Annotated in this window: 41 protein-coding genes and 1 pseudogene; 2 read left to right on the top strand and 40 right to left on the bottom strand. The window is 48.2% G+C overall.

Annotated elements, in window-relative coordinates; genetic code table 11:
- Positions 1-171, bottom strand: a pseudogene (locus POTG_RS25020) (class I SAM-dependent methyltransferase); the annotation flags it as partial.
- A gap of 391 nt (positions 172-562) precedes the next feature.
- On the opposite strand from POTG_RS25020, the gene POTG_RS21340 reads away from it, so the two are divergent.
- Both POTG_RS21340 and POTG_RS21335 read left to right on the top strand, forming a co-directional pair.
- Positions 563-1543 (top strand): tyrosine-type recombinase/integrase, encoded by a 981-nt coding sequence (locus POTG_RS21340; protein ID WP_009226925.1) that lies wholly within the window; start codon positions 563-565, stop codon positions 1541-1543.
- Positions 1543-2514 carry a tyrosine-type recombinase/integrase gene (locus POTG_RS21335; RefSeq protein WP_009226924.1) on the top strand — a complete coding sequence of 324 codons (972 nt, stop codon included), beginning with the start codon at positions 1543-1545 and terminating at the stop codon, positions 2512-2514. The genes POTG_RS21340 and POTG_RS21335 overlap by 1 nt, the downstream gene beginning before the upstream one ends.
- A 468-nt stretch (positions 2515-2982) precedes the next feature.
- Here POTG_RS21335 and POTG_RS21330 read toward each other — a convergent pair whose 3' ends face one another.
- From POTG_RS21330 to POTG_RS21140, 39 genes are all read right to left on the bottom strand, one after another.
- Positions 2983-4737 carry a UvrD-helicase domain-containing protein gene (locus POTG_RS21330; RefSeq protein WP_009226923.1) on the bottom strand — a complete coding sequence of 585 codons (1755 nt, stop codon included), beginning with the start codon at positions 4735-4737 and terminating at the stop codon, positions 2983-2985.
- Position 4738: 1 nt separating this feature from the next.
- The gene (locus POTG_RS21325) at positions 4739-6871 is read right to left on the bottom strand and encodes an ATP-dependent nuclease (RefSeq protein WP_157273545.1); all 2133 of its coding nucleotides are present in this window, start codon (positions 6869-6871) and stop codon (positions 4739-4741) included.
- Between the two features lie 699 nt (positions 6872-7570).
- Positions 7571-8656, bottom strand: coding sequence for an SAVED domain-containing protein (locus POTG_RS21320; RefSeq protein ID WP_009226921.1), 1086 nt, complete (start codon positions 8654-8656; stop codon positions 7571-7573).
- Between the two features lie 540 nt (positions 8657-9196).
- Positions 9197-10324 carry a nucleotidyltransferase domain-containing protein gene (locus POTG_RS21310; RefSeq protein WP_009226919.1) on the bottom strand — a complete coding sequence of 376 codons (1128 nt, stop codon included), beginning with the start codon at positions 10322-10324 and terminating at the stop codon, positions 9197-9199.
- Positions 10325-10834: 510 nt separating this feature from the next.
- Positions 10835-11854 carry a tyrosine-type recombinase/integrase gene (locus tag POTG_RS21305; RefSeq protein ID WP_009226918.1) on the bottom strand — a complete coding sequence of 340 codons (1020 nt, stop codon included), beginning with the start codon at positions 11852-11854 and terminating at the stop codon, positions 10835-10837.
- 297 nt (positions 11855-12151) lie between these two features.
- Positions 12152-12526, bottom strand: a complete 375-nt coding sequence (locus tag POTG_RS21300) for a hypothetical protein (RefSeq protein WP_157273544.1) — start codon at positions 12524-12526, stop codon at positions 12152-12154.
- A 19-nt stretch (positions 12527-12545) separates the two neighbouring features.
- Positions 12546-13055 carry a DUF6036 family nucleotidyltransferase gene (locus tag POTG_RS21295; protein ID WP_009226916.1) on the bottom strand — a complete coding sequence of 170 codons (510 nt, stop codon included), beginning with the start codon at positions 13053-13055 and terminating at the stop codon, positions 12546-12548.
- A 290-nt stretch (positions 13056-13345) separates the two neighbouring features.
- Positions 13346-13642 carry a hypothetical protein gene (locus tag POTG_RS21290; protein ID WP_009226915.1) on the bottom strand — a complete coding sequence of 99 codons (297 nt, stop codon included), beginning with the start codon at positions 13640-13642 and terminating at the stop codon, positions 13346-13348.
- An 83-nt stretch (positions 13643-13725) separates the two neighbouring features.
- The gene (locus POTG_RS21285) at positions 13726-14043 is read right to left on the bottom strand and encodes a DUF7678 domain-containing protein (RefSeq protein WP_009226914.1); all 318 of its coding nucleotides are present in this window, start codon (positions 14041-14043) and stop codon (positions 13726-13728) included.
- A 57-nt stretch (positions 14044-14100) separates the two neighbouring features.
- A complete protein-coding gene (locus POTG_RS24100) occupies positions 14101-14262 on the bottom strand; it encodes a hypothetical protein (RefSeq protein ID WP_157273543.1) in 162 nt (53 codons plus the stop codon).
- Between the two features lie 19 nt (positions 14263-14281).
- Positions 14282-17545, bottom strand: coding sequence for a DUF5704 domain-containing protein (locus tag POTG_RS21280; protein WP_009226912.1), 3264 nt, complete (start codon positions 17543-17545; stop codon positions 14282-14284).
- A gap of 276 nt (positions 17546-17821) precedes the next feature.
- Positions 17822-18973 carry a copper amine oxidase N-terminal domain-containing protein gene (locus tag POTG_RS21275; protein ID WP_009226911.1) on the bottom strand — a complete coding sequence of 384 codons (1152 nt, stop codon included), beginning with the start codon at positions 18971-18973 and terminating at the stop codon, positions 17822-17824.
- A 118-nt stretch (positions 18974-19091) separates the two neighbouring features.
- Positions 19092-20072, bottom strand: coding sequence for a hypothetical protein (locus tag POTG_RS21270; protein WP_009226910.1), 981 nt, complete (start codon positions 20070-20072; stop codon positions 19092-19094).
- Positions 20059-20607 carry a hypothetical protein gene (locus POTG_RS21265; RefSeq protein WP_009226909.1) on the bottom strand — a complete coding sequence of 183 codons (549 nt, stop codon included), beginning with the start codon at positions 20605-20607 and terminating at the stop codon, positions 20059-20061. The genes POTG_RS21270 and POTG_RS21265 overlap by 14 nt, the downstream gene beginning before the upstream one ends.
- Complete coding sequence (locus POTG_RS21260) at positions 20604-21002, bottom strand: hypothetical protein (protein WP_009226908.1); 399 nt, start codon at positions 21000-21002, stop codon at positions 20604-20606. Before POTG_RS21260 ends, POTG_RS21265 begins: the two co-directional genes overlap by 4 nt.
- Before the next feature lie 80 nt (positions 21003-21082).
- Entirely contained in the window at positions 21083-21562 is a 480-nt protein-coding gene (locus POTG_RS21255) for a hypothetical protein (RefSeq protein ID WP_009226907.1), read from the bottom strand.
- An 87-nt stretch (positions 21563-21649) separates the two neighbouring features.
- Entirely contained in the window at positions 21650-23722 is a 2073-nt protein-coding gene (locus POTG_RS21250) for a hypothetical protein (protein ID WP_009226906.1), read from the bottom strand.
- Entirely contained in the window at positions 23712-25583 is a 1872-nt protein-coding gene (locus POTG_RS21245) for an ATPase, T2SS/T4P/T4SS family (RefSeq protein WP_009226905.1), read from the bottom strand. The genes POTG_RS21250 and POTG_RS21245 overlap by 11 nt, the downstream gene beginning before the upstream one ends.
- A gap of 3 nt (positions 25584-25586) precedes the next feature.
- A complete protein-coding gene (locus tag POTG_RS21240; protein WP_036646587.1) occupies positions 25587-26417 on the bottom strand; it encodes a hypothetical protein in 831 nt (276 codons plus the stop codon).
- Entirely contained in the window at positions 26407-27138 is a 732-nt protein-coding gene (locus tag POTG_RS21235; RefSeq protein WP_009226903.1) for a hypothetical protein, read from the bottom strand. The genes POTG_RS21240 and POTG_RS21235 overlap by 11 nt, the downstream gene beginning before the upstream one ends.
- An 11-nt stretch (positions 27139-27149) precedes the next feature.
- Positions 27150-28283, bottom strand: coding sequence for an SAF domain-containing protein (locus POTG_RS21230; protein WP_009226902.1), 1134 nt, complete (start codon positions 28281-28283; stop codon positions 27150-27152).
- Between the two features lie 39 nt (positions 28284-28322).
- On the bottom strand, positions 28323-28553 hold the full coding sequence (locus POTG_RS21225; RefSeq protein ID WP_009226901.1) for a hypothetical protein: 231 nt from the start codon (positions 28551-28553) through the stop codon (positions 28323-28325).
- On the bottom strand, positions 28550-30043 hold the full coding sequence (locus POTG_RS21220) for an AAA family ATPase (RefSeq protein WP_036646586.1): 1494 nt from the start codon (positions 30041-30043) through the stop codon (positions 28550-28552). The genes POTG_RS21225 and POTG_RS21220 overlap by 4 nt, the downstream gene beginning before the upstream one ends.
- A 25-nt stretch (positions 30044-30068) precedes the next feature.
- Positions 30069-30260, bottom strand: coding sequence for a hypothetical protein (locus POTG_RS21215; protein WP_009226899.1), 192 nt, complete (start codon positions 30258-30260; stop codon positions 30069-30071).
- A 4-nt stretch (positions 30261-30264) separates the two neighbouring features.
- Complete coding sequence (locus tag POTG_RS21210; protein ID WP_009226898.1) at positions 30265-30579, bottom strand: hypothetical protein; 315 nt, start codon at positions 30577-30579, stop codon at positions 30265-30267.
- Positions 30576-31364 (bottom strand): DNA adenine methylase, encoded by a 789-nt coding sequence (locus tag POTG_RS21205; RefSeq protein ID WP_009226897.1) that lies wholly within the window; start codon positions 31362-31364, stop codon positions 30576-30578. The genes POTG_RS21210 and POTG_RS21205 overlap by 4 nt, the downstream gene beginning before the upstream one ends.
- A gap of 48 nt (positions 31365-31412) precedes the next feature.
- Complete coding sequence (locus POTG_RS21200; protein ID WP_009226896.1) at positions 31413-31649, bottom strand: hypothetical protein; 237 nt, start codon at positions 31647-31649, stop codon at positions 31413-31415.
- Between the two features lie 21 nt (positions 31650-31670).
- Positions 31671-32627, bottom strand: a complete 957-nt coding sequence (locus POTG_RS21195; protein ID WP_157273546.1) for a M23 family metallopeptidase — start codon at positions 32625-32627, stop codon at positions 31671-31673.
- A gap of 27 nt (positions 32628-32654) precedes the next feature.
- Positions 32655-32834: a hypothetical protein gene (locus POTG_RS21190; protein ID WP_009226894.1), complete on the bottom strand. Its 180-nt coding sequence runs from the start codon at positions 32832-32834 to the stop codon at positions 32655-32657.
- Positions 32835-32849: 15 nt separating this feature from the next.
- Positions 32850-33065 carry a hypothetical protein gene (locus tag POTG_RS21185; RefSeq protein ID WP_009226893.1) on the bottom strand — a complete coding sequence of 72 codons (216 nt, stop codon included), beginning with the start codon at positions 33063-33065 and terminating at the stop codon, positions 32850-32852.
- A gap of 18 nt (positions 33066-33083) precedes the next feature.
- On the bottom strand, positions 33084-34601 hold the full coding sequence (locus POTG_RS21180; protein ID WP_009226892.1) for a hypothetical protein: 1518 nt from the start codon (positions 34599-34601) through the stop codon (positions 33084-33086).
- Positions 34598-37090 carry an ATP-binding protein gene (locus POTG_RS21175; protein ID WP_009226891.1) on the bottom strand — a complete coding sequence of 831 codons (2493 nt, stop codon included), beginning with the start codon at positions 37088-37090 and terminating at the stop codon, positions 34598-34600. The genes POTG_RS21180 and POTG_RS21175 overlap by 4 nt, the downstream gene beginning before the upstream one ends.
- Positions 37091-37123: 33 nt before the next feature.
- Positions 37124-37357: a hypothetical protein gene (locus POTG_RS21170; RefSeq protein WP_036646572.1), complete on the bottom strand. Its 234-nt coding sequence runs from the start codon at positions 37355-37357 to the stop codon at positions 37124-37126.
- A gap of 8 nt (positions 37358-37365) precedes the next feature.
- Positions 37366-38070, bottom strand: coding sequence for a TcpE family conjugal transfer membrane protein (locus POTG_RS21165; RefSeq protein ID WP_009226889.1), 705 nt, complete (start codon positions 38068-38070; stop codon positions 37366-37368).
- Positions 38071-38074: 4 nt separating this feature from the next.
- A complete protein-coding gene (locus tag POTG_RS21160; RefSeq protein ID WP_036646570.1) occupies positions 38075-38332 on the bottom strand; it encodes a hypothetical protein in 258 nt (85 codons plus the stop codon).
- 76 nt (positions 38333-38408) lie between these two features.
- The gene (locus tag POTG_RS21155) at positions 38409-39230 is read right to left on the bottom strand and encodes a conjugal transfer protein (RefSeq protein ID WP_009226887.1); all 822 of its coding nucleotides are present in this window, start codon (positions 39228-39230) and stop codon (positions 38409-38411) included.
- Positions 39231-40106 carry a replication-relaxation family protein gene (locus POTG_RS21150; protein ID WP_009226886.1) on the bottom strand — a complete coding sequence of 292 codons (876 nt, stop codon included), beginning with the start codon at positions 40104-40106 and terminating at the stop codon, positions 39231-39233.
- A gap of 164 nt (positions 40107-40270) precedes the next feature.
- Entirely contained in the window at positions 40271-42568 is a 2298-nt protein-coding gene (locus POTG_RS21145; protein ID WP_009226885.1) for a type IV secretory system conjugative DNA transfer family protein, read from the bottom strand.
- 301 nt (positions 42569-42869) lie between these two features.
- Entirely contained in the window at positions 42870-43571 is a 702-nt protein-coding gene (locus POTG_RS21140; RefSeq protein WP_009226884.1) for a hypothetical protein, read from the bottom strand.
- Positions 43572-43638 lie beyond the last annotated feature (67 nt).

Genomic DNA, 43638 nt, shown 5'->3' with positions numbered 1-43638 from the left:
TCCTAAATCTAATACAGATAAGTATTCTTGACCTTTATACTCATCGAGGAGGTCGATTACGGTTCTTACTGGTCTATGCAGCCACGAACCAGGTTCATACAAATTGTAATTATCATAACAGAAGTCATGATATTTCTTCTCTTCTGATCTTATATACGCTACTCTGTCCAAACCCTCACCTCTAGCTTTCTGCAAGTTTCATCTAACGTTCTTGTATTCACGAAACGCCCCAGCCTTAGATAGCTCTTATCTTAGGTTGGGGCGTTTGTTGTCTGATCTTCTTCCATGATTATACATCTGACAACCGAGGGGCGATAGCCCTGAAGCGTGAATACGGTGTTATACGAGCCGGAAGGAGGTGAACAAAACTCTCCAGAATGCCTGAAATCCCTTATGTATCAAGGGTTTCAGTCGAATGTAAAACTATTCCAGAAGACTGTAAATAACCCGTTTTCTCATGAAAGTTATACGATATCGTATACCAAAATGTTATACGAATCCTCCTTCCCCTAACTCGCTTATCCGCTTTAGCTCGCATAACTCCTAAGGGAGGAAATGCGAAGTGCCTAATCATGATCACCCTGAAATTAACTTATTACATCAAACCGATTTCAAATGGAGTGAGCTCGTCTCTCTGTTTCTTCAAGACTGCAGATCCAGAAATTTAACAAATGAAACGATTCGCCGTTATCGGAATGGGTTGAAAAAGCTCCAACAACATCTTGGGTCCCAAAACTTGAAATTGAATGACTTAACCGATCTCCTTCTAAGTCACCGTATCATACCTAGCATGCTTGACGAAGGACTTGCGCTTAGAACCATAAATTGTAACCTTTGCATTCTCAAAGAGTTTTTCAAATTTCTTTATGAAGATGGAATTGCTGAAGCCAATATTGCAGCTGAATTAAGGCCCTTGAAGGTTAAAACATCTTTGACACATACTTTTACAGATGGTCATCTTCAACGGCTGTTTGTTCAACCCGACCGGTCGACTTTTACTGGCTACCGCAATTACGTTATCATGTTGGTTCTGCTAGAAACCGGAATCCGCCTGAAAGAACTGGCTAACCTTCGAGTGACGAATGTTTTTTTGGACGAAGGAACCCTTCGTATCATTCAAGGCAAGGGAAGAAAAGCAAGGATGGTACCAATTCAACACGTCGCCGCTTTCGAATTGAAACAATATATGTTTGAGCGAGGAACGTTGGAAACCGACCGGCTCTGGGTCACCCTGGATAATCACCCCTTTTATGAGGCTGGTATCCGGGTAATGATCTCCCGGTACTGTATCGCTGCGAATATTCAAGGTGTCCAATGTTCCTGCCATACGTTTCGTCATACCTTTGCGAAAAAATACTTAATGAACGGCGGCGATGTTTTTACACTAAAAAGCATTCTTGGACATGAACGTATAGAAACAACGGAAATGTACGTTGAACTATTCTCCCGCGACATGCAAATCCAGCATGAAAAATTCAGCCCGCTGGAGTATTTGGCTAACGAATTTCCTCACGCCGTCTCCGAAAGCGAGGTGCAAAGTTAATGAGCACCAAACGCCGACAAAACGTACTGACGACGGTCACGAACACGAACGCTGCAAAGCAACAACTAGGCTTCGAAGATCTGCTTCAATCCTTTATTCTCGATTGCAAGTCCAAAAACCTTTCGCCGCTCACACTTCGGTTTTACCAAGACAGCATTCAGCAAATGAAAGTTGCTTTTCAAGAGCAGCAGGTTCCACTCAATATTTATGCGATAACTTCTCGCCAGATTAAAAATCATTTTGTTGCCTACCTCATCGAACAAGGTAAGTCGGACAATACCGTAAATGGGCGTATTAAAGCCGTTAAACAGTTCTTGAAGTATTTGTTCGAGGAAGGCTGGTTAACTCAGAATGTTGCAGAGGAATTGCATGTGGTCAAAGCAGCAAAGTTAATGATACAAACCTTTACCAAAGAACAAGTTGCCGCCCTATTGGAACAGCCAGACCGAAAAACTTTTACCGGTTACCGAGACTTTACTATGATGGTACTCCTTTTCGAAACGGGGATGCGGATTAGCGAATTATGCAACCTGAAAATCGGGGATCTGTTCTTCAAAGAACAGGAGATTCGAATTACAAAGGGAAAAGGAGGGAGAGCCCGCCGTGTGCCATTTCAACAAACTTCCGCTAAGGTTGTTCGTCGTTATTTGGATATCCGCGGTGATCTGGAAACGGATGCATTATTCGTTAATATAAACAATAAGCAAATTAGCACGAGAGCATTACAGGAGAAAATGCAGGTATATGGTATTGCTGCGTGTATAAAAGGAGTGAGGGTATCCCCGCACACATTCCGACATACCATGGCCAAATTCTATATTTTGAATGGGGGTGACCCATTTACTTTGCGCCGTATTTTGGGACACTCTACGCTTGATATGGTTGACTACTATGTAGAACTTTTTAGCAGCGATATCAAACAACAGCATAAAAAGTTCAGTCCGGTTGAGAATATGAAGCGAATGATTTGAGCCTCGTTCGATAACTTTAATAAAAAGGACAAGAGAAGGCCAATCTTGGAGACCCTTCTCTTCCCTTTCATAATTCGTCACTTATGGTAGGGAGCCATCTGCTCTGTCTATTGTAACTCAATACATTCATGACACGGTAAAGATTCAGGTTAATTCAAACCGGAAAAAGTCATTCAAGACGTCCGGTGCCTCAATTGTCATTTGACTTCGGATTCAAGTATATTCTCAAATGATATCTCAAGATCAATCGCGCGGTTCTGAATGAATACCATCGGATTGTGGGATTATGCTTCGAAATCTAGAGGTTAAGATTTTCGTGCCCTCTCTCCGAGCCGGACCTTCTTCATGCTAATATATACCGAGTTGTCATGGTTATTGATTTTCCTACTAAAATTAATAGTAATTTCCTTGACATTCACGTGATTTCCTTAATACTTACTAAAGATAACAGTTCATATGCGGCTACAATTAACGAAACACCTCAAATAAATGTCGGTTAGCATTATATGGTGTTCCTCTATTTGTTCTTCTACCAGTTTCCGCAATTAAAATCAGATTATTTCTAGCTCGTGATGAAAGAACATAAAGTAATTTTTTTGAAATTTCATTCTCATCTATTTCTCTTGAGTATATGTTATTCCAATGAGGTAAGTATCCCCATAATAAACAAAATCCTATTACTGTATCATATTCAAGGCCTTTACATTTATGAGCAGTAATAAAATTTACTCCCCCGGATTTAGCAAATCCATTTTTATATACAGAAATAGAATCACCAATACCATTTCTATTCTGTCTCCTTATACATTTTTCCTCAAATTCCTGTAATTCTAACTTAACATTTGAATATAAGTTAATATCAATATTTAATACATTAAAGAAAAAGGCAAAGCTTTCTTTCAAATACTCAATCCCTAAGACAGATGATGAGGAAAAAGAATTAGTAATTTTTAAGATCTTTTGTAAACTGAGATTTGACTCAGAAATTTGTGGAATTTTTTCTAATAATGACTCGAGCAAATTATTTGCCCATCTCATACGAAGTAACACCTTATCTGGCGCAGGTGAAGATAAGAATAATTTAGCTAAATGATAAAACAAATTATTATCATCTTTGCAAAGGGGCGAAAGTCCAGCAGCATCCAAGGGTATATTAGGCTCTAATTGTTTTATAGTTCTAGCCATATGTATTAACGGCATCCACTGAGGAGCAATTACAGCAATTTCTTTATACGGAATACCTCTTTTATTATGCAAATCAACAATAGTATCTTTAATAAAATGGGCTAGATTCCCAACTAATATCTCACTTTCAAAAGATATAAGTGAGGTATTATCTTTATTGTCACCCTTTGCCTCAATGGGATCTCCAAAAATTTGAAAATTCTTATAAACATCAATAATCTGCTGAGTTGACCTATAATTACCAGTTAGGTTTTTTTCACTAATACGGTAACCACCAATACAGTCTTCAATTTCTGTTTTTGTTTTTGCAACCCCTCCTAAGGTTTGATAAATACCTTGATTAGGGTCTCCAACAATTAATAATTTTGTTTCATTTCTACCAACTTTTATTATTTCGCCTATAATTAAATACTGCAATTCTTGTGTGTCTTGATACTCATCAATAAGAATCCATCTAAATATTGTTGATAAGTTTTTTGCAATTGAAGGGTTATTTTTTAGTATTTTATAGGAATAATACAAAATCAAATCGTAATCTACTAGTCGTTCGTTTTTCAACCTATGATCATATTCTTTTAGTAATAAAGAATTTTCATCGTTTATGCTAATAAAATCACCATTTTGGTTCCGACGGGTGTTAAATTCTACATTTCTTAAATCTAAAGTATCCATAATACTATTTAAGATTTCTTCAACATCGTCTTCATCCAAAAAGGTATATCCATATTTAAGTTCTTTGAGGATATGTGAATAAGGTTTAATTATCCAGTTTGTACAGAAAGAATGAATCGTACCCCCCCAATAAAATTGGTCATCAATGCAATTTGTATCTAGTCTAAGAGCTATCTCTTCAGCAGCTAAATTAGTATAAGTAATCGCTGCTATTTTCTCATTTTTCTTTAGTTTTGTCCCCTCATATATCAATTTTGCAACAAGTGTCCTCGTTTTTCCACTTCCAGGACAAGCAATTACCAATAAGTTATCATTATATTCAACAATGTCCATTTGCTCTAAACTTAAAGTATTCAGTAGGAGCAAACTACTCCCTCCTCATTGCGATAAACTTGGTTATAATACTATCTTTATAAATTGAACAAAATGTATCTATAGTTTCAATATCATTAGGTTTCTCGCCGTAAAGTAATTTTACTGTTTCAAAAAAGTTCTTATACTCCTGACCTAAGCGGTATTTAATGATAGAAATGATATGTTCTGTATGTAGGGAGGCAACAAATGCTAATGCCTCTAGAATATAATCTGGAATTACTACATCCTTATCTAATCGTGCAGCAATACTTAGGGCTAGCCAACCTTTCCCCTCCTTATCTGCCAAACGAAGAATTTCCTTTCCGTATATACTAATATCTGAGTTGTTTATTTTCTCAACAGAACTATTTTGATCAGACTGTCTTTTGTAAATATCTTTTCTTATTACATTTTCTAGTATATTTTTATTGCCCTGCTTAATTAATTCTACTTCAAATGTGTTAGTTCCATAATAAACTGAGATGTAACTGTTATCTCTACTAAAATCATCCAACTTTTGTCTACGACTTTTTCCAGACTCTTCTGATTGTTTGCATTTCTTTTGAAACTCTTTATCTGGATACATCTCATCACCTAATGGTATGATTGAAATATCATTATCTGTGACAATAGCACATCTTCTTCTAATTCGTTCTTCGGAGAAAAGGACTGCAATATTTTCAAATTGAGTGCTTCCTACATTAATTAGACTAACTCCTATTTCATCTAGGGTAATTCCAAATGCCATCTTTACCATTTCAGGGATAAGGATTAATTCAGCATCGCCCTCAACTAAAATCACCGACTTAGCGAATAACAGTGTTGACCTTGTGGCATCTAAATAACGTTCAATTCTCCTCACATCATTTTCATCCAACCCGCTATTAGGTTGAGATACTTCACAACAATTATTTTCAAGATAAACAATATTCACGGAATCAAGTGAACAGGATGAAGATATATGACTGGAATGGGTAGTTAACAAAATTTGAGTATTTTCGTGATTGTGGTATTTTTGAAATAAAGTTTTTTGAATATGGTTGTGTAAGTGTGCTTCGGGCTCTTCTATTAATAAAAAATGAGCCGCTTTATTTTGTTCATGATCAAGTCGATTATATTCCTCGAGTTTTAAGGCTAAATATAGCAAATTGGCCCCACCAAGACTCATTTCATAAAGATCCCCAATGTAGTCTTCACCTGATAACTCTCCTGCTTTTATATTTAGGGCCTTTAATGTATGTCTGAAATCATCAGATAAGTTTGAATTAATTTCAATTCGAGGTGCATAAGTATGACCGACTGTATTATGTAATGACTGAGAAACGCCAGCGGCTAATTCTCTAATCTCTGGTAGGTTTGTTATATGCCAATTTAAATCTTTTATCGTACTACTAATTGTTTCTGTACTTGATTCATTTATGTTAAGGTTACTTAGCAGTCTAAGCAATGGTGATGTTCGAGGATTTTTCAAATCGCCTATAACATCTCTAAGTGCTTTAGCATATGTGCATGCGAAATCGTTTTTAAATACATACTGATTTGCCGGTGTACCCAAAAGACTACTATCTTCTTCATCCGGATTGGGAAAAGTATAATTATTGAAATCCCCTACTAGAGTTTTATACACTTCATCTTTACTGAAATCTGCTAAACCTCTTCCGTACAAAACCGACTCATATTGATTAATTTTTAGAGAAGAAAGATAATCTACGAACTGCTCTTCTTCTGCTAATTCTTGACTCAATTCAAATAATCTTTTACGCACTTCATATTTAGGTCTAAAATAAAGATTTAATGAGCCCCTATTATCAGTAGTATGAGTTCCCTGAAAAACCAATGCTTGTGATGAATCATCATTAGAGAGATTGTCGAAATGAAGACTAATGACAATCCAATGTCCCCGCCAGTTTGTAAGTGATCGATTAAAATCAGTATCGAGTAGGTTAGTTGACGATCTAGGTAAACTATCATCTATAATAAGCCTTATTGCAAACAATGCATTTGTCTTACCTGAACCATTTGCACCTATTATTGTATTAACACCTTCTTTAAAAACAAAATTAGCTTTTTGGAAATTCCTGAAGTTTCTTATTTTCAGACTAGATATATGCATAATTTTTCCTCCACTCATAGCTTTCTTATTCATACTGGAACAATCCGAATGCATAGCATTAGCACTATTACCTACTTCTAAATTCTACCATAGTTCTAAATTACCATACAGTCCTATAAGAACCGAAAAGACTGGTAGTTCAGAAGTTTCCCATGAGCGACACGATACCAACTTGGTCAAATTATTGCACTAAACCTGCACAGATTCGAAAACAATCAACTGAAGCAGAAAGACAGAACACCGAAAAGAATTTTGAATAAAAGAGTGTTTACCAGACGAGATCCACAATGATATGGGCAAGGTCGCTTCAGACTTCCATCTCATACAAAATAATTTTTATTATGAGTGCTTTCTCTTACCATCGTTTGATTGTCTATCTCCGGTTGAAGCAGAAGAATACCCAAAACACGAAAGAAACTTGCCCAAGTTGGGGGTTCTAGAGTTCTTAAGTTTTCAGATCCCTTTTCGGCCGGAGGACGCGAAAAATATTTAACCGAAAATCGTACACCGAAGATTAGTGGTGTTTTGGCGTCGATTTTGAGTTGAGTAATAGTTTGCAACACGAAACTGCTAATCCCGCAAGGACAGACGATTAACTCTGACCTGGATATTTACAGTTTCTTGGGGTTGAATAAAACAATAAAGAACCAGGCTTAGCCCAGCTCCTTGCATAAAATTTCTGAAATACCTCTCAATAAACTAATATACCTTCCTTCGAGGTACCAATATTATTTAAATTGCAAATGCGAACTTATGTCTCGGATTATCGCGTTCATTAAACTGGTAAAGCGATACATAGGGGAACATCGTCGCATTTATACACCGGCCAATCTCAAGGGCCAAACCTGCGGGTCCAAAATAAAATAGGTGAACTTCCGAATATCCTTTGATTTGGATAAGGCGTAGAATTTCGTCTTGGAATGTCTTCTTTATTTTCAAAACGTCATCACTATATAACACCGCATCAATCTTAGGGTCAGGAACCGATATCTTCAGCAGATCATGCGTTTTTCCGATCGCCGAACTTACATCTGTTGAGCGGATGTGGCCACTAACCTCTATCGCAACAGCAAGGCAATTGGTATTATTCGTTTTCAAATCTACATGGATTTCCATTGAATGAGCAGGAAGTTCTGTTGGTGTGTTTCTCACCCAAGTTTGAAAGGCACGGTTATACTGGTATACATCGATTGGAATCGAATCTGAAATCAAATGTCCGAAATGAATTAAAAGAGGGATTGGCGAAACCGAAAAAAAGGCGATGGAGGCTCCCTCGTGTTTTTTCTTTATATCCATCAGCCGCTCATAAAACTCGTCGTTCTGTTTTCTCGCCTTCTCCCACCCTCCCCTTGAAAAATCCGTAAACTCGTCTTGCAAAGTAACGGAATCTACCATAACAGACTCAATTTGCCCTGCAATCTCGATATGGTCAATTGGTCCGCCCTTTCTTTTGTGAATCACAATAATGGACTTGCCATACATATCAAGTCGATTTTTTACGTACGCTTCATGTTCTTTTTTTATCTTATATAAAAGTTCGGGAGGATATTGCTTTTCGTTTTGATCTACAATCTTATGGTCGGTTTCACATAGCAATACAATGTTCCACAGAGAATCAATGGTATCCTCAGTCAGTCCGTATTGCTCCATATACTCACGACGAGGCCCTTCTTTACTGCCTTGACCAATGATATGTGCCCGTTCCCCGATATTTATCTTTTTATCAATGTCATCGAGAATCAGTTTTCGCTTACATATGGCACACATACCACCAGAATTGACCCATAATGAGTACGTTTCTGCATTTGTTAGATTCATTGCTTCACCTTCTTCATAATTATGAAGGATAAGCCGATATTCTTCGACTCATCCTTCCTTAGTTGGAATAACCTTAATCACGGAAATCAGACACTCTTGCTCTCCCATGACGTTCAGACGGATGCTCTCCCCCACCCATCCATTCACCTAGCACGTGCCACACTTCGTAGTGATACAACCAAAGCGATGTCCACGGTACAATGGTTTCAGCGATTAACATTTGCTTCGTCCATTCCTTCTTTTTGGGTCGAAATAAACAAAGCCTTTCCCCCGTGTACAAGTGTGGAATATTCTCATCACTGCCTTTACGTCTTTTTAGCTTAGGAGAAACAACATACACTTCAGGCTGTACCATTTCAATCGAGTACTTGATCCTTACTATATATATCTTAGATGCTGTCGTCGGTTGTATAGTACCTGTCCAAACGACTTTATTTCGTTCCCAAGTAACTTCGAAATTAGGAAAGCTCTGATACATTGCCTCGATTTGATGGGAGATTGGAACAGATCGAGGTAAAAACTTCTTCTCCTTTTTTTTCATTAATCACCATAGAACGTATTATTTCGAACCGGCATTATGTTTATTGAAGACGATGTAGTGATCAGTCCTATTCCGCTTAAGACACCAAGTTTATTCTCACTACGATTCTTTTCTACAAACTGTGTTTGTTCGCGGAAAGACTTCATCACGACATCTTCACCAAACATAGCTTTAAGCTCGTCCGTCACATCATCAAGCCCACTCATCAGTGATAAATTGTCCCATCGTTCTTTAAAGTCATGAACGAAAGTGACAAAAGACTTATATAGCTCAGGATCCTGGTTCCATCGTTCGCTAAGTATTTCTAGTTCATTCGATGGATTTCGTACAACTAATATTTCTTTTGTAGGGATCAGACGCACGATTCCATTGAGAATGTTTGTAAGAGCTTCGGCTACGGACGATTCCCCCTTGTATAAGTGTCCAGAAAGTGTAGTAAGCACGATACTGATTGGCGCCTGGTCTGGATTGTCCTCAAAGTATACATCTCGAAAACGCTTTATAAGCTGAACCGCCCGCTTCAATGGCGGTTTCCGTTCAAACGAATCATCTTCTGGAAGCGGGTCAATCTTTGCCTTCTTCTCCAAGAGAGTTTGATAATAAATCGATCTCTTATCAAACCACTGTGCATACCCTTTTGGATTGCTGTCTTTCCAATCTTCTGCTTTGCGATCAGGGACTTTCACGCAGGTACTATATGTTGTATCGGCTGGATGAGCAGGAAGGATATCCATATGGAACTCATGCTCGTAATTCAAGCGAATGCAGCGGTTCTTACGTTCCACCATGGGCTTATACGTTGCATTTTCCTTCAGCCGTTTTTCGATTTTATTCAGAAGATCGATCGGATCCTTGTCCGTCCAGTCTTCTTTAATTTCAATGACCAAGTCCAGGTCATATTCCTGCTGTTTCAACGGTTTTACGGTTGTACCGATGCGAAGCGAACCTTGTGGATAAATATCCACATCCGCCTCCTTAAAAACAACATCATTTAGGGTAAGCCACTTTGCCACTGCATTGTAATGCATCTCTGCTAAGTTCCGCTGTGTAGGCGAAATCTGCAGTTTATAGCCGATCCGTTGCAGCAAGTCATCAATAAAAGTTCCTTGAATAAACATCTCCTGCATAACTGCTTCTCCTTTTCATGAGCACATTTGCCGTCAAGGAATGTTCACAATTTTTTTTTTGGGGGGAAAGCAGGAGTTTTCGAAGGCGTTATGGAATATGTATGTATTGAGAGAGTCATACAACATCTTGCACTTCATTTCGGTGAATTTTCCTGCAATTTACAATTATCCTTTCTACCGACCTAGGCACAGTAGCGACTGGCATCGCTCAGCTGTGTCTATTTCCCCTATTTTTTATTATACCATCATTTGGAACCCTATCCAACACAAAAACATATGTATTCACAAAAAAATAACTAAATGTTGTATTTGTTTTCATTATACATCTCAATATGTTGTAATAAGGTTAAAGTCAATCTATCCTATTTCTACTCCCACTTCGAAAGACAACCTGTTCATGAGAGACACGTGCTGTGACCTAGCATCTCTGGCATAATAGCCAACATAAGTGCTGCCCATGAAGAGCGAAAAGAGAAGGCTCACTTAAGTGAACCTTCTCTTTTGCTAAATTTAAAGTAACCGCTCCTTATACAAATGCCGCATCGGTGATGATTTTTCATGTTTTGACTTCATTTCAGGTCGCCATAAATTGACGTATTTTTTTACCATGTCTTGTGATGTATGGCCAAGAATGTCCTGTAAGCTGTAGGGATCACCATCTTGTAATATATACATTTTCGCAAACGTGTGCCTTAGCGTGTGCGGGCTAACTCGTACATTGGTAATCCCAGCGTCTTTACCGTACTGATGCAAAGTATCTTGAAATGTTCGAACCCCAAGCTGGCGACCATGAAGCGTAACAAAAAAATACTGCGAGGGTACATCCCCTCTTGCCTTTATATATCGGATCAAAAGTTTACGCACGTCATCACAGAATGGGATATCACGTGGCTTTTTGCTTTTACCAATCACTCCAAGAAGTTGACTGTCCTTTATGTCAACCTGACTTGTTTTCAACTTGATCATTTCCCCTACTCTCAATCCGGTATCGAGGATTAGGGACAACATGACAAAATCCCGGAACCCGGTAAAAGTATTTTGATCTGGCTGCTTAAATAAGGCGACGACCTGCTCTTCTGTAAAGGAGGGAATGGTCGGCTGATGTCCTTTACGCGTTTTCAAGTGAGCTGCCGGGTTGTCCGGGATCCAGCCTTCTTCATGAAGAAACGTAAAAAAGCGCTTGATTGCTTTGATCCTGTTATTTATGGTGTTGAGTTTGTACCCCTTTTTCTCTACCATGAACATAACGAATTTGTTCCGCAGCAAATCTATTGATATGTCGTAAATATCCGGTTCAATATCCTGCTCTTCCAAAATTCGCTGATAGCATTTCAAACTGTTACGCTCAAATTTGATCGTATCATCGCTTGATGTTTCGGCGCGGCGGGCCTGAATAAACAAATTCACGGCTTCTTCCCACGTCAGTCGATAACCAGCCCCTGTAGCGGAACCAGCGTCGAATAACTTGTTACTTCGCCGTTTACTTACTGTCTCGTTTTGTCGTAACAGGCGTACAACATTTCCACTCATCCGCCATCCCCCTTTATAACTTTTTATCTAGCGTTGCTTGCTACTTTATACCTACTCGATCTGTTTTGCTTCTGCATGAAAGGCATTGATCATTTCCCTGATAAATACGATTGAAAATCTCAGGGTCGATTTGGATCGTTTTTCCGCATTTCGAACAAGTAAACTTAATTCTATCCACACCTGCCACCTCGATTATGGACATAGAAAAGCCGCCCCGATGGGACGGCTCAACTGTTCCGTATGACTTGTAATTGGCTTACTAGTGGAGCAAGCAAGTTTATTTTTTGTCTAAACCGCTTATGCTCTAAACAGCGTATTCGCCGTCACAAACAAATTTCGGATTTTAAACTCCGTTGGGCTTTCTTCCAAAAGAACACGCCGGAGATTGCCGGTTGCATTAAGCCAGAAGTGCGGCTCGCTCAGTGTATATTGCTTCCGATGAACCCAAGTCGGGCATTCCAGTTGATAATCGTTGCAAAGCTTATGAGTCATGGCCGCCAGGAACGGGAGCATATAGTCTGGAAAGCCAGGATGAGCTTCCGGCTCGCGCTGCACCATGCGCTTTCTTTGTTCAGGCGTAGCCCGATAAAAAGCATCGAGAAAATTACCGCAATGAATGGCGAATTGGTCGATATCTGCTGCTGCTTCCCGGGCAATGTCCCACACTGTCATGTCCATCCCTCTTTTCCGATTAATGATTTAGTAGTTCTTCCAACAGATAGGCTGTTCTCGGCAACACCCGGTGCTGAGGATAAAATTGTTCGACTACCGAAAGCGCCTGTTCTGCCGTTCGGATGTTCAAATACTGCAACAGAAAGCGGATATCGTCCACATCCTTACTTTCATATGTTCGCGCAGCCAAGCACTTCATGGCCAGCATATATTGTGGCGAGGCAGCGAAAATGTCCAAGTGGCTCAGCCTGCGATAAAGCTGGACATCATGCCGACTCGAAACAAATCCCTTTACCGCATTGTTTAACCAATCGGCCGGCAAGCGATACTCATCGGCCACATTTTTGATGATCGCATAAAATTCGCGCGTCGGTGCGAAAATGGCGTCGACGTCCTTGGTACTGTCGCGGCTTTGGAGCACTAGACACATCACTGCTCCGCCAAATAAGCAAATTTCGCCGTGTAACTGCTGTTGTTTTAGTTGTTCATTGATTTTTTCTAAATACCTTAAGATTTCTGCACTGCGCAAAACTCCATCTCTCCTTTCATTATAAAAGGGGAATCGCTTTTTCAAAAGAGACTTTGATGGCATATGGCCGTACGAAACGGCCGAAGTTTGATTGTTGCGCTACGCAAACAACTAAAAACTTACAAAAATGAAAAACCCGCCAAACGGCGGGCTTTCCGACTTAAGCTTATAAATGAATGGGATTAGCTTAGGTAAGCTTGGGTTTGAAATCGGAACAAATCAAGCAGTTCCTCTTCATTACATGAAAATACCCGCCAGAACGCTGGCGGGATAAGCGATGAATATATGGGCTAAGTCCGCCTAATGAACGGCGGAAGCTCTTCCATGCTTATGAACATCCCCAGTCCGTCGGAAAGACCGCAAAGGTACCACGCTTCCCGTTCAGCCGAAGCACGTTCGTTCTTATAATCTTCCCACTCGGACAGAATTTGAAATTGCTCTTTCGACAAATTCTGACAAAGTTGATCGCGGAGTTCCGCAATACGTTTATATTCCTCTGTCTGACGATTCTGCTGCGCGAATCGGTGATCCAGAATATCCATACGCTTTTGAAATACCGCCATGAGCCAACCCGGCAATGTTTCCACACCAACCTCTCCTTCCTAATCATTAGGCTGGTGTCGATCTTAACTCTGACGCGCCGCGGTTGGCAAGTCGCTCTTTTAGAGATTCACTCCCGACTTTCCCGATACCGTTTCTCTTCTACCGCCCAGTCCACTTGTTTCCGATCAAAGTGTTCCACCGTCTTCTCAACTACCCGGCGTATGCGGCGATCTTGCGGCGGGCCGCCGTCCCAGCCTCGCTCGTAACAAGCTATTCTACTTCGAAATCCGGATGAGCGATCCGGATACACGTCCAGCCGGCTTATTCGCCCAAATGCAATCCCGTAAGTGGACGGCTCGTCAAACACTTGTGCCTCCACATAGTAGCCGTCAACTTCCCCGACAAATCGTCGTCCCATCCAAACGCTTCCTTTTTCACGAAACATCGGTTTCCTCCTTGTACTAATGAGAATTAGACCTGAAACGTTTTTCCTAACCATGGTTTAATCAAGACGATACGGCTTTACAGTCACGTTCCGTATATCTCCTTGGGGTGAACTGAGATACGCATCGCGACGTGCATCTTCCTTTTTGCCTTCGTAGACATACCATGATTCGGTCCCATCCTTCCACTTGATAGTCACTTCCCATTCCTGTTTTTGCATCGCAGCACCTCCCCGTCGGTTAATGGGTTCCGCCCGTTCCATAATCGTCATAAGAAGACAAATTGGCATGATAGAATACCACGTCGCCATCCTTCAGTAGGAACGTCACGCCGTACGGATCAGCAAAGCTGCGCTGGAACCCTTCCATTTGCCACTGGTTATTGAGCGGGCCATAAATGTACTGCAGATGCGGGTTGTTCAGGTCCTTGTTACGAATCGTTTCCAGGTTGAAATTTACGATGATATATCCGTCCCGCAGGAAAATTGGTGACTTGTCGTTCAGCCCGTTTTTGCGCCCGTACTCGGCCAGATTGAATCCTTTCGGTACGGCATATGCCGCGGCCGGAATACTGTACTCGCCGAACCAGTGCTGTACCGAAGCATTCGCGCGCGCTGCGTTGACACCGGATGGTACGTTCATGTTGCCGACAAACGTCCGGAGCTGTGAAGGCAGCAGCATAATATCGTACCCGCCAACATAGGTTGGCTTTTGAGCGCTTTTCAGATATTGATTGATGAAGGATTGTTTCGTTCCGCTAATGCCGTTTAAAGCCCACAGTGAGCCGGCTGTGTCGATTAACTCCTGCTTGGCTACATTTCGCAACCGGGTATCCAGTGTGATACTGCGCCGCTCAATGTCATCATTCGAACCAATCCGGACAAATTTTTTCGAATCAGAGTGATAATACAAATCTACTTCCTGACGATTCTTCCCCTTCCGGTCCACAAAATAGAATGTCGGGGTAATCCTGATCCCGTCACCCGAGCCGAACATATTTCCTTTCGTCATGACTTCGAATTTAACATGGTACCCCGTCTTGACCGCCACATTCTTCTTCCCGGCCTCCGGATGGCTGCCCTGCCGAATAGGCAGCGTGAACGGCTGCTTATTGCCGCGGGCCGCACCGTCTATGTCCTTCATCCCGACCCAATAGGCGTTCCCGGTTGGCGTTGCACTGCCTTTTTGCTTTCGGAATACGGTCTCCCATTGGAAGTCAGCGATATCGGTTATGCGGAAATCATACAACCGGCCGATCACTTCTACCGGAACCACTTGAGTAGCCACATGATGCGAAAGGTCCAAATTGGCATTCATCTGCGTCGTAAATCCGGAAGGGCAGTTCTCCGCGAAGGTGCGAAACAGCACCTCATATTGTCCTTCATCGACCCAAACCGGTAAATAGAACGTCGTCTTGGTCTGGGCCACCGGAATCGATGTCCACGTTTCCTTTGGTATAAAAGTTTTACGGTCCGCAGCATACACATCAAACGGGAACCATACCTGCTTGTCCCGCGTATATTTGGCGTAATCCCGATTGCCGTAGCCCTTGATCTCCCGGTGCTGTCCGCTTGTCGGTACGGTCACCATAAACGGTCGATCCAAAATAAGCGCGGAACGCCCTGCCGTCGGTTTTGTTTTTTGGTTGTGCGCCTGATCATCCGAAACGGAAGCATAGTTCACCACCGGCGTATGCACGGTCACCGGGTTGATGCCTTTGATCGGAAAGCTCTTGTTTTCACCGCCGCCGATTCCTTTGATTAAGGCGTACGAAATGGTGCCCGAACTTGGCTGATTCGCCTTGTTCGTTTTCGATGAATCAATCAAGTACCCTGATCCGTATAACACATTCTGCCCGATTGTCGTCGGAGCCGGAATCGCTCCGGGAGTCGGCGCTTTTTCCTCGACGACTCGATTGTCCATAATGGTCCCTCCATTAAAGACGAGTGAATCGTTCTTTACCTTGATTTTTCCGACGGCCTCCTCCGCTTCCGACTTCCAATCCTCATTCGGAACGGACGGGCGGCTGCTTCCGCCGGAAATGGTCTCTCCGGGCAATCTCACATTTGAATAAACGGGATCGGTTATATGCGCATTCAACGAAGCGTCGTGTGCTGCGGAAACGGACGGCGGTGTATAACCAGCCGGTTGCAATATGACCCCACCCGAAGGAAGAGCATAATTGGTGAAGTTGGCTTTTTGAATGCTATAAACCTCAAGACGATTAATCAGCCAGAAGCTGTATTTTCGTTGCACCGTGTAATTTTTGGTAACCGTTTGAGTATCCGAACGGGATACCGTCCTCGTCGTCGGATTCCCGTTCTCATCCGGGGGACCGGATACCCGTTCCGTCCACCGCAACGTGTACGTCTTACTCACTTGAATCGGGTACGATTTTGTCCCGGTCATTTCCTGGAATGTATTTCGATACAAATACGACTTCGCCAAAGCGTTGACGTACAGACTCTCCGATGTGGGTATGCCCTTAAGAACGTCAAATTTTTCGGCACCGCGCGCATCGGCCTGAATCACGGCGGACACCTCCGGATCCATCACGCTTGCTTCCTTTGAATCACCCGGGGTCGGTCCACCGTCACTTCCCGGTTTGCGTACCGTGTGGTTCGAGGTGGAATCGCTCATATTGCCGTCCACATCTTTCACGACAACCGTTATCTTTACCGTGACGTTGTTTCCCGAAGAAAACGGAATTTTGATCGGAAGCGTTTTGGTAGCCGCTGTACCGGTAAGCGTTCCGGATTTATCGGTCGGTTGCGTTAGCGCCGCATTCTGAATACTGGTGATTTCATATGACTTTAACGATTTTGGCGATTTCGCCTCAAAGATAAAATCCCCTTCCACTTCGGTAACCGACCCAGCAACCTCTGTCGGAGCTTCAATCCGAGAGGTTACGGTAACTAAGGAGGTTGACTCTCTATATTCGGCGACAATATCAGCCCCGCTAATGAATACGCTAATGTGCCGGTCAAGCAGATTGTCTTGCCCGATTTCCCGAACATATTGTTTTTTCTCGGGATTATTTTTGGAGACTACATACGATCGGACGATTTCATACGATTTCCCGTTCGATTCCAAGGTTTCGGCGAACGTATGCTCAATCTCTTCTCCAGCTAAAAACTCGCCCTTCCGGAACGTGCACGATGGGTCCGTGATGACCGTCCCCGCTTCGGTTTTGCAGACGATATCAACCGGAAAGGACGGACTGTCGTAGGTTACGGGAATCCCAAAATAATTGTCCAGATCGTCGGGATGAGCCCACGGCTGCGCCTTCTTGATCGCATCTAATGTATAGTAAGGCCCTCCGATCTGAGTGCCGTTCCGGGTAACGGTCATGATCGCATAGAGATAGAGCTGGTCGTTCTGCTTAATGCCTTCGAGGCCGTTATCGGTCAACGCTTTTGTCACCTTCGCCTCCGGCACTTCGAAGAACGTGGTGACGGGATTACCGGGCGCAGGGTTTGGCGGGTACTGCCCCGTTTGTTCCAACCCTACGACGCTCGCCGATCCCGGGCCGGTCGGATCACAGTGTTTTCCTTGCGAATCATACGTACACGATGGTGAACTTTCCCGGCGTACTGTCCAACCGACGGTTTTAAAACGAATTCCGGATGATGCGGTTGTACTGGTAATGTTGAACGTTATTTTTCCTTTACTAAATTGAACGTCCGGGACATCTGCATGAGTAATCAAAGGCCAGGAAGACAATAAAAAAGTGCATGCCAGCAGCATGCACAAAGCGATTTTTATTCCTCTATTCATCCGTTACTCAGCCTCTCGAATAATATGGTTAAAGAACAAGCTTGCATTCGCACTGACCTTTAACGTCTTTCCCCAGTTCCCGCCAACATTGGTTACCAAGGCAATATCCGAATAGCCCTCATACCAAACTCCCTTTTTAAATGGAGCATCATTTGGAACCCACGTATCGTTCTCCAACTTCATCTCCCCTGGGAACCACGTATCATAAATAAGTGTTTTATGCTGCTTAAATTGATTGAATTTGACCCTGAACTTGGATCGCACATGGTACCCGCCGAATCCATCCTGATAAATCATGGACGGTTCCGGATCCAAGTATCCCTCAAGAACGATCTGGTTCTTTTTCACCCAGTCCACGTATTCCTTGGCTGCCTTCAATTTTCCGGTATTGCCATCCGATTGGACTGCGGCCAGCTTTTCGGCCCATGTATCGTCAATTGTACGATAGTCGACATTGAGCCATAACGCCCCGAATGTTTTAAGCCGCTCCATCCAGATGTCGATGTTCTCTTTCTTGAACTCCGGCCAATTCGCATACATATCGGCCGAGACCGACCGTTCCTCGGGATCGGGGTTGGAAAACGGATATTTCATCTCATACATTTCATTGGGCACGTCAGCCAAAATATACGGGTAATCCTGCGCATTTTTCGGCAGGTTGGTGGTGCGAATGAGCCGGCCCCATTCATCGTACTTGGCACCAGCTTCCTTCTCCTTTGTGGAAATCACAACGGTTGATGTCGCCCCATCCCAATTGACTTCTACACCCAGTACCTCGCTGACAAAGCGCAACGGGACAAAGGTTCGGCCTCCGCTCATAATCGACTTCGTATCAAAGGTCACGTCTTTGCCATTAACCGTCGCCTTGTTCTCGCCTATCGTCAGGCGGATACGCTGATCTCCCTTTTCAATCGGGACGGTTTTGGTCTGCGGTTCCCAGCCTACCTTCGCTTTCATCTTTTCGGCGACGAAGCGAACCGGAACGAGCGTCCGGTTGTTCTCATCGGAAAACGCTTGGGCATCGGGAAACCAGATTTTTTCGCCATCCATCACGACACTGACAAACGTCGGCGCTTTGATTGCCGCGCTGGAGTTGCCTGCTGCCAGGCCGAACAACGTTATAAACGCGAGGCTCATACTTACCCATTTTTTCATGTCCGGTTCACTCCTTTATTCGAGAAAAAATGTGAATATTAGGAAGAAAACGACGTTATGTCTCCATCTTATAATCCCTGTGCCAACCTGTCCACCCTTGGATAAAAATCGTTTGACCTCAATGGTTATTGCTGCATTCCAGCGGCCAATATCCGTTCCGCGCAGCCTCCTTTTCGCTCGCAAACGTCTCTTCAACCGGGTAAGTGTAATCGCAGGTGTCGCGGTAATACACTTTTCTGCCGTCTTTCACTGCGCCGACAATCGCCGGCTTTTTCAGCACCCGGCTGCCGCCGAGCGCGTAATTGTTGTACGTTTTGCTTCCCATCGGAATCCCTTGCACAAACGCCATTACGCCGATATCGTCGATCGTGTTATTCCATTCTTCGGCACTGATCGTCGGCAGCGTAAACGTGTAGGAGATGCCGTAGCGGGAAACGTATTGATTATGCCGATTGATTCGGTATGCCAGTTCATTCTGAATGGCGTCCACGATCGTTCTGCGACGCACCTGTTCGAACAATGCCGCATCCCGCAAGAGAGGAATCGTGTTCTCCGCCTGGATTTCCGATCGGAAGCCTTCCCGCCATGTCCCGCTTTCGGCTTCGTAGGCAAGGACGTAATCGTCCAACGTAAAGGACAAACTGTTCCCCTGGCCATCGGCATAAGCATATGGCTTCTTCACTCCCCAGACCGGACGAATTTCCGTTTCTCCGGCCGCATTACGAAACTCTTCCTCTGCATATACCCAGAACCCGTCATAGTCCATCACGATGATCGCGGGAATGTAACGGCGAAGAACGCCTTGAGCTACCGTATCTTCGGCAATGCCGAAGTTCATGTACAGGGTTCGGTAAAACGTATCAATCGCTTCCTCCTTGTTCACCCGTACCTGTTTGACCGATTCATAGCGTGCTTCCTGTTGTTGGTCGGCATTGATCAAAAGCGCCCGCGCCGCATCATCTACCGCTGTATCCAACGCTGCATCGTACCGCAGTTCGGTGAGCAATACCCGCCGCTGGGTATCCGTTTCGATACGATTGATAACGAACAACGGAAATAAAATCAGAACGCCCACGACCGCCCAATTAATCATCTTCATTTCGGACAATGCCTCCATACGGAACGAAGATTTTCTCATTCGGACTGATCGCATGATTCAAAAAATCATGTAGGATAGTTCCATTCGTCCGGTTCGTGTTTTTCACGACAACGGAGAACGTATCTCCGACATGCAGCCGGTAGCGGCGTGCCGGATCGTCTTTGCCCGCCGCGCTGTCCGGAAAAAGCATCTTCAAGATTTGTGCATTGTAAAATGTATCGTAATGCACGTCGTATTCGCTACGGAACGTTTCCGGAAGCGTAGGATCGTCATAAACCGGGTTGTACCGCTTTTGTCCGTGCTCCATCTGAACGTCGAAGGTATTTCCCGTCAAATGGATAGCCTGGATAAAATCGTTGTACATGACCGGGGAAATATAACCTTTGTCTCGGACCGCGTCGACAAAAGATGTTGTTGCCCGCAAGACCACCAGTTCGGATACATCATCCTGCTGATCAAAAGCGGCGGAAACCGGGAAGATATATAATATAAGAACTGCGATCAGGACGGCAAACACTTTGAGCAGACTGTTCATCCTCCACCTCGCAAAACAAAAGCAATTCGCCGCAACTGCCCGTCCGGACCGCGTTCGTACGAGGGTTCATACCGGCTATCCAACCGAATGCTTGATGCTGAGATATCATCCCGCTCCATCGTCGTTGCATATTCAACGCCATTCACAACGATTTCCACCCCAATGTCCCCGATTTGGACAAGCGATTGCAGTACTTCTGCGCCGGATACACTGCCGTCCCCGGCTATCGGGAAAAACGTTTGGTGGACATTTCGTTCCTGTATTCGCTCTGAAACAACGGCCGCATTCAGCGCGGCCGCCCCGCCTTGAAACAGGAGCAGCCCGGCGGTGGCTGCCATCACAAATATAAGACATGCAAAGCTCATATCCATCATGGTTCGTACGGAGTGCCCCATAAGCCGTCCTCCTTTCCGCAAAGCGAAGCGGACATGCCTTTGCGCTTTCAGGTCAAAGGATGCCGTTCGCCGGTCCGTTCTTACTGTTGCCGAAAGATGATGCCGCGGATCACGTTGCTTTTGTCCTTGATCAGTTGTGCCCTGAACTTGCCGCTTGGGTTTACATAGTTGACGTTAGATTCATCCATCGTGTGATCAAGCTGACCGGGGGCGGCCCCTATGACGGTTCCGTAGGTGATGCTATCCATCGACACGCCGGTATTGATGACTTTACCGTACCATTGGCCGGCCGGATTTTTCCCGGTGATGATTTGGATACCAAACTGGTCCTCCCCGCTGAACTTGCGAATGGCATTGACGGTTTGGCTGCCGGACAGCACCGTGTTGTCGTAGACGGTAAACTGCATTTGCGACAGTTCCGTCTGAAGGTTGGAAAAATTGCTTTGTGCCGTTTTCGTCGAATCCTGCGCGGAAATAAACAGCAGAACGGCCAAGGTGATCAGTGCGACGGCCAGCAAAATGCCGGCCGCCATGACGATCGCTTTTTGAGCGTTGGACATGGAGTTCCCTCTCCTTCTACATTAAATTGATGAGAACGAAAAAAAGCCCTCGCGGTATGCAAGAGCCGGAAACCGCCTTAGAGGCTGTTATTGAATTTTCTGAATCTGCTCGTAATAGACGGTCATCTGCGACAGACTGACATAGACGAGCGGAAAAACAAGATAACCGAAGATAAGGACCATCATCGGTGCGAAGCCGATCATTTTCCCCCACCCGGCTTTTGCATCCAAGAGCCCTTCGTAATCTTGCTTACGCTGTTCCTGCAAGTAGGTTTGCTCAGATTCCAGGTCATCGAACGCGTCCCGGATCGGAATCCGTTCGACCGCCATTTGCAGTTTTTCCACCATGCGAACAAACGGCAAAAACGGGGCTTCCGCTTTCAGATTCTCCAACGCTTGTTCCGCGCCATGTTCATAATGAAGCAGGCAATGCTGAATCGGTGTCTTGAAGATGTGGGCAAAGCGCTCCATCCATTCGAGCATGTGCTCTACCGACATTCGGTCCATTTCGGACAGCATGGCGATCACCGACTGGAGCTGGTCCACTTCATGTTTCATTTCCATCTGCCGCATTCGCCGGCGAAACTGTAGAACGCCGACCGGAGCGGAGTAGCCGACCCAGCCCCCAAACAACGCCAGCATCACCTCCCACCATTTCAAGTATTCGTGGTTCATAGCTTCCATTTTGGACAGAATGCGCTGCGCGGCAGCAAACAGCTCCGCTTCTTCCCGCTGTAACTGCGGGTCGCTGCGCAAAGCGGCACGCACAGCTTCCGGAAGTCCGGTTTTCACCCCCTTCACTTCCGTCATGATCCGGCGATCCAGCACCGACTTCTCCCGGCTTTCCGCTTCTTCCCGGGGGGACAAGCGGCCAAACATCATATCCGGTTTGACCGGTGCATATAACAGTTGGTGTTTGGTGACTGCATGCAACGTGACAAAAAGCCCGAGTGTCAGCAGAAACGCGAGTATGCCGGCTGTCGCGCGCTGCACCCAAAACCATTCCAAGCGGAGCGGCGAGTTTGTTTCGGCTAGCAGCCTCTTGCAGCGCGTGGCTTCCCGCGTTTCCGGATGTGGAACGATTCGGTCAATCAGCCGGCGAACCCACTGAAGTTCGTACGCTTTTTGCTCCCAAGGCTTGCGTCGCCGCGGTTTGGTTTCGCCCTCCAACTCCCGCATGTTGCGAAGCAACACATAGGAAACCAGAATGACCAGTAGAAGAGCCACTTTCGTGATCCACCCAAGCTTACCGGCATAAAATTCGTCCATCATCGGAAAATAGTGGCTGGCCCAGCTTTCAATCGGCTTTGTGAACAACATCGGAAAAAGCGCAATCGCCGTCAGCCCTTGCAGCAAATAGCTAAGCTTCTCCCGCCGCAAAATTTCCAGGTTCAGTTCGGTCGTCAGTTTGCCAAGCGCCTTCAAGTAGAGCGAACCGGTCTGCAGTTTCTTGTCCCCGTATTCCTTAATCAAATGCGAAATCCCGGCCAACCCTTTCAGAAAGCGATTCGGCGCCACTTCCTCGTAACGTTCCAGCCTCTCGTCCGGTTCGTGGGAGGTCAGCACCTCATAGACTTCCTGCCCGTGCAACGCCATCTCATAGGGCGCAGTTTCCGTCGCATCGTAGACCGCTTCCTCCACCATTTCATGCCGATGGTAATGATGCCGCACATCGGCCATAAAGTGGCGAAGCTGGTGAAGCAGCCGGTTTTCCGCACGATGCACGAACAGATCCGCAAGCATGCCATGTATGGCCCAAATGCCTGTGACCATCATGATCAAAGTCACCGGATCACGAACAAAGCCGATCAGCGGAATCAGAGTGAACGCCAACAGCCCCCATGCCGCAAGCGCAATCTTGATCGTCTCCAGCCGCAGCTTCCATTCATCGTACCGCTCTAGCACCATCAGCCGCTTGCGGATCGTGTTCAGGTAAGCACGAAGCAGCGGAACCCGTTCGCAAGCCAAATAGATGCGTTGCAAGATACTGTAAACCGCTTGTCGACTCGTCGGTTTGCCGGGGAGCCGCAGTTCCTCATATTCGCGGATCGAACCCGCGCCCGTATTTTTGCGAGACAACCACTGGAACAGCAGGATCGCGGCTAGAAGCAGCACGACCGCCCCGCCAAAGACAAGGGAAAGCAACTGGTTAAATTCCATACCGTTCCCCCCAGTTCTCCATTAGAAAAGCCTCAAAGGCTATGCGATCCGCATCCGGCATCTGTTCCCGCATCTCGTTTACGTTTTGAGCGGATATAGGGTGAATCGCCACATAGGCTCCGTTTTGAAATTCAATCACATTTCGCTCCTCGTACAGCTTCCGGTCGGTGGAACGCTGAAAAAACTCAACAGCCGTTTCCATAAATGCAGCCATCTTGTCATCTAACTTCTCACCTTGCCGAAAATGGACGGGGTACGCCTTCTCCTGATCGAGCGGTACGCATTCGGTAATACGCTCAATGTAACGGTGGCCGTTCATATCGCGCTTCCAGTGGATATCGAAGTTAAGTACACTGATCACTTGCTGTTCGGCAATTTTTTCGTTCTGGAATACACCGGTTTTCAGCAGCGAGTTCCGTAAAGAAAACACCAGATCGCGGAGCGTCTTGGCGTGATGGGTGAACAGCGTAAACAGCGAGGCCACCTGCGCCATCTGAATCATCCATGCCGCAACCGGATCCGTAGCCACCTCGCCGAGAATGTTGACCGTACCATCCGTCTTTTTCTGAATATCCAGCCCTTCCTGGCCGGAAATCGTCTCGGTTTCCCGGAAGCTCAGGATGTTGCGGTCCTTATAGATTTTCCGCAGGTTCAATTCGAAGTTCATCTCCTGGACCCGGATCGTGTACGTAGCGGGAATGTATCGGACCATTGCCATCAAGAGCGTCGTTTTCCCGCTGCCCTGCGCACCGGTAATTGCGGTAATTCGGGCTCCTTTAACGAGATACTGAATGAGCCGGATCGGCAGCTCAGCATTTTGATCCCGGATGAGCTGTTCCAGCGTGGCGCTTTGCACATCGAATTTGCGCACAAAAAACGCCCACGATTCGCTGAACCGGGGACGCAACACGACGACGCGGGAGCCGTCAGCCATCTCGTTTACTTTATAGCCGTTGCTCTCCGACAATTGGCCGGGATAGTTGTACTTGTAAATATTTTGGCAGACACGCTTCAGTTCTTGCTCCGAACCAAAGGAGAGGAAGCTGAAGTGAATGGATTTCCCTTTGTAAAAAACCCAAACACTATCGTGAGATTTCGGCACTTCCCGCAATAAGGAGTCGGCCTGGAACTCCCATTCCCCTTCCCATACGGAGGGCGGCAAACCGGATACGCCTCCCGACACGCCGTCGATCTTCATATCCCGGATCTCGTCCACGACACTGAAGCCCTTGTACATTTGATAAATGCGTTGCACGACAATGCTAAGTTTGTCGTCGAAGTGCAGCCGCCGCGCTTCTTTTTTGTAAATCTCGTGGATTTCATCGGCGGTAATCCGATACGATTCGGTCCGGCCATCTTCAATACCGAGTTTGGGCCGGTCCAGCTCGTACTTGCGAATCAACTCCCCGAGCGCATCATACCGGTATCGTTTTTTGTACAGGTACAGCAAAATTTCGAACTGGTCCTGAGGTGAAAGTTCATACGGGTCGTCGAACGCGATTACCCGGTCGATGTTCGTTTCATTAACCCCATACTGCTGAACCAGTAAATCCGCCAAATATTGTTTGACGTACGCTTTGTCCCGGATGTCTCCGGATGTACAGCCGCGCAGCGCTTTTTTCAGTTCAGCCCGCTTGCTTTTCCGGCGGCGAAACTCCTCCTCGGATAGTCCGAGGTCATGTAAGTTACCGCTCGTCAAATCGTGTAACGTCTGCATTACAAATGCGGTCATCGCCTCAATCGTAAAGGCTCGTTCCTGCGGCGGCTTTTCCGCTTTCTGCCCGCTCATGCGAAAATAGATCAGCGCAGTGGTCAGCCCAAGCAACAGGACGATCATGATGCCGTTGATCCAAACGATCATCGTTCACACCCCCTTGCCGCCGAAAAACGGTTTGTTTAACTCGGCTTGTTCGATGATCGCCTGGGCTAACGCCCGTACGCACTGCATGAATGCATGATGGGCATGATCACGCGGTACATTACGGTTTCTAAACAGAAAATCGATCGCCCGGCCTTCCTGCGCTGCGTCCATGAACCCTGCCTGATGCGGGACCGGATAAATCGGCATCTTCACCCGATATTTCCGTACCATATTTTTGGCGGTTAGCGCGGAATCACGGTCGTACTGCCCCAAAACAAACAACAGCTTTTTCCCTTTGAGCCAATCCTCACGATGCCGAAAGAACCGTTCCAATACAAAACGGTTTTGGTTCAAACTTACGATGACAAGATCGGCGTTTTGAAGAAGCAACTGCGTCCAACCGGACCCGACACCGCTGCCACCGTCAATCAAAGTCAAGTCGTAATAGCGCTTGGCCGAATCGAGTAGGGGGGCAAGCATATCCTTCATGCCCATGATCAATGCTTTGTCCGCCTTATTCGAACCGGGCAGTAAATCAAGCCGTTCTTGGAGGAGTGGCAACGTGTAATCGCGAATCATTTCCGGCGAGAGTTTGCCGTTTTGTGCAAGCCGTGCCAAGGCATCGATGCCGGAGTCCGCTGTAAAGGCAAGCATATCTTCGGATCTCCGCTTGATAAGCGCTTGCTCGACTGCCGCACGGCGGCTTTGCAGATGGCCGAATAACACGATTCGGGAGGAATATTCAAGTCCGAGCAGCGCCGCGACGGCGATCAGATTCGTCGTATTGCCCGTTTGACCCGGTACCGGGCTCCAGAAGACGATGTTATGACCCACGAAAAACCCTCCTCGCTCGTTTCCACGCGGCTTTGATCGTTCGCTCATCCAGGCCGAATATATGCTTAGCCATAGAAAAGACCGTATGTCGGTATGCTGGCGACAGCTTTCTTAGTTCAATGCGGCTATGATGCTGGTGATCGATGCGGACCGAAACATCCCGCTCATCGTACGGGATGCGAAATACCGGCTCCTGCCACTCCACAGCTTCCGTTGTCACATGCGAATCGATGTACGACTCCGCTATTGTCGACTGTACGAACGGATTTACCAACTTAAAAAACGGCAGCGGCCGAATGGTGGATTCGGTAAGACAAAGCCGACGCATCAACTCCGCATTTTTCAACATCGCCAGCTTCTCCAAATTACTGCACCAGACCCTTTGGTCAAAGGATGGCAGATCTTTTCCTTTCACAAATTCGGTATGATCCGTATCGAGCAGGAACACATCGTAATTCGCCCATCCCCCTTCCGTTTCCGTTTGTTTCAGAAAATGGTCCAATTGGCCGAACGTAAGGAACCCTGCCGCGATATCCATACCTTCAAATTCGGTAACGAAAGAAGCCTGCCGTTCATCCGGAGATGGCATAAACCCAAGTATCGATTGTGCGATCGTTGAATCGACGATAAGCACCTTTTGCCCAGCGGCAACCAGCAGTTTACCCAGCACGAGCAGCAAATGGCTTTTATCCGGCGCACCGAGAAAAACGATTTTTTTCATGACAACCTCCTTCAGGATACCGGCGGCTGGTTGAAGACATCGTCCAGCTTGTCCGAGTTGGTCGGCTGTTCGTTGGAAGCGGGCGACTTCGGGAGCGGGATCGCACCGGACTCGGATGTACCCTGCTGCGGATGGGAAGCCGGTTCTGTCGCTGTCGGCTCAGAAGTAGACGCGGGCTTATCGTCTGATGATGGTAGACCGTCCTGCTCCGTTTGTTCCGACGCAGCAGTTTGTTGCTCCGTCGATTGCTCCATCGCATTGCCTTGTTGAGTAACGATCCGATCGTTTTGCAACTGCTGCTGAACGGTGACGCTGCCGCTGACCACCCGCAGTTTGTCCGCATCGCTCATTGCCTTCAAATTGTTATCCAGCCTACTACGCAACTGGCGAGCGAGTTCGGTCTTGGCCTTTTCCAGTACGTTCGGGTCCCTGTCCATCAGATCAAGCACCTTCGGGTTGGCGGGGTAATTGGCGATTGCCGCTTCCTGCAGACCCGGTTCGATATAAGGGAGCGCGTACAGCTTGGCCCCTTGCAAATACGCATCGATGATGGCGCTGGAAGCCATCAAGATTTCCGGCTCGTTCATTTCCAGCCGAACGATCATCCCCGAAAGGTCTCGAACCTTCTTTTTGGACAGCACGATATAGTCCTCGCCGGTCGGAAAGTTGATCCGGACATCGACCACCTGATCCTTCTGTAAATGGGTCGGCAGTTGGATGACATTAAACTCTTGCATCCGCAAATCCCTTGGGATCGCCCCCTCTTCATACAGCATGGAAGCGATAAGCGGCGTATTCGACTGCAGATCGATTTTGGCGATCTTTCCGACCACCATCTGCGGATCCTTGAAGCTGTCCGAAGGCACCAAGGCATGGACAACCTCCACCGCCTGAATATCCCCATTTCCAAGCGTTTTTCCCGCAGGGATCGGCCTTGCAGCCACCAGGATTCGCGTTTTGCCTTGTTGTTCGTTCGTTTTCAATTGCTCGATTTGTTGTTCGTAATGAGCCCGCATCTGTTGTTGCAGCCGTTTCTGCTGCGCTTGATGCTGGAGAACAAATATGGTGGAAACTAGGAGCAAAACAAAACTAAAACCGATCGCAATGATGACGATCGGTTTCCGGTAACGGTATAGTAAAGACATCGCCTACCTTCTCCTCTCCATTCAACGTGGTGAAACCGCCTATTGCTTTTCGTGAAACCAGTATGCACGCGTATACAACTGAACGCCGACCCGTGTAGGGATGCCGATACTGGCTTCTCCAGCTCCCTTCCACCCATTCCGGTTCGCCGTCTCTATGGCCATTCTATCCGCCGAACCTTTATATACCTCCTCTTGCGTACCTTCAATGAGGATATACAGACCGCCTCGACCATTGACCGGGTAAATGACCTGTGTTTCTCGGACCTTCATTCGTCTCTTCGCCTTCCTGATTTGAGATGTGACGCCAACCGAGGTAACCATCCTCGTTTTTCACGAAGCGACGCCGTTTCCCGTCCCATCCACCGATCCACAAGCCGGCCCACCTGTACATGATAAGGGCTGCTCGGGGAAGATAAGGTCCACTCCCCGCTTCGCACGGACCGGTAAACGGTTGGATCTTCCGGCAACTCCAGTACTATCGGCCACGGCAGCCGTTCTTTCCAATCTAGTTTGGGAGCAGGCTCCTTCAGTCGGTTCCATACCAGATACAACTCCGGTGTCGGGCGAAGGCCGGTTAGTAACGGCTTCACCCGATCCAAATTGAACAGGCTGGCCGGCTCGTCCGTCGTGATCAACATCAACTGGTCTGCCTGCTCCAAGGCCAGTCGGGTCAGCCTGTCCAACGAAACAGGCAGGTCAAGCAGCACAACATTCGTTACTTCCTTCAAAAAGTGGAGGATGGCCCGCAGCTCTTCCGGTTGCAGTAGGAATTGCCCTGGCATGAGCGGCGCTGCGACAATGGAAAAGCCCGCCTTCGTTTGAAGAAGACAGGCCCGTCTGGCTTTCGGATCGTCGATCCGGCGTACAAGGTCGACGATCGTTTTATTCGGCTGTATGCGCATGATAGTGGCGACCGTGCCGTTCGGATCCAAGTCGAGAATACAAGCTCGAAGCCCTTCCTTCGATAATCGAGCGGCCAAATGGAGCAAAAGCGTCGTTTTTCCCACGCCGCCTTTCGCAGCATAAACGGCAACAACCGATGGCAGGTCCGGAGGTGTCCAGGACATGTGCGGCGTCAGGTCAGGTTCGTTTGGGGTTAGGTCCGGTTCCGGTTCGTTTCCAGTGTCCTCCGTTTCAAGCCCGATCTTCTTTCCCATTGATTTATCCGCTGGTTTTGTTTGGTTGTCCGTCTGTGGCAGCTCATACGGAAAACTGCCATTCTCCGGCATCTCCTGAAAAGCAGGGGCGGGAACAACCCTGGTGGATAAAGTTTTCGTTGGAGATGGTTCCACTTCGAACCGTTGCCGCGCTTTTCGCTGCGAGAGCGGAACATCAATGGATACAGATTGCGATTCAGCCGTCTCCATTTCCGTATGTGATAGGAAAGGGGCTTCCGTCTGAAAAACAAGCGTTCTTTCCAAGCTCGAAAGGGCAGCCGTGGCATCACCCGCCGGTATAAATCGGGAAAACAGCCCGTTCGTTTCTTCTTCCGCTGTCACCGTTCCGGCAATCCCCAACGATTCGGTTTGTTGCTTTTTCCACTCCCCGTAGTCTTCTACCAGCAACACAACGGGCACTTCTCTTCCCTGAACAAGCCGTACGTAGTCCTTCCATTTCCCCACCATGGCATCTACCACGACAACGCTCATTTCCGACGTGATCCGTTCGGGATCATGAACAAACTTGACTTCGTAGCCCGACCGGCGAAGCCGCTCCACCCACATCTGTCGTTGACTCAGACGAAATAGTGCGACCCGCAACTCCAGCACCTCCTTGCCATATCGATCACCGTTTCCTCCGCGGCTCCAGTCTTTTGTCTCGATAATAGACGTCCACTTTCAGACGTGCAGCCAAATAGAACGCAAATTCTTCCGCATCCGCAAATGTGTTGCGCCTGTCCATCTCATGCGGATTCCCGTCTTGAACAAACAAGACGGCAAAGGTACTTCCTTGATCTGCAATTTGAATCTTGTCCATAGGATTATATCCGTTTAAGAATTGATTCCACGGTACGATAGTCGATGACACAAACATAGCGGGCGTAATCGTACCCCTGAGGGTCAACGGCAAGTACCCGTTTACGATCTGTAAAGATAAGAATAGGCTCACGGCAATGCTGCCGGATCAGTTCATCCGATTCCAGGGCAATGATATTCTCCAGTCGTTGTTCGGTAATCACAAAAACGGGTGCGGAAACGTAAGTCTCGTGCGGTCTTTCCGCATTCATCTCGTAATGAGGAAGAAAAGGTTGCTTACGGTATCGATTAAAAACGCGGACATCAACTCTCAAGTTCATCCCTCCGTTTGCAAATTAGGCGTATAGTTCATAATGAACAGTTCCTTCACCGGCTGCCGTCCTTTCGTTTGCTTCGCAATGGAATAGCGGGTTTCAACGCCCTCAATTACAAAAGGGGCGTACCACTCCCGAATGGTCGGATGGTCGTTAATACTCAGCAAAAATTTGCCCTTAATGCCGCCCAAGAGCTCACGTAGCTTCCGGTGATCGGATTCGTCGAATTTGTACAGATAGCCGGAGAGTCCCAAGTAAGGGGGATCGCAATAAAAAAAGGTATCCGCCGAATCGTACCGGGCGAGTACCTCTTCAAAAGATCGGTTTTCGATATAAACACCAATCAGCCGTTCATGAGCAACTTTAAATTTTTGTTTGACGTTGGACATATCGTATGCCGGCTTGCTTCGTGTGTACCCCCAATCGTCGGCGTCGTTGTACTTCCCGCCAAAATGCGAGTAGACACGGTAGTAAAAATCATACGCTCGGGTAACCGGGTCGCGTTCCTGATCCCGTCGTTTCATGATACGTTCAAATTCATCACGGGCATAGAGTGCCCACTCAAACCGTTGGGCAAGCCCTTCCCAATCTTCTTGAATCACCCGAAAAAAATTGACCAGTTCCGCGTTGATATCGGAATAAACTTCCACTTTGGATCGTTCCTTGCCAAAGAGCACCCAGCCCCCGCCCCCGAATACTTCCGCATAAACGACATGCGGTGGAAAGCGCCGGATAATCTCTTCACGCAGCCTGTATTTGCCGCCTTGCCACCTGATGGGACTTTTCAGCACAGCTTCACGCTCCCTTCAATATTCACCAAACATCGATCCTTCCCGGCTTTAACCAGAGGAAAGCAACGCCTCCATGCCTGTTGCCAGCAACGTGGTTGCCGTTTGACCAAAAATATGCAGCCGATAATCCGGAACCTCGAGCAACTGTGCCAGATCCAGCGCGTGCCGGACCGCCTGTTGCCGCTCTTTCCGGCATCCAAGATCAAACAAATTGACGCCCGGCAGCAAACCGATGATCTGAATCACACCACGCATTTCAATCACATAGATCTCAATGTTTCGCACGTCATCCCCTTCTTTCTTTATTCATGGCTCATCCAATTGCCGGAAGTAAGGTAGTGGATCCACTTTTTGCCCGTTCACCCGAATTTCCAAATGTAGGTGAGGACCGGTTGATTTTCCCGTACTGCCCACCCATCCAATCACTTCGCCTTGCAGCACCTGTTGCCGTTGACGTACGCCAATGTCCGTCAAATGCCCATACAAACTGACCAAACCGTTTGCATGTTGCAACAGAATCGCGTTGCCGTATCCGGTGCTGCCGCGGATGACTTGCGTCACCGTTCCGCTTTGCACGGCTAACACCGGTGTACCCCGTGGCGCGGGAATATCGACTCCTGCATGAAATGCTCCCTGCTCTCCCGTAACCGGATCGACCCGATAACCAAATGGACTGGAAATCGTCGTGTACCCTGCCACCGGCCATAGCCACGTTCCCGATCTGGACAGCATGGCCGCATATTCCTCTTCTTTCCGATACACCAACGCCACCTCTTCGCTGCTTCCGAACCAAACAGCGAGCGCTTCATCCGGGTTCTGGGCGGTCAATTGCAAATAATTTGCCAATGAAAAAATCGCATCGTAGGGATTATCCGGATCGATCTTCCCGTCGCTGTCCCCATCCACGCGATAACCCTCCCACAATGAACGCGGAAATCCTAAGGCTCCGATCGTGTCGCTTCGTTTGGCTTTCTTCACCCCAAAATCGGTTGTCACCTGATGAATGGCCGCAAGCCGCGCCCAGGAGGCGTGCTCTTGTTCGGCCTGGATGTAAATTGGCAGCAGGAATAAAGGAATATCGAATTCGGGAGTGTCCGGTACCTCAATGCCCGCCATTTTCGAGGCATCCGATGTCGTGACCAGCGACCCGAGCAAAGCAAAAACAAGAATGAAACCAAGCAATAGGGCCGCGACGCCGGTCACGCCCAAGCTGCCGACGATCCACCAGATGACTCGCTTTCTAAGTAAGCTCCCCGTTTCCATCCGTTTCACCTTTGGCACATAGTTAGATTAATCTTTCTCGTACTCTCGGATCATGGCCGAATCGTCGAGCACATAGCCATTAAATGCAAGCTCCAAGGCCTTTTTTCGGCTATGCCCTCGCTTCTCCAAATCCTCCACGACAAAGCGAATCATCGCATCTCGGCGGGTGAGCCGTTCCATCTTCACCGGGTCAAAATCCGTACACATACGGTCTTCCTCCTTTCAAAATCCAACCCGCTCGGGTACGTAAATCCCCGTCGTGCTCCAAGAGCGAGCAGCCGGATGCTTCACCCATACATGGCCTGAGGATATGACCAATAGATCAATGTCCCGCCCTTGTACGTTTCCTCTGAGCAAATGCCCATGCGTTTGCCGTTCCACAAAACGAACCGTATCCAGCTTCAGCTCCCGCTTCAACCAATCGGCCAGTCGTTCCATCGTCCGCTCCCCTTTCCTTTATTTCAATTTTTTTATGATTTTTTTGGCGCGATCCTTGGTTTTTTGCCACGATTGCTTCACTTCTCCAACATGGTAAACAATCTCGCGTTTTGAAACGTCATACATCTCATGCGGTGTTGGGGCCTGGAAGATACTAAGCATTTGTTTTAATATCTTTTTGCGGAACAGGAAGGCGCAGAAAAAGAGTAGCGCCACAAAGATTTGCTGCAGGATCAAAATGCCGGAGCCGCGCGCCACCACATCGGCGACAAGCAGCGTGAACCCCATATAGAAGCCGTAAATCACTTTCGTGCCAAGCGTCCCGATCAGCCAACCTACCCAACGGCGGACAAAAGCAAAGCCGCGCTCCGGAAACAAGCCGAGGAGCAACACCACCGGTGCGAGGATGAGAATGGCCAGCGCCATTTCCTGTGCCAAGACCAGAATGAAAGATACGGTTCCGACAAAAAGCAGCAGGGTCAGCGTAGCGACAAGGGCAAGTATCGCAACCAAACACCGGATGGCCGCCGAACCGCCCATAAACAAGAGCGCCGTATCCGCATGGTCGCCATGATCCACGTTTTCGTCGCCCATGACTTTCCGCAAAATGTTCCGTTGATCCATACCAGGTGCATACTGACGCATCAAGTGCGCCCATTCATCCCCGACCTGTGCATCGATCGTTACCTCTTCTTCTTCCGCCAGGTCCTGAACGGCTTCGACTTCCTCGGCAGTCATGCGAACGTCGTCCGAGTCTTGACGATTGAATTGACCGATCAACCAGGGACGATCAACAAACAGCTGCCAAAGCCGGTTGGATGTGGCCAACAGTTGCTGGTCCGCGGCGCCGGCAAGTCCCGCCTTCAGCTCCTCCCCGGTCACACGCTGATACGGTGCGGCAAGCGCCCCCATCGTCACCTGCGTCAGTTGGTCCAGCGTTTGTGATACCGCGCGAATGCTTTGTCCCGCGTTGGTGAAAAACCAGTAACTGCCGACCAGCACGACAATCGAGCCGATTACGCCGGACGTCAATCTTGTCGTCTGGTTGTTCCAGTAGCCCACTTTCACCATCCATGCAGCCAGCAGGACAAGCGCCCACGGTAAAAACTTGCTGAACAGTCCGGTGCGCATGCCGTCCATCACTGGCAAAATCAGCGACAATTGTTCATTGACCAAATCCGTATGAAACCCCAGTTGCATAAGAAAAATACACAATCGCGTAATGAACGCATTGAGCATAAACAGTCCGTTCGCTATCCAGTTGAGCAGCAACGAAAAAGGGTCATTCAGCTTCATTTTCCATCCGGACCACTCAATCAAATCGTAACCTAAGTCCCAGATATAGCTGTCGACCGGATACTGGCGGTAATCTAATGTTCGATCTCCCGGTTCGATGCCCATTTCGCGTTCGCCGGGCAACAACTGATCGAACATATCCTCAGGTGCATCGGCATAGGCAGGAATGGAGCTCTGAAACACAATCAGTCCAGCAATGAGCAGCACCGTCAATAGCCCAAAGCAGCATCGTCGTCTCAACAGTTCTCCCTCCCTTCCATATCGCCGGCTTTCGGCGTTGTATTAAAAATGGTGAGCAAATCATCCGGTGTCGGCTCAATATGCACCCGTCCGATTCGACCTGTGATATCCTTCATATAGCAATCACCGGCTTTAAGCTCCCGGAATGCCTGGATCATGTCCTCGTCCCCCCGATCCAAACCGAGCAGCGTCAAATTGTCCGCAATCGCACGCGGATCTTCCGTCCGGAAACAAAAAATGGAGCCGAGATTATTTCTCGTCTCCTCGTCCGCCACATCGCCGGGGTTTTGAGTCGCAAGTAAGGGCACGACCTGAAAGGAACGACCCATCCGGATGATTTCATCGATAAGCAGGGCGCCTTCCGGAAAGGCGCGGAGAATCCAGCTCTCATCAATGCCGAAGATTTTAAGTTGATCGCTTGGACGGTGAAACATATATTCACGCCCTAGTGCCGCAACCAAATACATAATACCAATGCCGAACCGTTCGTTCGGCGTCAACGCCTGCTGCAGCCGTTCGGTTCGTTTCTTCGGCAAAGGTAACCCGGCAAGCGTGATGACGATAAACCGCGCGCCGCTCATATTCGCGTTTTCTTCCCCGTCATGGGCGAAAATAAATTTGCCGAACGGACTTCGCGAATAGGACAACAGCCGGTTCACACAGCGCCGCGCTTCCACCCGGATCGCATCAACCGGCGAATCGTTCGCAATCCGCTCCATTTCCCGTATGAAGACATGTAAGTCCCTCTTGTCTTGCTCGAACGTACGCTCCACGGCCTCCATAATGGCGTCGGCCCGCTCGTCGTTCCGAGTGCCCTCCAACAGCAGGCTGAGGAAATCCAATACGATGCTGTGCGCACGTTCTTCGCTTTTCGACATTCGGAACGGATTGAATTTTGTTGTCGATTCCGCCGAAAAGTTGAGCCGCACCATGTTTTTTTGAATATCCGGGATGAGCGCAAAACAGCTATCCTCATCCTTAGGATCGATAGAAAAGACGATGCCGCCTTGATTGTACCCGTGATAAAACAACGTCTTCTTCAACACCGACTTTCCCGAGCCGAGCGTACCGACGATGACGATTGCCCCGGAACGGTTCAATTCCTTGGACATCGGACGCTTCAGGTCGAGCAGCACCGGGATACTGTGCAATGTCCGTCCGATATAGTCCCCGTCCGGATCGCCGATTTCCCGGGATCCGTGCAGCATACCCGCCGCCAAAAACTTCGGGTCCATCGGGATGCGGTTTTGCTTGTCCATCGCCGCTCCCGGCAAAAAAAGTTGAAACGCCCGCGCCTGATCCGCCGGAGAACGAACGATGCGAATTTGCTTGGTCGCGTACAGCTGCAGCAACTGCGCTGCGCGCTCCTCCAGTTCCTTACGAGAGCCTCCCGACACATTAAGCCATGCGGAAGACCAGACGAGCGGCATCCCTTTTTGCAATTTATTCTCCAACACACGTCCGCGTTTGCCTGCCCATTCCAACGTGATCGGCGTCTCTTCGGACGCTTCGGCATATTCCCGGCGCTGGTCTTTCAGCACCTTCCGGTTGCGCTGCAGACCGCCGGCCGCCTCGTGCGGCGTTTGCACCTGAAAGTGTAGGCTGACTTCGGCGGGAAACGGCAGGTCCTCGAGCGCATACAGCCACTCGTCGCCAATTGCCAAAATCTCTTCCGGCACATCGACAACCGAAAAGAACGCTTGATAACTTCTTAAGCTTTCTTCGTCCTGATCGTCATGATGGACAACCAGCGTTTTCATCTTCTCTTCGCTCACCAAATCGGAAGCCAGCAAAATCGGCAGTGATTTTTTCGGGCGGAGCAGCACTCTGTCGCCTCTTACCCGCACTTCGCGCATCGCTTCCGGCGTCAAGATTAGTTCCGGCTCCCGGGAAAGTCCCCGGAAAAAGCCCTGGCGAAGCAACCATTCAATCTCTTGCGGACCACATCGTTCTCCGTTTAAATGATGGTAAACGTGATTAAACTGCAGGCTCTCGGCGGATTTGGCCATATGCAGGCGCTCTTCCTCCAGTTCGCCGCGCTGACGGTACCAGAACTGCTCCTGAATTTGGCTCAGAAAAGCGGCGGCCAGTTCCTTTAACGTTTGGCCCGTTTTTCGAAACCCGGACAAATCAACTTCGGGAAACTGTTTTTGCACGTCGGAAAGCTGCACAATCAAATAAAGCGATCGCTGCCACGGTCGACGTGCGTCAAACCGTTGCATGACCGCCTTCACATATCGTTCGTGCTCCGCGCCCTGCCCTATTCGCCGCCGTCGCCAGTGTTCGGCATCCATCATCCGGGTTACCGACAACAACTGTCCATAGCCATGATAGCTATGCAAAAACTGCTGCATCTGGCTGACCGTGCCGCGCTTTTTCTCCGCGGACTGGTAGGCATACGGCTTCAGCGGTATGCGATACACCGCCCACGGTTTCAGAAGCGAATCGAACAGCAGGTTTTGCTCCCAGTACAACACGGGGCATTTCAACTTACTTCACCTCCTGTCATAAAAGGAGGGCACTTACCGGATCCAGATGCGGTGACGGTCGGCAAAATCGTACATGCGCTCGAGCCATTGATCCAGTTCGTCCGCTGTCTGCGCCGTGCGAAAATTCGCTACATACGGGAACGAACGGAAACAGGCTTCACGGCTGAGCCGATCCGCAATCATACGCCCCTTTTGCTCCACACTCGCCTTATCATCCTCCAGAATATCGTCGATGCCGATCGACACATGATGACGCCAATTCCCCATATCCGGTTTCACCTCGCATGATTGTCGGCTCTGACTTGAGCCTTCCAATGTTCTTTGCCATTCTCTTTGAACTCCCGCTCCAATTGGAGCGGGGTGGCCGCGCTCCCGTACAACACACGATGTCCTTCGAGCCAGGTAGGCGGTACAATGGCCTGTTTCGGCTGCCGTTTGAGCGGCATGATCGACAATCGGCCTGATCTTACCATCCAGCGCATGCGTACAAGTGCGGGAAGGAAGAGAACGCGAAAACCTTCCACCGTTCCAACCAATTGTCCCTTACGGCCGCACCACTCCTCGCCTCCTTGTTGAAGCGGCAGCCGTTCATAAGGACGGCAGTGCCCGATAAACCGAACCCGATGGGTACCGCCAGGTTGACGGACCGCCTGCCAACGGACCACCCATTTGGGCCGAACCAGAAAATGAACAATGTCCCGCAAATAGTGGGGCACCGTTTTGCCCGCCGGATCCAGCTTGACCGTATAATAAGCCGCAGCGACCGGGCCGACCGTCATCGTGATCGCCCGATCGAACGGAAGCACCGTAAGTACAGGCAAGATGTAACAAAAAATGAAAAAGACGAAAAGATAGACAAGCCACATGACGACGCCATCCTGCCGGATCGGCATCCATAACCTTATATCCCCAATATGGTAGATAAGCGGACGAACCCGATATAAGGCACGATACGATTCCGCTTTCTCCTGCTCGTTCATCGTGTCAGCCCCCCGTCGTATCCGTCAGCCCGTCCACCGAAATGCCCAGCGTTTTGAGCACATAAAAAGCTAAATATTTGGCAATACCGGGTGCAAAAACAAAAATACCGAGAATGATTGAAAGCATAATGTGCGACCAAAGCCGATTCGTTTCCCCGTTGGCATACATCTTGACGCCCCGGTAAATAGCGATCGTCAAGAAAATCGCCTGCAGCAATCGTTTCAGCACAAGCAAACCGGTTTGGACAAAATCTCCATCCATATCCCTCACCTCCAGGTCTAACCAATGAATCGTGGTCCACGCGATCATTTTGATGGCTCGGATTTTGGGTAAGTTATTACTGCATAGCCGCCACAAAAAACTTTTGATTTTCTTCCGTTACCTTCATCCGCCACACCTGCGCCAAACGAAAGCCGGTCGATGCATCCTCGATGGTAAATGAAACCGTTACGTCGTAAGGTCCTTCTCCTGTCGCTTCCAAACGATCTAACGTTACAAAACGCAACCGGCCATTTAGCGGAACCATTTTGGTGTCTGCCGTTACATAATTGAGCAGGCTGCCAGCATCCTTGCTTTCGCATATCGCTTTCAGGAAACTTTCCATGGCCGAACGCATCCGCTCTTCCACCGCAGCGGATGCCGCTGCTGCTTGCGGAATCTTCGGGACGATTGGTGGTTCCTGTAATGATCGAATGATTGGCGGATCGGTAACCGCCGCCCCTTTTGTTGCTTGAACCCAAACCGGCACTTCAACCTCCCACATCATCCGCTCCGGATTGGCAACAATAACGCGAACCCGGACCCGATAGGACGATCCGCCGCTAGCGGCGATGGTCAAAAACTCCGATGCCATCACCTGTTGACTTCGAGTGTTTGATTCGGCCTGTAAGGCAGCGACACGGGCAAGCGCATCCGGATTGACATAGGGCTGCAGCCGCTGCACTCGCTCTTCCGGCAATTCCCCGCCGTCCCAGAACATCCATTCCCGGGCAAACCCGAGCGCCGTTTGGATCGCCATCTGCTGCTCGGCCGTTCGTGTGAGCAAGGCGGGGACTGGATCGGTATCCGTGCGAAACAGCGTAGAAACCGCCCCCAAACAGGAAAACATTAGCATGCTCCACAGGAGCAGCTTCGGCAGCCAACGAAATTCCAAGTCCATTCACCTCCCTGCGATCGGGGACGGCTCACGCGGCTGTTTGCCGAGAAGCGGCAAATCTGCCTCTGCGGGCGGCAGCAGCGGCATCTCTTTCAACCGGATGCGCGACTCCCCCACTCCCCACCAAAGTGCTTCCTCTACGCCTTTTCGCTTCCATTCGCTCTCGCTGATTGCCCAGACGTTCGGCAACGGACGACCAATCAGCGGCCCTTCGCCGAGCGCAGCCCAAAGACGCAACAAACGCTTCGGACGCGACTCGATCTTGGTCACGAACAGGACATGCACAGCCGCAACCGACCGCCACGCGGCGGACAACACCCGTCCGTACAACCACAACTTGTCCTGCAGTTTCCATTGGTTTTCGCTGCCGGTATCGTACTCCACATGCAGCACAAGCCTCCCCCGCCCAGGTAGCACATACGTGCATAATCCGTCCGGACGAAGCAGCATCGTTTTTTTACCGGACTCTTTGAAATGGGCGTATTGTTCTGCGGCTTCCCGGGTTGACTGCCACTCCGTTATACCTTCGCCTTTATGGTGCAAACTGTGCTCAATGAGCGAAACAAAAAATGCGTTGGTTCCGTACACATGCTCCAGTTGCATCGGCAACTTCTCCCATGCTTTAGAACGGAAACCGTCTTCTTCGCCGGCAAGCAGGGCGGCGGTTTTTGCCCCTTGGGCGGTCAGGCCGTATCCTACATGATTGAGCCGAAGGAAGGGAAGCGGAATGCTGCGAATTAACCCTTGCCGGTTCAATTGACTGGCCATCGCGTAAAGCGTAGGCAACCGGTAATTCAGAACGATCGCCGCCTGTTTGGCGGTCATTGGTCCGTATCGGTAGATGAGCGCAAGCAACTCCTTTTTTGCCGCTTCGTACATGTCTCTCTCCTTTCCGCGCAGATGAGAGCAAGTCCGGATCAGCGCAACCGCCGGCTCATGCGCCGGTTGCGGCCTTGCAGCGATGTTTCCATCTGACCGGTTATCTCCATCTTTATCTCAGACTTGATCTCAGTCTTGATCTCTGACTTTATTAGGCATGAGCCTTACTCCGGATCGTCGCGCCGCCAACCGTTTAGCGGGGACTGCGGTCCTTCTCCGATATTCATTTCCCGCTCGACCGTCTCAATCGATCGGCCATCCTGTTTGTCCGAATGCGCCCACGCTTCCCGAATCCAGGCTTCGTGCTTCATAGGCACGATCTCGTTTTTCACCGTAAACAGCTCAAGACGCCCTTCGTGTCCTTTCGTGCGCACAATGGCGTGCAGCTCGGCCAGGTTCATCAAATCGGTATTTGTCACCTGGGGTTTCAGCCAACGCGACAATTTGTCCGCGTCCGGCCCGCCGAGTTGCAGCAACATTAGCGTTCCGACATTGCCGAGAATCGCCTCCAGAATGCGATCGGACAATTGGGTCAAATACTGGGTGGCCAGAAAGACCGACAAGCCGAACTTGCGGTCTTCGGCCAGTATTTTCGTTAAAATGTCCGTTGCAAACAAATGGACTTCGTCAGCAAAGAAAAAATGTGCTTTGGACTTGTGCTGTGGCCGCTTGCGGCAGGTGAAATGATAGTCGATGAAAAACAGGCTGGCCAGAATCTTCAGTAAATCCGGGACGCAGCCACTGCCGTCGATCAGCACGATATGGCCCTCGTCCATCGCCCGCCGGGTGTCGATGCTGCTGCGCTCTTGCCCCAGCATCCGCCGTGCGGTCGGGTACGTCGTTAAGGCACCAAGCTTGTTCATGATGGGACCGAGATGATCCCCCAGATTTTTGATTTGCGCGAACTCGTCCAACCAAAAATGGCGCAGATGCACGTCGAGTTTCGGCAGCAATTTTCTCCGGTAGTTCTCGTTATAGAAAATATCCATAATGCCCAGTACCGTTTGCGGCGGCACCGACAACAAACTCAACACGGCATTCCGTAAATAATGCTCCGCCCGCGGGCGCGAACCCGGGAACAATTGCTGCAAGGTGGTCACAAACTCCCCGGTCAACGACTCCCGTACATCCGCATGCGCGTCTTGAAACAAGTTGAAGCCGCGCGGCCGTTCGGTAGCCCCGAGAGGAATCAGGTGCAACTTCGGATACAACTTTTTCGGGATATAACTCAGCAGCGTTTCAATCGCCCCGCCGTGCGGGTCGAGAAATGTAAAACCGGGTGCTTGGTCCGGCTTCCTCTCCAGATCTTCAACCATACGGGTCATGATCGAGAGCAGCGTAGACGTTTTCCCGGAACCGGTTGTGCCGGCGAGAAACGTATGCTTGAGCATTTGACCCAGCGGCATACGAAGGTCCCGTTCCTGGCCCGGCACGTTGCTTTTCCCGATGTAGAGGCCGTGGTCGAGTCCAGTCGGAGCCGGTACAATTTTTGCATGCATCTTCTCCATATGCGCGGCGACCGGATCGCCAAAGGCAGGAATGCGCAGCCAGTAGCCCAGTTCCTCCGAAGCGAGCAATAACTGCTTGGATGGCGTTCCCGGTGCTAATACCTGCTTTCTGCCTTTTACCGGACGGAGGACGATGCCATTACCGCTTCGCATCGATTGCAGCATATCGTTCATCGTTTGCAGTCGCGCTTTCGCCGAAGAGGAACGAATCAGCACGCGAAATCCGGTCCACAGCCCGACTTCATCTTCATCATGTTTGCTTTGCAGCGTCCGCATCACGTTTTGCTGGTAGGCGGTCAATTCCCGTGGCCGTGATTTGGCCTTTTGGTTCGTGTTCATCTCCCGCCAAATGGACTGCAGGGACACCGGCTCATTGGCCGGGGAACGCAGCCAGTTCTCGGCTCTGCGGACACGGCGCTGAAGGAGCCGCTTGCCCGCTGGCGCAAAGGCCAGCTCCAGCCACACCTCCTCGCCTTCCGCCAGTTCGCCTGCACCCATCGCGGCGATCATTTCGTTTAGCGGATCTTTGCCGACCGGATGGATACTTGCAACGGAAAGAGCGCCCTTATACGCCGGACGGCCTTCGGCAACGATCACGTTTTTGCCCGAACCAGCGGTAAACACGGGTGTCTTGACCGGAAGCAAATACATTCCGGACACCTGTGTGTGGAACCCGGTACGAAATCCCATCCAGCGAATGTCGGGGACAGAAACGTAGATCCGTACCCGTCCAGCAGGTCCTGCACACTGGATCAGGAAACGAAAATAGAGTTGTCCATGCCGAAGACGCTGGAACCGGGCATACCCGAGTCCGCTGATATGCCGGGCAAACCGCGTTGCCTTGGCAAAGTCCATAGGTGTGGCATCAAGGGAGGATTGAATTTCGAACCATAGCGTTCGCTTGTGCTGACCTTGACCGGGCTCGCACCAGCTTGGAAATAAAAAAGAGAGCATCGCTGCTCCCCTCCCCTCGATCTTCCGCTCCTCAATTGTCGAGATATTGGATGGATCCACCACTCCTTTCCCTTCAGGAACGACCGGTAATCCCGATCGGCCCTGAAAATGAAAAAGACAGGCCGTCCGGGATGCCCGGGAGCCTGTCCACACCTTTTTGACACTATCAGATTAACAGGATTACGTGACCTTGTCTTGTCCCTTTTCCTGATCATTTTGTGACCTTCAATTGACCCTTTGATTTTTGGTAGCTTTAGTCCTCTACTCAAGTCGAATTATGATATTGACTTACTTATCCGACTCAAATAAACCATCTTAATTCTTTTCGAAAGAAAGGAACCCCTTCCGTATTTTCATAATCATAAACCATTAAATAGAGTTTACTAACTTGATTTGCTAACTGAATTATTAGCTGGTCTTTTTCTATTTCTTCCATTTTCAAACCACTAACATCGAGATATGCAGGATATACAGCCGTGGACAAAGATGAACTCTTGATCAAATAAGTAAAAAACTCGTTTTCAATAACCTCCCTTCCGTCACCTTCTATTTCAAAACACCCTAGCTGGCGATAATCATTCTGAAATTTTCTACCTAGAATAAAGTGGCCAATTTCATTGTTAACCTGTTTTTCTTTAATCATTCTTTCAAAAACTTTATAAGCTATATCTTTGGCGTCATTAACTTGAAGACCGCATGGTTCCCCGTACCTGGTCTTTGTTACAGTAACAGAATCAAAAATCATGCTAAACATTAAAGCTTCATCATCCACTTTATTAGTGATAAAGAAGGAGTAATCTTCTATACTGGAGCTTCCTAGTTCTCTTTGATAAAAATAATGCCTAGCCAGAATCCCTTGAATATTAATCATGTTGATCAGGATTTCTCTTATTTGCTCTTCATCAGTCGTTGAAATAACAGGTAGTTTACGAACAACGAGCTGGTTTGGAGAAAAAAAGGAAGTGTGGTTTTCTTTCATTTCGTTAAAACTTATCTTTTTCATATCCTCACCATTTTCTTTAAAAATGGAAATAGGTGAACTAACTACTTAGTAGTTAATTCACCCAAGT

It is taken from the genome of Paenibacillus sp. oral taxon 786 str. D14 (assembly GCF_000159955.1).
GTDB lineage: Bacteria > Bacillota > Bacilli > Paenibacillales > Paenibacillaceae > Fontibacillus > Fontibacillus phoenicis.
Note: the sequence above shows the minus strand (reverse complement) of the source record. Positions and strands in the feature narration are given on the sequence as shown.

Bases quoted from the DNA above. Each gene is read 5' to 3' on its own strand.
- POTG_RS21335 (WP_009226924.1), top strand. From the start codon at position 1,543: ATGAGCACCAAACGCCGACAAAACGTACTGACGACGGTCACGAACACG.
- POTG_RS21325 (WP_157273545.1), bottom strand. From the start codon at position 6,871: ATGAATAAGAAAGCTATGAGTGGAGGAAAAATTATGCATATATCTAGT.
- POTG_RS21320 (WP_009226921.1), bottom strand. From the start codon at position 8,656: ATGAATCTAACAAATGCAGAAACGTACTCATTATGGGTCAATTCTGGT.
- POTG_RS21310 (WP_009226919.1), bottom strand. From the start codon at position 10,324: ATGCAGGAGATGTTTATTCAAGGAACTTTTATTGATGACTTGCTGCAA.
- POTG_RS21305 (WP_009226918.1), bottom strand. From the start codon at position 11,854: ATGAGTGGAAATGTTGTACGCCTGTTACGACAAAACGAGACAGTAAGT.
- POTG_RS21300 (WP_157273544.1), bottom strand. From the start codon at position 12,526: ATGACAGTGTGGGACATTGCCCGGGAAGCAGCAGCAGATATCGACCAA.
- POTG_RS21285 (WP_009226914.1), bottom strand. From the start codon at position 14,043: ATGTTTCGTGAAAAAGGAAGCGTTTGGATGGGACGACGATTTGTCGGG.
- POTG_RS24100 (WP_157273543.1), bottom strand. From the start codon at position 14,262: ATGCAAAAACAGGAATGGGAAGTGACTATCAAGTGGAAGGATGGGACC.
- POTG_RS21275 (WP_009226911.1), bottom strand. From the start codon at position 18,973: ATGAAAAAATGGGTAAGTATGAGCCTCGCGTTTATAACGTTGTTCGGC.
- POTG_RS21270 (WP_009226910.1), bottom strand. From the start codon at position 20,072: ATGAAGATGATTAATTGGGCGGTCGTGGGCGTTCTGATTTTATTTCCG.
- POTG_RS21265 (WP_009226909.1), bottom strand. From the start codon at position 20,607: ATGAACAGTCTGCTCAAAGTGTTTGCCGTCCTGATCGCAGTTCTTATA.
- POTG_RS21260 (WP_009226908.1), bottom strand. From the start codon at position 21,002: ATGGGGCACTCCGTACGAACCATGATGGATATGAGCTTTGCATGTCTT.
- POTG_RS21255 (WP_009226907.1), bottom strand. From the start codon at position 21,562: ATGTCCAACGCTCAAAAAGCGATCGTCATGGCGGCCGGCATTTTGCTG.
- POTG_RS21250 (WP_009226906.1), bottom strand. From the start codon at position 23,722: ATGGAATTTAACCAGTTGCTTTCCCTTGTCTTTGGCGGGGCGGTCGTG.
- POTG_RS21245 (WP_009226905.1), bottom strand. From the start codon at position 25,583: ATGATCGTTTGGATCAACGGCATCATGATCGTCCTGTTGCTTGGGCTG.
- POTG_RS21235 (WP_009226903.1), bottom strand. From the start codon at position 27,138: ATGAAAAAAATCGTTTTTCTCGGTGCGCCGGATAAAAGCCATTTGCTG.
- POTG_RS21230 (WP_009226902.1), bottom strand. From the start codon at position 28,283: ATGTCTTTACTATACCGTTACCGGAAACCGATCGTCATCATTGCGATC.
- POTG_RS21225 (WP_009226901.1), bottom strand. From the start codon at position 28,553: ATGAAGGTCCGAGAAACACAGGTCATTTACCCGGTCAATGGTCGAGGC.
- POTG_RS21215 (WP_009226899.1), bottom strand. From the start codon at position 30,260: ATGGACAAGATTCAAATTGCAGATCAAGGAAGTACCTTTGCCGTCTTG.
- POTG_RS21210 (WP_009226898.1), bottom strand. From the start codon at position 30,579: ATGAACTTGAGAGTTGATGTCCGCGTTTTTAATCGATACCGTAAGCAA.
- POTG_RS21195 (WP_157273546.1), bottom strand. From the start codon at position 32,627: ATGGAAACGGGGAGCTTACTTAGAAAGCGAGTCATCTGGTGGATCGTC.
- POTG_RS21190 (WP_009226894.1), bottom strand. From the start codon at position 32,834: ATGTGTACGGATTTTGACCCGGTGAAGATGGAACGGCTCACCCGCCGA.
- POTG_RS21185 (WP_009226893.1), bottom strand. From the start codon at position 33,065: ATGGAACGACTGGCCGATTGGTTGAAGCGGGAGCTGAAGCTGGATACG.
- POTG_RS21170 (WP_036646572.1), bottom strand. From the start codon at position 37,357: ATGGGGAATTGGCGTCATCATGTGTCGATCGGCATCGACGATATTCTG.
- POTG_RS21165 (WP_009226889.1), bottom strand. From the start codon at position 38,070: ATGAACGAGCAGGAGAAAGCGGAATCGTATCGTGCCTTATATCGGGTT.
- POTG_RS21160 (WP_036646570.1), bottom strand. From the start codon at position 38,332: ATGGATGGAGATTTTGTCCAAACCGGTTTGCTTGTGCTGAAACGATTG.
- POTG_RS21155 (WP_009226887.1), bottom strand. From the start codon at position 39,230: ATGGACTTGGAATTTCGTTGGCTGCCGAAGCTGCTCCTGTGGAGCATG.
- POTG_RS21150 (WP_009226886.1), bottom strand. From the start codon at position 40,106: ATGTACGAAGCGGCAAAAAAGGAGTTGCTTGCGCTCATCTACCGATAC.
- POTG_RS21145 (WP_009226885.1), bottom strand. From the start codon at position 42,568: ATGCTCTCTTTTTTATTTCCAAGCTGGTGCGAGCCCGGTCAAGGTCAG.
- POTG_RS21140 (WP_009226884.1), bottom strand. From the start codon at position 43,571: ATGAAAAAGATAAGTTTTAACGAAATGAAAGAAAACCACACTTCCTTT.